Source organism: Pseudomonas sp. A125, from assembly GCF_055409485.1.
Genome location: NZ_JBUZVP010000007.1, coordinates 224,916 through 282,586, shown reverse-complemented (window position 1 = coordinate 282,586; position 57,671 = coordinate 224,916). Strand labels below are relative to the sequence as shown.

Genomic DNA, 57,671 nt, shown 5'->3' with positions numbered 1-57,671 from the left:
CCCTTGCTCGGCGAAGCTTTTTTGATTTCTGCGATGACGGCCGGCTGTTTGTCCTTGGCCTGCTTGATCAGCGCATTGGCAAAACCACGCGGTGCATCGGCGCTTTTTGCCAGGCCTTCCAGCTCCGCCAGGCTCACACGAGCACGGCGCTCGGCAACTTCTTCAGCCTTGCGGGCCAGGATTTTTTCCAGAACGGTCGGCACACTCATCCTTCATTCTCCACTTTGAACACCGCAGTAAACGCACCCAGTTCTTCGAGCTTTTCGCGCGCCAGCCCGGTGTGCAATGCATCATGAGCGAGGGCAACACCCTCTTTGAGACTGTAGGCGTGATCCGCGGCGTACAGCGCCGCACCGGCATTGAGCACGATCATTTCTGCGGCTTTTTGGCCGTTTTCGGTCTTGCGACGCCCGAGGGCATCGCGAATCAATTCAAGGGAGGCGGCTGGGCTTTCCACCGCCAGGCCGTGCAGGCTCTGGCTTTTCATGCCGAGGTCTTCGGGCTCGACCCAATATTCGGTGACCTGGTCATTCTTCAGCTCCGCCACGAAGGTCGGTGCCGCCAGGCTGAATTCGTCCAGCCCATCCTTGGAGTGCACCACCAACACATGTTTGCTGCCCATGCGCTGCAAGACTTCAGCCAATGGACGGCACAGCGCCTGGCTGAACACGCCTACTACCTGATGTTTCACGCCGGCCGGATTCGTAAGCGGGCCGAGCATGTTGAACAGGGTGCGCAAGCCCAGGTCTTTACGCGGGCCGGCAGCGTGTTTCATTGCGCCGTGATGGGACTGCGCAAACATGAAGCCAATACCAACGTTATCGATGCAACGCGCCACTTGTACCGGGGTCAGCTTCAGGTAGATGCCTGCCGCTTCCAGCAAGTCGGCACTGCCGCTTTTACCCGACACGGCACGGTTGCCGTGCTTGGCCACGGTGCAGCCCGCCGCCGCCACGACAAACGAAGCGGCTGTCGACACGTTGAAAATATTCGCACCGTCACCGCCGGTGCCAACCACGTCCACCACGCCGTCCAGGGTCTTGAGTTCAACCTTGTCCGCCAGCTCACGCATCACCGACACGGCGCCGACGATTTCGTCGATGCTTTCGCTCTTCATGCGCATGGCCATCATGAACGCGCCAATCTGTGCGTCGGTGCATTGACCGGTCATGATCTCGCGCATCACATCGCTCATTTCAGCGGTGCTCAGGTCCAGATGGCCGACGATACGGCTCAGGGCAGTCTTGATATCCATGAAAAGTCCTTAGCGCGTGCCGCCGCTCTGCTTGAGAAAGTTAGCGAACAGCTCGTAGCCCTGCTCGGTCAAAATCGATTCCGGGTGAAATTGCACCCCTTCGACGTTCAGTGTCTTGTGACGCAGGCCCATGATTTCATCGACGGAGCCGTCTTCCAACTGGGTCCAGGCCGTCAGCTCAAGGCACTCGGGCAAGGTTTCACGCTTGACCACCAGCGAGTGGTAACGGGTCACCGTCACCGGCAAATTCAAACCGTGGAATACGCCTTGGTCGTTGTGGAACACCGGGCTGGTCTTGCCGTGCATCACCTGGCGGGCGCGAACCACGTCGCCGCCAAACGCCTGGCCGATGGACTGGTGGCCCAGGCACACACCCAGGACCGGCAACTTGCCGGCGAAGAACTGGATGGCTTCCAGGGAAATGCCCGCTTCGGTCGGCGTACACGGGCCTGGGGAAACGACGATGCGTTCCGGGTTCAACGCGGCGATTTGCGCCACGGTCATTTCGTCGTTGCGCACCACCTTGACCTCGGCACCGAGCTCGCCCAGGTACTGCACAACGTTGTAGGTAAAGGAGTCGTAGTTATCAATCATCAGCAACATGTGGGTTAAAACCTCTTGAATTCACTGACTTCTAATGACGGCCTTCCAAGGGAGTGACCCGCTGCCAGACGCACTTTCCGGTTGCCGGGGTTGGCCGGCAAGGGGCGTCAAACAAAAGGTGAAGAAAGGCGAATCGGTACAGGTCCGGCGTGGCCGGTAGGGAAAAGTTAGGCGCGCCAACGCCAACGGGCGTGTGCCTTGACTACTCGCATCAAGAGTTTGCTGATGATCAACACGGGAAGGGTCTCATTCATACGTCCAAGCACAGTAACGTAGCCTCGCCAGCGGTGCAATATGGCGCCGCAAATACGGGGGAAAGCACCAGACCGATAATTGGCGTCAAATTTTTCAGAACCCTTGCAAGACCGTTATAGTCACAGTGCTGACACAACAATAAAATCATGGACGGACTCATGACCAAGACGCGCTACTTCGCTCCACTCGCCGGCTGCCTGTTAACGCTGGCCTGCTCACACGCCTTTGCCGCACCCTCGCCCTATTCGACCATGATCGTGTTCGGTGACAGCCTGGCCGATGCCGGGACATTCGCCGACCCCGGGGCCCCAGGCTCAACCTACCGCTTCACCAACCGCACCGGCCCGCAATACTTCGACGGCAGCGGCGAAAGCACCTCGCTGATTTCTTCGACGTTGCTGGGCGGCAAGCTGGGCGTCGCGGCGGGCGACCTGAACGCCTCCACCTCGCCGGAGCGCGCCGCGCAAGGCCAGGCAGACGGTAACAACTGGGCCGTCGGTGGGTACACCACCCAGCAAATCTACGATGCCATCACCGGTAACTCCACTGTCACCGACAGCGACACCGGGCAGGTATTGCGCACACGCCCCGGATACCTGGCATTGACGGGTGGCCGAGCCGACCCCAACGCATTGTATTTTCTCTCTGGCGGCGGCAATGACTTCCTCGACGGCCTGGTCCTCAGCCCCGACCAGGCTTCGGCCGCTGCCGGGCGCCTGGCCAATAGCGCCCAGGCGCTGCAACAGGCTGGCGCCCGTTACGTGATGGTGTGGATGCTGCCTGACCTGGGCCTGACGCCTGCTGTAAATGGTACGCCGCTGCAAGGGGCTGTCAGCGCCTTGGCCGGCGTCTTCAACCAGACCCTGGTGCAACGCCTGTCGCAAATCGACGCGCAGATCATCCCGCTGAACATTCCGTTGCTGCTCAAGGAGACCTTTGCCGACCCCGGGCGCTTTGGTTTCGCCACCGACCAGAACCTCAACCAGACCTGCTTTAGCGGCACCACCTGCAGGAATCCGGTGTATGGCGTGGGCGGCACCAACCCGGACCCGACCAAGCTGATTTACAACGACAGCGTCCACCCGACCGAAGCCGGCCAGGTATTGATCGCCGACTACGCCTATTCGCTGCTGGCCGCCCCTTGGGAAATCACCCTGCTTCCAGAAATGGCCCAAGGCACCTTGCGTGCCCATCAGGATTCATTGCGCAACCAATGGCAAGCCGACTCCGGTAACTGGCAGGCCGTAGGCCAATGGCGGGCGATTGTCGACGCTGGGGGCCAGCACCTGGACTTCGATGATCAAAACAGCTCGGCCAGCGGTGACGGCAGCGGCTATAACCTGAACATCGGTGGCAGCTACAGGCTCAACGACGAGTGGCGCGTGGGTGTGGCAGCAGGCTTCTATCGCCAGAGTCTTGAGGCCGGCGCCAGCGATTCGGACTACAAGCTCAATAGCTACCTGGGCACCGCATTCGCCCAGTATCAGGAAGATCACTGGTGGGCCGACGCCGCATTGACCGGCGGCAAACTGGACTTCGACAACCTCAAGCGCAAGTTCGCCCTGGGCGTCAGCGAAGGCACCGAAAAAGGCGACACCGACGGCTGGCTGTGGGCCCTGAGCGCACGCGTGGGCTATGACATCGCCGAACCGAACAGCGAATGGCACTTCTCGCCGTTTATCAGCGCCGACTATTCACGGGTGCAGGTGAATGGTTATTCAGAGAAAGATGCGCGGTCCACGGCCTTGACCTTTGATGACCAACAGCGCGACTCCAAGCGTTTGGGGATTGGTCTGCAAGCGAACTACCGCTTCACCCCGCAAACCCTGGTGTTTGGCGAAGTGGCCCACGAGCACGAGTTTGAAAACGATACGCAGCGAGTCGGCATGTCCCTTAACAGCGTGCCGGGGATTGATTTCAAACTGGACGGCTACACACCGCGCAGCAATTCGGATCGCCTGAACCTGGGAGTTAGCCACAAGGTGACCAAGGACCTGGCGCTGAACGCGGCGTATAACGTGAGAAAGGATGACAACTTTACCCAGCAAGGAGTAAGTGTGGGGGTGAGCCTGGATTTCTGAGGCGATCTCAAATCCCTCACAAACAACTGTGGGAGCTGGCTTGCCTGCGATTGCGGTAGATCAGTCAACTAATCTGTCGACTGACACACCGCCATCGCGGGCAAGCCCGGCTCCCACATTTTGGATCTAGCTCAACAGTTAGCCCTGCGGGGTCTGTTCAGCCAACGCCACAGCCCGGAACATCGCCCGGCGCTTGTTCAGCGTCTCTTCCCACTCCAGCGCCGGCACCGAGTCAGCCACAATCCCGCCGCCCGCCTGCACATGCAGTTCGCCGTCCTTGATCACCGCCGTACGGATCGCAATCGCGGTGTCCATATTGCCGTTCCAGGCAAAATACCCCACCGCGCCGCCATACACACCCCGCTTGACCGGCTCCAGTTCGTCGATGATTTCCATCGCACGAATCTTCGGCGCGCCCGACAAGGTGCCCGCCGGCAGGATCGCCCGCAGTGCGTCCATTGCGGTCAACCCGGCCTTCAGCTCGCCGGTGACGTTGGACACAATGTGCATCACGTTGGAATACCGCTCGATCACCATCTTCTCGGTGAGCTTCACCGAACCGATTTCAGAGACTCGCCCGGTGTCGTTGCGGCCCAGGTCGATCAGCATCAAGTGCTCGGCGATTTCCTTGTCGTCGCTCAACAGGTCTTGCTCCAGCGCCAGGTCTGCCTCTTCGGTGGCACCGCGAGGGCGCGTGCCGGCAATCGGGCGCACGGTAATCAGGTTGTCTTCGACCCGCACCAGCACTTCCGGCGAACTGCCCACTACGTGGAAATCGCCAAAGTTGAAGAAGTACATGTACGGCGTCGGGTTGAAGCAACGCAGCGCACGGTACAAATCGATGGGCGCAGCCTTGAAGTCGATGGACATGCGTTGCGACGGCACCACCTGCATGCAGTCACCGGCAAGGATGTATTCCTTGATGGTATCGACCGCACGCTCGTAGTCATCCTGAGTAAAGCTTGAACGAAAGATCGGATCTGCCGCCGGCGGACGGCTGAGGTCCAGGCCACGACGCGGGGTGATCGGCTGGCGCAGTTTTTCCAGCAGCGCTTCGAGGCTGGCCTGGCCTTGCTCGAACGCATCGGCCCGGGAAGGATCAGCCAGCACAATCGCGTGCATCTTGCCGGCGAGGTTGTCGAACACCACCACGGCGTCGGAGACCATCAGCAGAATGTCCGGCACGCCCAACGGATCGGGGTTCGGGGATTTGCCCAGGCGTTTTTCCACGTAACGTACGCAGTCGTAGCCGAAGTAACCCACCAGGCCACCATTGAAGCGCGGCAAGCCGGCAATGGTCGGCACGTTGTAGCGCGCCTTGAATTCCTCGACGAAAGCCAACGGGTCTTCCACGTCGTGGCTTTCGATCTCGACGCCGTCCAGGGTGATGCTTACATGGTGATCATGTACCCGCAGCACCGTGCGGCACGGCAGGCCTATGATCGAATAACGGCCCCATTTTTCGCCGCCCTGCACCGACTCCAGCAGGTAGGAGTTGGGCTCGTCGGCAAGCTTCAGGTAGATCGACAACGGGGTGTCGAAGTCGGCCAGGGTTTCGCAGGCCATGGGGATACGGTTGTAGCCGGCAGCGGCCAAACGCAGGAATTCTTCGCGGATCATGAGGTGCCTCGTGGCTTGAGTGTCTAACGGTCAGGTGTGCAAACGTGCCGCAACGCGGCGAGGATCAGTCAGGCGCGCCAACGCCAGCGGGCCAGGGCCTTGATGACTTTCATCCAGAGTTTGCGAGTGACCACCACGATGGGATTTCCAGAAGGGGATGGAACAGCGTCGGGCAACGTTATCTCAGCGCCCGCTCCCAAGCAACCGGGGATTAACAGGCGCAAGTCATCAATCACCAGCGCCGGGGATTCTTCGGCAATCGGGCGGCCATGGTTGTAGCCATAACTCAAGGCCACGCATTTGACCCCCGCCGCCTTCGCCGCCTGCACATCGCTGCGCGAATCGCCGACAAACAGCGATTGGGACGCCGGGATATTGGCCATTTTCATCACGAAGAACAGTGCAGCCGGGTCAGGCTTCTTTTGCGGCAAGGTATCGCCGCCGATGATCCAGCGGAAATAACGGCCGATCTTCATCTGGTCCAACAGCGGCGCGACGAAGCGCTCAGGCTTGTTGGTGATCAGGGCCATTTCCACGCCCTGTTTGTGCAGCCACTTCAGGGTGTCGCGCACACCGGGATAGACCACGGTCAGCTCGTGGCCGTTTTCATAAGCCACGTTGAACAGCTCAAGGGCGTGCTCGGCCTCCACCTCATCGACACCCTCGGCGTCGATGTTGTTGGCCAGGGCCCGGCGTACCAGCATCTGCACGCCGTTGCCAACCCACTCGCGCACCGACTCGACACCCGCCGGCTTGCGACCGAGCTTGAGCAGCATGTCGTCCACGGCCGCCGCCAGGTCCGGCACCGAATCGATCAACGTACCGTCCAGATCGAACATCACCAGCCGTGGCAGTTTGCCGGGGAACAGCTGCTCAAAGCCGCTCATGGACGCGCCAGCGCCAGTTCTGCACGCATTTTGGCGATCACTTCCTGATAGTCCGGGGCGTTGAAGATCGCCGAGCCGGCCACAAAGGTGTCGGCACCGGCCGCGGCGATTTCGCGAATGTTGTTCACGTTGACGCCACCGTCGATTTCCAGGCGGATATCCCGCCCCGATGCATCGATCAGCGCGCGCGCCTGGCGCAGCTTGTCGAGGGTACCAGGGATGAACTTCTGCCCGCCAAAGCCCGGGTTGACGCTCATCAGCAGTACCATGTCGACCTTGTCCATCACGTACTCAAGCACGCTCAGTGGGGTGGCCGGGTTGAACACCAGGCCGGCCTTGCAACCGCCTTCGCGGATCAGTTGCAGGGAACGGTCGACGTGCAGCGTGGCTTCCGGGTGGAAGGTGATGTAGGTCGCACCGGCTTCGATGAAGTCACCGACGATGCGGTCCACCGGGCTGACCATCAAGTGCGCGTCGATGGGCGCGGTCACGCCGTACTTGCGCAGGGCGGCGCACACCATCGGACCAATGGTCAGGTTCGGTACATAGTGGTTGTCCATGACATCGAAGTGAACGAAGTCGGCACCGGCGGCCAACACGTTGTCCACTTCTTCGCCCAGGCGGGCGAAGTCGGCGGAGAGAATCGATGGAGCAATGACGAAGGGCTGCATGACGCACCTTTTTGAGCTAAATCACGATGGCGCGCATTGTATACCTCATGCTTTGTTACGCGCACCGTGACCTGACTCAATGGTTAGTAGGCAGCCCGGTAGATTTTCTCGATATCCGCGGCGCTGAGCTTGCGCGGATTGTTGCGCATCAGGCGCTCGATGCCCGCCGCCTCTACCGCCATGGCCGGGATGGCATCCTCGGGCACACCAAAGCTGCGCAGGCCGGACGGGATCTCGACTGCGGCACACAGTCGCGTCATGGCCTCCACCGCCAGGTCGGCCGCATCCACGGCACTCAGCCCCGTAATATTCACGCCCATGGCCTGAGCAATCTCTTGCATGCGCTCAACGCACGCCAGCTTGTTCCAGTGCATCACGTAGGGCAGCAGCAAGGCATTACTCACGCCGTGGGCGATGTTGAAGCGCCCGCCCAGCGGGTACGCCAGCGCATGCACCGCGCCCACGCCAGCGTTACCGAACGCCATCCCGGCCATCAGGCTGGCGGTGGCCATGTCGTCGCGGGCTTGCAGGTTGGCCGGGTTGGCGTAGGCCTTGGGCAGTGCCTTGGCGATCAACTTGATCGCGCCAAGCGCCAGCGCATCAGTAATCGGCGAGGCGTTCAGCGACAGGTAGGATTCGATGGCGTGTACCAGCGCGTCCACACCACTGGCGGCGGTGACGCTACGGGGGCAGGTCAGGGTCATTTGCGGGCTGATCAGGGCCACGTCCGGCAGCAGGTAATCGCTGACGATACCTTTTTTCAGTTGCGCGACCTTGTCCGACAGAATCGCCACGTTGGTCACCTCCGAACCGGTGCCGGCGGTGGTGGGAATGGCGATCAGCGGCGGGCCCTTGCGGGGCACCTGGTCTACGCCGAACAGGTCGGCCAGGGCGCCGTGGTAACCGGCGTAGGCCGCCACGCTCTTGGCGATGTCGATGGCGCTACCGCCGCCAAGGCCGATCAGGCCGTCATGCCCGCCTTCGCGGTACACGCGCATGCAATCCTCGACGATGGCGATTTCCGGGTCGGGCAGCACGCGGTCGAAGATTTCGTAGGTTCGTTCGCCCAGGTGCTCCAGCGCCAACGCCACGGTGCCGGACTTGACCAGCGCCGCGTCGGTGACAATCAGCGGGTTGTCGACATCCAGGCGTGTCAGCTCAGTTGCCAGTTGCTCGATGGCGCCTGGGCCGGTGAGCAGTTTGTGGGCGATCTTGAATGAGGAAGTACTCATGTGCGCGGCCTCTTATCAGTTATGGGCTGGCACAAGAATAGCGTCGGATTGCGGGTTGTCTGCCATTCAGCAGCTGAATGGCACGTTCCCTTTGGGAGCTGGCTTGCCTGCGATAGCATCAACTCGGTGCAACTGAAAAACCGAGTCGCCCGCATCGCAGGCAAGCCAGCTCCCACATTTGACCGAGAGTCGGCCTTTAAACTTGGGCGGTGCGCAGCTTTTCACTGCGCCCGCGCAGCCATTCCAGGGTCAGCAACAACACCACCGAGAAGGCGATCAACAAGGTCGCTGCGGCGGCAATGGTGGGGCTGAGGTTTTCGCGGATGCCGCTGAACATCTGGCGGGGCAAGGTCGCCTGCTCGGGCCCGGCGAGGAACAGCGTCACCACCACTTCATCAAACGAGGTGGCAAAGGCAAACAGCGCACCGGAAATAACCCCCGGCGCAATCAGCGGCAACGTGACCCGGCGAAATGCGGTCAACGGCGACGCACCCAAGCTGGCCGCCGCCCGCACCAGGTTGTGGTTGAACCCCTGCAAGGTCGCCGACACGGTGATGATCACAAACGGTACACCCAGCACCGCATGCACCACGATCAACGAGAAAAAGCTGTTGCCCAGGCCCAGCGGCGCAAAGAACAGGTAACTGGCCACGCCGATAATCACCACCGGCACCACCATTGGTGAAATCACCAGGGCCATCACCAGTGCCTTGCCGGGGAAATGCCCGCGGGTCAGGCCTATCGCCGCCAGCGTGCCGAAGACCATCGCCAGCACCGTCGCGGCAGGGGCGACGATGATGCTGTTCTTCAGGGCGCGCATCCACTCCGCCGAACCGAAGAAGTCCTGGTACCAGTGCAACGAGAAACCTTGCAGCGGGTACACCAGAAAGCTTCCACTGTTGAACGACAGCGGGATGATCACCAGCACCGGCAAGATCAGGAACAACAGGATCAGGCCGCAGAGAATCCGCAAGCTGTAGAACCAGACCCGCTCCACGGGCGACATATAAGGGTTCAGCATCGCAACGGTCTCCTTAGCTCAGGCGCAGGCGGCTGGCGCCTACCAGCCAGTTGTAGATCAGGTACAGCACCACGGTGGCCAGCAGCAGCAAGCCGCCCAGGGCCGTGGCCATGCCCCAGTTAATGCTGGTGTTGGTGTAGAAGGCCACGAAATAACTGACCATTTGGTCGTTCGGGCTGCCCAGCAACGCCGGGGTGATGTAGTAGCCGATCGCCAAAATGAACACCAACAGGCAGCCGGCGCCCACGCCCGCGTAAGTCTGCGGGAAGTACACGCGCCAGAAGCTGGCGAACGGGTGGCAGCCCAGGGAAATGGCGGCCCGCATGTAGGTGGGCGAGATGCCTTTCATCACGCTGTAGATCGGCAGAATCATGAACGGCAGCAGGATGTGCACCATCGAGATGTAGACCCCCAGCCGGTTGAACACCAGCTCCACCGGCTTATCGATCAGGCCCATGCCCATCAGCGCGCTATTGATCAAGCCGCCGGATTGCAGCAACACAATCCAGGCCGCCACGCGCACCAGCACCGAAGTCCAGAACGGCAGCAGCACCAATATCATCAGCAGGTTGCTTTGCCGCGCCGGCAGGTTGGCCAGCAGGTACGCCAGCGGATAGGCCAGCAGCAGGCAGAACACGGTGATCACCAGGCCCATCCAGAACGTACGGGCGAAGATATCGAGGTAGATCGCCTGGTCCGGCGTGGCCGGGGCGACTTCGCCGAGGTCGTCGATGCGGTGGTCGACAGCGGCCAGCAAGTAGTAAGGCGTGAGGCTACTGGTGTTGCGCCGGATCGCCTGCCAATACGCCGGGTCGCCCCAGCGTTCGTCGAGGTTTTCCAGCGCTTCTTTATAAGAGGCAGGCGCTTGGGTAAACGGCAGCGCCCGCGCAGTTTTCGTCAGCAGGCTGCGATAGCCCGCCAGTTCCATGTTCAAGCGTTTTGACAGATCGCCCAGGGTCGAGTTTTTGCGGGCTTCGCCCAGGTCTTCGCTGAGCGCCTGGTACACCGGCTCGCCAGGCAGGCCGCGCCCGTCCCAGGCCGTCACCGCTACCACCGTGCGCGGCAAGCCGCCCACCACTTCCGGGTTGCCGACGCTTTTGTACAGCAGCGCCACAATCGGCACCAGGAACACCAGCAGCAAAAACACCACCAATGGCGCGATCAAGGCCTGGGCCTTCCAGCGGTTGAGCCGCTCGGCACGCGCCAAGCGCTGTTTCAGGGTGGGGCTGGGAATGGCGATGGCCATGGCGAACTCCGGAACTTGAAAATGAATGCAATCTGCCAAACGCAGCAAATCTCATGTGGAAACCGGCGTGTGTGGGAGCCGGGTTTGCCCGCGATGCAGGCACCTCGGTGTATCAGTTGCACCGCGGTGATGCGATCTCAGGCAAGCCAGCTCCCACACAAACCTGTTCCCACAAGGGGTCGGCGGTGTAGCGAGTTACTTGGCCGCCCACGCGTTAAAGCGCTGCTCCAGTTGCTCACCGTTATCCGCCCAGAAACTCACGTCGATCTGCACCTGGTTGGCAATGTTTTCCGGGGTAGTCGGCATATCCTTCAGGATGTCCTTCGCCAGCAACGGTACCGCCTGGATGTTGGCCGGGCCGTAGGCGATGTTTTCCGAGTAGGTCTTCTGCTGCTGCGGCTGCACCGAGAACGCGATGAATTTCTTCGCCGCCTCAGCGCGGTCCTTCGCCAGGCCTTTTGGAATCGCCCAGGCGTCGAAATCGTAGATCCCGCCGTTCCACACCACTTTCAGGTTGCTTTCTTTCTGCACGGCGGCGATCCGGCCGTTGTAGGCAGAGCTCATGACCACGTCGCCCGAGGCGAGGTACTGCGGCGGTTGGGCGCCCGCTTCCCACCACTGGATGTACGGCTTGAGCTCATCGAGCTTCTTGAACGCACGGTCCTGGCCATCTTTGCCGGCCAGCACTTTGTACACGTCCGCGGGTGCCACGCCGTCAGCCATCAGGGCGAATTCCAGGGTGTACTTGGCACCCTTGCGCAGGCCGCGCTTGCCCGGGAATTTCTGGGTGTCCCAGAAATCTGCCCAGCCGCCGGGTGCTGCCTTGAGTTTGTCAGCGTTGTAGGCCAGCACGGTGGACCATACAAAGAAGCCCACGCCGCAGGGCTGGATCGCACCTTTGACGTAGTCGCCCGGGTTGCCGAACAGTTTCGGGTCCAGCGGTTCGAACATGTCTTCGTCGCAGCCACGGGACAGTTCCGGCGATTCCACTTCTACCAGGTCCCAGGACACGCTCTTGGTGTCGACCATGGCCTTGACCTTGGCCATTTCACCGTTGTATTCACCGGCGACGATCTTGCCGTTGCCCGCGCTTTCCCACGGTGCGTAGAAGGCCTTGACCTGCGCCGCCTTGTTCGCGCCACCGAAGGACACGACCGTCAGGTCCGGGCCTGCCATGGCCTGTGTCGCGCCCATCAGGCTCAACGCCAGGGCTGAATATTTCAGGGATCTAAACATTGTTGTTCTCTCCACGTGCAGGGTTGGTGAAGCCATAGGGCGATTAATTCGCCTCTAGAAGTGGGTCGAGTGCGCGAACGTGCTCGACTTGCCAGCCAATCGGTACCACGTCGCCGACCGCCAGGGCTGTGTCCAGCTCGGCGATCGGTTGTTTCACAAAAAAATCGGACTTGCCGCAGACTTCCAGGCGAACGCGCACGTGGTCGCCCAGGTAGATGAATTCAGCCACCCGCCCCGAGAAGCGGTTGACGCAGCTTTCGCTGGAACCATTGAGGCTGACACGCTCGGGGCGCACCGACAGGGTCACCGGGCCGCCGACCTGGCCGACGTTTACCGCCAGCGCCTCGACCTTTTCGCCGCGCGCCAACTCGACCACGCAGCGGTCGCCGGTGTGGCTGTGCAAGCGGCCATTGAGGCGGTTGTTTTCGCCGATGAAGTTGGCGACGAAGGTGTTTTTCGGCTCTTCATACAAAGTACGCGGCGCGGCGATCTGCTGGATCTCGCCCTGATGGAATACCGCCACCCGGTCGGACATGGTCAGCGCTTCGCCCTGGTCGTGAGTCACGTACACCACGGTGACGCCGAGGCGCTGGTGCAGATGCTTGATCTCCATCTGCATGTGTTCGCGCAGTTGTTTGTCGAGGGCGCCGAGGGGTTCGTCCATCAACACCAGTTGCGGTTCGAACACCAGGGCTCGGGCCAGGGCCACGCGCTGTTGCTGGCCGCCGGAGAGTTGCGCCGGGTAACGCTGGGCGAAGGCATCAAGCTGCACCATGTTCAGCACGCGCTTGACCCGCTCGCTGATGTCGGTCTTGCTCAAGCCGCGCACCGACAGCGGGAACGCCAGGTTCTCGGAGACGGTCATGTGCGGGAACAACGCGTAGTTCTGGAACACCATGCCGATATCACGCTTGTGGGGCGGCACGTTGTTGATAGAGCGGCCAGCCAGCTGGATCTCGCCGGCGGTGGGGGTTTCAAAACCGGCGAGCATCATCAGGCTGGTGGTCTTGCCCGACCCGGACGGCCCGAGCAGGGTCAGGAACTCGCCCTTGCGGATTTCCAGGTTGAGGTCTTTGACGATCAGGTTCTCGCCGTCGTAGCTCTTTTGCACGCCACGAAAGCTGACCAGCACATCGTTCGAATCCGCCTCACTCATACCCGCACCTTTTTGTTTTGGACTGCCATCGAACAAGCGTAGTCCAGGCGCAAGCCCACGAAAATCGGGGGCCCGGAGAGTTTGGCATCAGCAGGATGGAAGGTTTGGGGTAGGGATTGCCCTACACGGATGGCGGGCACAGAACAGTCGGGCAGCTACAGCTGGCAGGAATGGGTTTATCGGGCGCGCCGGGTGGTCGCAAACAGATAAGCGGTTATAGAAGCTTGTGCTCCATGGCGTACTTCACCAGTTCCGCCAGAGAGGTGATATTGAGCTTTTGCATCAGGCGCGCCTTGTGGGTGCTGATGGTTTTGCTGCTCAACGCCAACTGCTGGGCAATGTCGTTGACGTTGGCGCCCTGGGCCAGGCGTTCGAACACCGAGAACTCGCGCTCCGACAACAGCGAGTGCAAGGGCCGGGAGTCGGTGAGGCCGACTTCAAAGACCATCCGGTCTGCCAGGTCCGGGTCGATATACCGCCCACCCGCCGCGACTTTGCGTATGGCTGTCAGCAACAGGGCCGGGTCACTGTCCTTGGTGGCATAACCGGCTGCACCGACCTTCAACGCACGGGCAGCCATTTGCGCTTCATCGTGCATCGACAGCACCAGGATCGCCGGTGGATTGTTCAGCGCACGAATCCGCGGGATGGCTTCCAGCCCATTGACGCCGGGCATCGAGATGTCCAGCAACACCACCTCGCAGGGCACGTGGCGCAGGGTTTCGAGCAACTGCTCGCCATTGCTCGCCTCGCCCACCACCAGCAGGTCCTTGGCCAGGCCGATCAGTTGCTTGATACCTTCACGAACGATGGTGTGGTCTTCGGCTACCAGTACACGGATCACGGTGGATGTCCTCTTCTTTTGGTTATCAATCCAGCGGCACGGTCACACTCAGGGTGGTGCCCTCGCCCAATTCGCTGTCCAGCCTCAGTTGCCCGCCCATGATCAGCACCCGCTCGCGCATGCCCACCAGGCCAAACGACACCGGGCGCCCGGGAGCCTGGACGAACCCTGCGCCATCGTCGCTGATGGTCAGCCGCAAATGTGCGCCCTCCACCACCAGCGTCAGCTCCACAGTATGCGCCTGGGCATGGCGCATCACATTGGTCAGCGCCTCCTGCAGGATGCGGAACAGGCCGATGGCCTTGGCGTCGCTCAAAGCCGGAAGGTTGTCCGGCACCTGCACCAGGCAGGGAATCTGTGTACGGGCTTCAAAACGCCGGGCCTGCCACTCGATCGCCGAGGCAATCCCGGCATCGAGAATCGGCGGGCGCAGGGCGGTGGCTACGTCACGGACCAATTGGAACAGCTGGGCGATCAGGCGCTTCATGCTGTTCAGGCGCTCCTGCAGGCCCGGGTCCAGTTGCGCGTAGGTCAGCTCGCACATCGAGGTTTCCAGCTTGAGCACGGTGAGCATTTGCCCCAGCTCATCGTGTACTTCCCGGGCGATGCGGGCCTTCTCTTCCTCGCGCACGGTTTCCAGGTGCGCGGACAGTTCCCGCAGTTGCGCGCGGGAGGCGTCCAGCTCCAGCTCGATGCGTTTGCTCTCGCTGATGTCCCAGACAATCCCGTCCCAGACCACGGCGCCGCCTTCCAGGCGCCGGGTCACGGCCTTGATATCGGCCCAGCGCTGTTCGCCCAGGCGGGTCAGGATGCGGCCCTGCCAGGCCCAGTTGCTTTCGGTCTCGATGGCTTGGTCCTGGGTGCGGTGATAACTGGCACGATCATCGGGGTGCACCAGGCTGCGAATGCCCATGGCCGGGTGGCTGAGTACTTCCGGGGCGTAACCCACCAACCCCTCGCTGCCCTGGCTGATGTAGGCGAATTCGATCGCTTCACTGCGCGGCAAGCGTTCAAGGCGAAACACCAGCCCCGGCACGTTGGCGGCAATGCCTTGCAGGCGCGCTTCACTTTCCTGCAGGGCCGCAAGCGCGCGGCGGCGCTCGGTAACGTCATTGAGGTAGACCACCAGGTATTCGCCGTCGGCAAAGCGCAGGAAACTCAGGGACACGTCTGCCGGCAACACGCTGCCGTCGGCCCGCAGGCAACTGGTCGCAAAACTCTGCGGCCCGTCTTCGCTGGCCCTGGCGCGTTTCCACAGGTTGAGCCAGCGGTCCATGGTCAGCGTCGGGTCGAGTTCGATCAACGGCCGTTCGATCAGCGCGTCGGGGCCGTAGCCGAGCATGGTTTCTGCCGCCAGGTTGGCGTAGCGCACATGGCTGTCCCAATTGACCCAGAGGATGCCGACGGTGCTTTGGTCAATGGAGAACTGCGTCAGGCGCAAGGCTTCGGCGCCGGCCGCACGGGCGGCGCTTTCTTCGCGGGCGGCCAGCAGGTTGTGTTCCAGGCCTCGTTGCTGGCGGCGCTGCCAGAACACTATGGCCAGGCTGGCGAGCAACAACAGGCCCAACAGCAGCGTGAGGTTTTGCCAGAACCCCGCAGACTCGGTCACCCGTGGGTACTTGGGTTGCAGCCAGCGTGTGTGCAACTGGTCCAGGTCGCGGGCGGGAATCGTGCGCAAAGCGCTTTGCATGATGTCGGCCAACTCCGGCCAGTCGCGCCGCGTCGCCACTCGCAGCAATTGCGGCAGGCCGATATCGCCCACCACGGCGAGGCCGGCGAACTCGTTTTCGCCAGACAAGCGGCTCAATTGCGCCTCGTCCACCACCGCATACCGCGCTTGCTGGCTCACCAATAGTTGCAGGGCCTGGCGCTCCATGGGCACGCCTTGCAGGTTGAGGCTCGGGTAGGTGCTGCGCAGGTAATCCGCCACGGCGCTGGGCATGCGCACGGCGACGCGGGATTGGTCGTCGAGTTTTTCCAGGTCTACCGATGTGCCGCCGTCACGAATGCCGACGATGTGCTGGGGCACACGCATATAGGGGTCGGAGAACAACCACAGGCGCAGGCCGGCGGGGGTTTGTACCAGGCCAGGAGCAATATCGACCTCGCCATCACGCACCGCCGCTTCCAGTTGCTCCTGGTTGGGGAAGTTGCGCCAGGTCAGTTCAATGCCCAGCGCCTTGGCCAGCCACTGCATCAACTCGACGTTGGCCCCGGACAACCGCTGCAAGCGTCGATCGTATTGGGCATAGGGCGCCTGCAACACCAGGCCGACCCGCAGGCCCGGGTGCTGGCCCAGCCATTCACGCTGGCCGTCATCGAGCTGCGCCTGATGAGTGGCGGGCGCAGGCACCGCACCCGCGATCAAGGGAAAGCATAAACAGCCGATAACCAGCAGGTAGCGAAAACCCATGATCCACGTCTCATATCACTGACAAATACTGGTCAACCCATTAGGCTGCCGGAATCACTTCTGGCCGGAAATCAACGATGCCACTTTCCCACCGCTCGGCACTGCCAGCATTGTGCCTGTCGCTGCTGTTTACCAGCGCCTTTTGTGTCGCGGCCGCCGACACTCCCGCTCCTGCCCCAGAAAAACCGCCGGTGCGCCAGCCCTTGCCGGAGCGCAGCCAGGAAGAAGCCAACGCCCTGGAGCGACAAATCCCGCAGCAGGAACAGCAACAATTGCAGGCAGGCAGCGACTCTTTCCTTGCACTGTGGAAGCCGGCCAACAGTGGCGAACCTGAAGGCGTGGTGATTATTGTCCCAGGCAACGGCGAAAGTGCTGACTGGCCTCAAGCAATTGGGCCGTTGCGCAAGAAATTACCCGACGCTGCCTGGAGCACCCTGAGCTTGTCACTGCCAGACCTGACACTGGACACCCTGCCGCCACGGGTCATCGAATCGCCCAAAGCGGCCGTGGAGACCAGCAGCAAAGACGCCAGCACCGTGGCCAAACCCGTGGAGCAAGCCGCCAGCGCCGAAGCTGAAGGCACCGACCCTGTCGTGGTGCCGGGCAGCGATGAACAAGACAAGACCGACGCCACGCGCATCTTCGCGCGTATTGATGCCGCCCTCGCCTTCGCCCAAACCCAGAACGCCCGCAGCATTGTGCTGCTCGGCCACGGCACCGGCGCCTGGTGGGCAGCGCGTTACCTGAGTGAAAAACAACCGGCGCAGGTGCAGAAATTCGTCATGGTGGCCGCGCAGACGCCCGCGAGTCGGCAACCCGATCTGCTACAACTGGCCCCTACCTTGAAACTGCCCACGGCAGACTTTTTCTACCAGGTCAACGCCCAGGCACGCAAAACTGCCCAGGAACGTTCCCAGGCCAGTAAGCGTTTGAAGAATGGCAACTACAAGCAAGTGTCCCTGAAGGCCTTCCCCGACAACAGCCCGGCCGGGGCAGAACAGCTGTACCGGCGGATTCGCGGCTGGTTGAGCCCGCAAAATCCCGGGGACTGATCGCCGCTTTTGATACTGATGAAGATCAACGGTGGGAGCTGGCTTGCCTGCGATGCAGGCAACTCGGTCTCACTGATGCGCCGAGGTGATGCCATCACAGGCAAGCCAGCTCCCACCGTCAGCGAAAGTCTCGTCTTTCGCGAATCAGCGCGTAGGCGTTGTGCAGCTCACGGGTACGCTCGGTCGCTTCGCGCACTTGCGCGGGGCTGGCGCCACTGCCGGCAATCTTGTCCGGGTGGTGCCGACTGAGCAGGCGCCGGTAGGCACGCTTGATCACAGACGGTTCGGTGGTCGAGGTCACCCCCAGAATCCGCAGCGCCTCCTGATACGCGCCACCACGATTGGCCAACGGCTTGCGCTCAGGCTCGTAGTCAGCCGCCAGCGCCTGCACCTGCTGGACAGTCCAGCCCAGCCATTTGCCCCATTGCACGATCAACTCGCGTTCGGCCGTGCTGGCCTTGCCGTCCGCCCAGGCCATGCGCCAGCAGGCGCGCAGCACACCTTCCGCCGCATGGGGCTGGGCCTTGAGCAGGCGCAAGTAACTGCGTACCCGGTCCGAGCCCGACTTGCCCCGGTTGAATGCGGCAATCGCGCGACGTTGGGCCGGCTCGGCCATGTCCAGCGAGCGCATCTCCTGGCGCGCCTGCTGGATATGCCCGTCCACTACCCGGCCGTTGCTCTTGGCCAGGCGGCCGAGCAACACGAACAGCAATTCGTCATTACGCAGTGCCGCTCGACCGCCGAGGCGCTCGCGTAGCTGGGCCCAGCTTTGCAACTCCAGACGCCGGTCCAGCGCCTGGCCAAGCAACGCGCCCAACATGGCCCCCGGAATGCTGGCAATGGCAAAGCCCGCCCCGGCTCCAATCAGAGTCCCTGGCCACAACATCCTAGTGCCCCGCTGTCAGCAGGGTTTCTACCTGCGCCAGGCGCTCCAGCGTCCCGACATCGATCCAGCGTCCGCCCATGTGCTCTCCCGTTACCAAACCTTTCGCCATGGCGTCGCGCAACAGCGGCGCCAGCTTGAAGGCACCTGCGCTGCAACCCTCGAACAACTTCGGGTCCAGCACGGAAATGCCACTGAAGGTCAGGTTATCGGCACCCGGGGCAGCATCATGAAGCACACCGTCCTTTATATAGAAGTCACCGCCGGATGGGTGATGCGCCGGGTTGTCGACCATCACCAGGTGGGCCAGGCCCTCCAGTGGCCGGTCGAGGCTGGCGAAGTCGTAGTCGGTCCAGATATCGCCATTGACCACCAGGAACGGTTCGTTCCCCAGCAGCGCCAAGGCCTTGAAAATCCCGCCGCCGGTCTCCAGCGGCTCGCCTTCGGCCGAGTACTGGATGCGCACGCCGTACTGCGAACCGTCACCCAGGTAGCCTTCGATCTGCTGACCGAGCCAGGCATGGTTGATAACGATATCGGTAAAGCCCGCTTTCGCCAGCGCCTCAAGGTGGTACTCGATCAGGCGCTTGCCGCCGGCCTGGATCAGCGGCTTGGGTGTGTGCAGGGTCAGCGGGCGCATCCGCTCGCCTTTGCCCGCTGCCAGGATCATCGCCTTCATACGGCCGCCTTGACGCGCAGGCTCGCCAGCAACTCACCCAGTTCGCTCAACTCTGGCCGGTCTGCCAGTACCGCTTCTATATAAGCAAAGAAGCGCGGCACGTCCGCCAGGTAGCGTGGCTTGCCATCACGGTGGCAGATGCGCGCAAAGATACCGATCACCTTCAGGTGACGCTGCACGCCCATCAGGTCGCTGGCCCGCAGGAACTCCTCGAAGTGCGCCTGCACCGGGATACCCAGCGCGCCGGCGCGCTGCCAGTAACCGCGCTGCCATTCCCGCACACGAGCCTTGGGCCAACTGAGGAAGGCGTCCTTGAACAGGCAGGTGATGTCATAGGTCACCGGGCCGTAGACCGCGTCTTGGAAGTCCAGCACTCCGGGGTTCGGTTCGCTGATCATCAGGTTGCGCGGCATGTAGTCGCGGTGTACCAGCACCTTGGGCTGGGCCAGGGCGCTCTCGATCAGGTGGTCACTGACGCGCTGCCACAACGCAAGTTGCCGAGCGTCGAACTCAATGCCCAACTCCTGGCGAACGTACCATTCGGGAAACAATTCCAGCTCTCGCCGTAACAGCGCGACGTCATAGCTGGGCAATGGCGCCTCCATCGGCAATTGCTGGAAAGCCAGCAGCGCGTCGATGGCATCGGCGAACAATGGGTCGGCATTTTGTTCGTCAATCACGTCCAGATAGGTTTTTTTTCCCAGGTCGTTAAGCAAAAGAAAGCCGCGAAGCAGATCTTGCGCATAAATTTTCGGAACATTTATTCCCGATTGTTCGAGCAAATGAGCGATATCGACGAAAGGTTTGCAGTTTTCCTGGGGGGGTGGAGCGTCCATTACGACGAAACTGCGACCGCCTCCGTCCCACCGGAAGTAACGCCTGAAACTCGCGTCACTGCTGGCCGCAGTCAACGTGGCCGGGGGTACGACACCCCAGCCCTGCGCGGTAAAAAGGCGAGGCAATTGCTCATCAAGCCAGACTTGCAGCTGTTGCAAACGTAGATCTTGGTCGGGCATTACAAGGGTCTCCGACGGCGCTAGCCGTCAAGCGGGTCATGCTTTATTATCACGCATCTTTTTCAGACCATCGAGAGGCGTGCGGCCCACACCGCGGGCAGATGGCACGCAGGAAGCCCGGACTAATAAGATGGCATTGAAATCCCCCGCGTTTCGTAGAAAATTTCCGTTGCTGGTAACCGGCAGTCTGCTGGCCATGCAACCTTTCGCCACCTCATTCGTGGTCGCCGCGGAACAGTATGACTGCTCAGTCTCTGCTTCGGGTGCCTGGGATTGCGCGCCGAAGACGGCCGCAGCCCCGCTGCCACCGCGCCCGGTGCATGACGGCAGTGCCGTCAGCTCTGCCAGTGGCACGCCGCAAGGCGAGTCCGGCGGCAGTGCCGAGGCCGTGCCGCAGACCGCACTGGTCACTGAAGCCAAGGGCCGCGGCCTGCGTTCGCGCAGCGCTGACTACAGCCACCTGGACTGGGTCCCTCGCGAGAAGCTCACCGCCGCGCAACTGGCCGAGACCGGCCCGTATTGCTCCGGCGCGTACATCGAGCCGACCCGTCCGGGCATGAACGACAAGACGAACAAGAGCGACGCGCCGACCTTCATCGGCGCCAAGGTCTCTCGTTACGAGCAGGAACAACAGGTTGCTTCCCTGGCCGGTGACGTCGTCATGCGCCAGGGCAGCATGCAGGTCGAGGCCGACGAGGCCAACCTGTACCAGGCCGAGAACCGTGGCGAACTGAACGGCAATGTCCGTCTGCGCGACAACGGCGCCCTGCTGGTAGGCGACCACGCTGAAGTCCAACTGGACACCGGCGCCGCCAAGGTCGACAACGCCGAATACGTGATGCACAAATCGCGCATCCGCGGTAACGCGCTGTACGCCAAGCGCGCCGAGAACGCGATCATCCGTCTCAAGGACGGTACGTACACCACCTGTGAGCCGAACAGCAACGCCTGGCAGCTCAAGGGCAACAACATCACGCTCAACCCGGCCACCGGTTTCGGTACGGCGACCAACGTGACGTTGCGGGTCAAGGACATTCCGATCCTTTACACCCCGTACATCTATTTCCCGATCGACAACCGTCGTCAATCCGGCTTCCTGCCGCCGAGCTTCAGCACCGGTGGCGAGACTGGCTTCACTTTGGTTACGCCGTACTACTTCAACCTGGCGCCGAACTACGATGCCACGCTGTACCCGCAATACATGACCAAGCGCGGCCTGTTGATGGAAGGCGAATTCCGCTACCTCACCAAGTCCAGCGAAGGTCAGTTTGGCGGCGCGTACCTGAACGATGACAGCGATGAGCGCAAGGGTCAGACCGATAACGAAAAGACCCGCTACATGCTCAACTGGCAACACAAGGGCGGCCTGGATTCGCGCTTGTTGACCCAGGTCGACTACACCAATATCAGCGATCCTTACTACTTCCAGGATTTGAAGTCCTACCAGGAAGGCGTGAAGAGCCAGGACTACGTGAACCAACAGGGTTCCGTGACCTATCGTGGTGATAGCTACCAGGCGCGGTTGAACCTGCAGGCTTACCAGTTGGCGACCGTTTCTCAGATCACACCGTACAACCGGCTGCCACAGATCACCTTCAATGGTGCGCTGCCATACCACCCTGGCGGCTTGAATTTCACTTATGAGACCGAAGCGGTACGCTTTGACCGAGACTTGCAAAACGGCACGTTCACGGACGAGGATAACGTGACAACTAAGCGACTGGACACCAACGTGACTGGGCTTACCCGTGCAAACGGTACCCGCCTGAACGTTGCGCCAGCCGTCGATTACCCGATGAACTGGACCTATGGTTTTGTTACACCGAAACTCAAATACGTCTACACCAAATACGACCTCGACCTCGACTCCATAGGTAAAAACAGCCTCGCCCCCGGAGACGAGTTCAAGAGTTCGCAAGACCGTGCAGTTCCGATCGCCAGTGTCGACAGCGGCCTGTACTTCGACCGCAATACCAACTGGTTCGGCAAAGACTACCGCCAGACCCTGGAACCGCGCGCGTACTACCTGTATGTACCGAACAAGGACCAGAGCGATATCCCGGTATTCGACACCAGCGAGTACTCGTTCAGCTACGCGTCGCTGTTTCGCGACAATCGCTTCAGCGGCTCTGACCGTATCGGCGACGAGAACAAGCTGTCCTTGGGTGTGACCAGCCGCTGGATCGAAGACAATGGCTTCGAACGTCAACGCGTCAGCGTTGGCCAAGCGCTGTACTTCAAGGATCGCGAAGTTCAGTTGCCTGGCATCCTGGCCGCTGACCGTGCAGACGCACAGTCGAACGTCTCGCCTATCGCCCTGGACTACGAGTTCCGCTTCAACCGCGACTGGCGCGCCACTGCCGACTACAACTGGGACACCGAAAGCCACAGCCCACGCTCCGGCAGTGCGATGTTCCACTACCAGCCGGAAGACAACCCAAACAAGGTTATCAACGTTGGTTATCGCTATCGCAACGACCAGGTTGTCTACAACCAGTTGACCGGCAAATGGCAGTTTGGCGGCGACTATGGCAGTGCAGCGGATCCAAGCACCTTCGTGAAGGATTACTACAAAATCCAGCAACACGACTTCTCGATGATGTGGCCGATCGTTCCGCAGTGGAACCTGATCACCCGCTGGCAGTATGACTACGCCCGCAACCGTACCCTGGAAGCCTTCGGTGGTTTCGAGTACGACAACTGCTGCTGGAAACTGCGCGTCATCAACCGTTACTGGGTTTCCAACGACGAATACAGCCAGATCGCCCCGCTGAACGAAAAGGGTGACCACGGGCTCTTCTTCCAAGTTGTCCTCAAAGGACTCGGCGGCCTGACCGGCGCCAAGGTAGAGAGCTTCCTCGACAAAGGCATTGAAGGTTATCGTGAACGTGAAGACCAAGCTTTCTGATTGTCTGCGCCCGCTGATGCTGGGCGCGCTGTTCCTGGGTACCGCCGCAGCTCACGCTGCGGTCCAACCGCTGGACAAGGTAGTGGCCATCGTCGATAACGACGTGATCATGCAGAGCCAACTGGACCAACGGGTCAAGGAAGTTCAGCAAACCATCGCCAAGCGTGGCGGCGGCGTACCGCCTACCAGCGTGCTGGACCAGCAGGTGCTTGAGCGCCTGATCGTGGAAAACCTGCAACTGCAGATCGGCGATCGCTCCGGTATCCGTATCAGCGACGAAGAGTTGAACCAGGCTGTCGGCACCATTGCCCAGCGCAACAACATGAGTGTTGATCAGTTCCGCGCCGCCCTGGCCCACGACGGCCTGTCCTATGAGGACGCCCGTGACCAGATTCGCCGTGAAATGATCATCAGCCGTGTGCGTCAGCGCCGCGTGGCCGAGCGGGTTCAGGTGTCCGAGCAGGAAGTGAAAAACTTCCTGGCCTCTGACCTTGGCAAAATGCAGCTTTCCGAAGAACTGCACCTGGCCAATATCCTGATTCCTACACCAGACAGCGCCAACGCTGAACAGCTCAATGCTGCAGCGGCGAAAACCCAGGCTGTGTATGACCGTCTCAAGCAAGGTGCTGACTTTGCCCAGATGGCCATTGCGCAATCCGGCAGCGACAACGCCCTCGAAGGCGGTGACATGGGCTGGCGTAAAGCCGCGCAACTGCCGCCTCCGTTCGACCGCGAGCTGAGTTCGATGGAAGTGGGTGGCATCACCCAACCTGCCCGTACGCCAGGCGGCTTCATCATCCTCAAATTGCTCGGCAAACGTGGCGGCGAAGAAGCCCAGGTGAAGGACGAAGTTCATGTTCGTCACATCCTGGTCAAGCCAAGCGAGATCCGCACCGAAGCCCAGACCAAGGAACTGGCCCAGAAGCTCTATGACCGCATCGAAGCGGGCGAAGACTTCGGCGAATTGGCGAAGAGCTACTCCGAAGACCCGGGTTCGGCACTTAACGGCGGCGACCTGAACTGGATCGACCCGAAAGCATTGGTTCCCGAGTTCCAGGAAGTCATGGCCAAGACGCCGCAAGGCGTACTGTCCAAGCCGTTCAAGACCCAATACGGCTGGCACGTACTCGAAGTCCTTGGCCGTCGCGCCACTGACAACACCAGCCAGGCTCGCGAGCAACAAGCGCTGACCGTACTGCGTAACCGCAAGTACGACGAAGAGCTGCAAACCTGGCTGCGTCAGATCCGTGACGAAGCCTACGTAGAGAACAAGCTTCCTGGCGCCGACCAAACAGGCACCGACCAGGCAGCGCAGTGAAACCCAAGCGTTTCGCATTGACACCCGGCGAGCCGGCCGGCATTGGTCCTGACCTGTGCCTGCTGCTCGCCTCGCAGCCCCAGCCACACCCCCTGATCGCCATTACCAGCCGCGACCTGCTCCTGGAGCGGGCCGCGCAGTTGGGCGTGGCTGTCGACCTGCTGTCGGTGGGCCCGGGCAACTGGCCTGATCTGCCGGCACCGGCCAACAGCCTGTACGTGTGGGACACCCCGCTGCAGGCCAAGGTCGTCGCCGGGCAACTGAACAAGGCCAATGCGGCCTTCGTCCTGGAAACCCTCACGCGAGCCGGCCAAGGCTGCATCGACGGGGATTTCGCCGGGATGATCACCGCCCCCGTGCACAAGGGCGTGATCAACGAATCGGGGATCGCCTTTTCCGGCCATACCGAATTCCTCGCCGAACTGACCCATACCGCACAAGTCGTGATGATGCTGGCAACCCGTGACCTGCGTGTGGCACTGGTGACCACTCACCTGCCCCTGCGCGAGATTGCCGACGCCATTACCCCCGAGCGCCTGGAGCGTGTAACACGCATCCTGCACGCCGACCTGCAACAGAAATTCGGCATCGCCCAACCACGTATTCTGGTCTGCGGGCTCAACCCCCACGCCGGTGAAGGTGGCCACCTGGGCCATGAAGAAATCGACATCATCGAACCAACCCTGGAGCGTCTGCGCCTTGAAGGCATGGACCTGCGCGGCCCATTGCCTGCCGACACTCTGTTTACCCCCAAATATCTGGAGCACTGCGACGCAGTGCTGGCGATGTACCATGACCAAGGGCTGCCTGTGCTGAAGTACAAAGGCTTCGGCGCCGCGGTCAACGTGACACTGGGCCTGCCGATCATCCGCACTTCCGTCGACCATGGCACCGCCCTGGACCTGGCGGGCAGCGGCAAGATCGATACCGGCAGCCTGCACGTGGCCCTGGAAACCGCCTATCAGATGGCCGAGACCCGTATATGACCGAGCATTACCAACACCGGGCGCGCAAGCGTTTCGGGCAAAACTTCCTGCACGACGCTGGCGTGATCGATCGCATCCTGCGCTCCATCCACGCCAAATCTTCCGACCGCCTGCTGGAAATCGGCCCGGGCCAGGGCGCCCTGACCCAGGGCCTGCTGAACAGCGGCGGCCAGCTGGATGTGGTTGAGTTGGACAAGGACCTGATCCCGATCCTCAACCAACAGTTCGCCGGCATGCCCAATTTCAACCTGCACCAGGGTGATGCGCTGAAGTTTGACTTCACCAGCCTCAATGCGGCGCCCAACAGCCTGCGGGTGGTCGGCAACCTGCCGTACAACATCTCCACCCCGCTGATTTTTCACCTGCTGAACAACGCCGGCATCATCCGCGACATGCACTTCATGCTGCAAAAAGAAGTGGTCGAGCGCCTGGCTGCCGGCCCTGGTGGCGGTGACTGGGGCCGCTTGTCGATCATGGTTCAGTACCATTGTCGTGTAGAGCACTTATTCAACGTCGGCCCGGGCGCATTCAACCCGCCGCCAAAAGTCGACTCTGCCATTGTGCGCCTGGTGCCTCACGCGGTGTTGCCGCACCCCGCCAAAGACCACAAGCTGCTTGAGCGGGTGGTACGCGAAGCGTTCAACCAACGCCGCAAGACCCTGCGCAATACGCTGAAGGCTCTGCTCAGTAACGCTGAAATCGAAGCCGCCGGCGTCGACGGCAGCTTGCGCCCCGAGCAGCTGGACCTGGCCGCCTTCGTACGCCTGGCTGACCAGCTCGCCATTCAGCCTGCGCCTGCGGCCGAATAAAGAGTGGGAGCCGGCTTGCCGGCGATGGCGCACTCACGATCGCCATCGCTGGCAAGCCAGCGCCTACGGGCCTAGACTGACCGGCATCCGCTGTTCCCCCGCTTTTGCTTTTAAGGCCTCTTGCATGTCCGATCCTCGTTATCAGATCGACGTCAGCGTCGTCACCCGCTTTCTGGCGGAACAATCGCAACCCGAGCAGAACCGCTTTGCGTTCGCCTACACCATTACCGTGCAAAACAACGGCGAGCTGCCAGCCAAGCTGCTGTCGCGCCACTGGGTCATCACCGACGGTGACGGCCAGGTGGAGGAAGTGCGCGGCGCCGGCGTAGTCGGCCAACAGCCGCTGATCGCCCCCGGCAAGAGCCACACCTACAGCAGCGGCACCGTCATGACCTCCCGCGTGGGCAACATGCAGGGTAGCTACCAGATGCTCGCCGACGACGGCAAACACTTCGACGCCGTCATCGCGCCGTTCCGCCTGGCGGTGCCCGGGGCCCTGCACTGATGGCGACGTATGCTGTCGGCGACCTGCAAGGTTGCCTGGAGCCGCTCAAATGCCTGCTCGACCGCGTGGCCTTCGACCCTGCCAAGGATCGCCTGTGGCTCGTCGGCGACCTGGTCAACCGCGGCCCGCAATCCCTGCAGACCCTGCGCTTCCTTTATGGCATGCGCGATTCCCTGGTGTGCGTGCTGGGTAACCACGACCTGCACCTGCTGGCCGCCGGCAACAACATCGAGCGCCTAAAAAAAGGCGACACCCTGCGGGAAATCCTCGAGGCGCCAGACCGCGCCGAGTTGCTTGACTGGCTACGTCGGCAAAAAATCATGCATTACGATGAGAGCCGTAACATCGCACTGGTGCATGCCGGGATTCCACCCCAGTGGACGCTGAAAAAAGCCCTCAAGTGTGCAGGCGAAGTCGAGACCGCCCTGGCCGACGACAACCTGTACACGGCTTACCTGGATGGCATGTACGGCAACGACCCTGTGAAGTGGGACAACGAACTCACCGGCGTCGCCCGCCTGCGGGTGATCACCAACTACTTCACCCGCATGCGTTTCTGCACCGCCGAAGGCAAGCTGGACCTCAAGAGCAAGGAAGGCGCCGACACCGCCCTGCCCGGCTACAAGCCCTGGTTCGCCCACAAGGAGCGCAAGACCCGTGAGACGAAGATCATCTTCGGCCACTGGGCAGCCCTGGAAGGCAAATGTGATGAACCCGGTGTATTCGCCCTCGACACCGGCTGCGTGTGGGGCGGCGCCATGACCCTGATGAACATCGACACCGGCGAGCGCTCAAGCTGCCAGTGCGAATCTCCCGCCACCACGACACTGCCGGCCGCCAAGCCCTAGGAGCCCGCCATGACTGAATTCAAACGTATCCCTCCCGAACAAGCCCAAGCCCTGCGCGAGCAAGGCGCGGTGGTGGTCGACATCCGCGACCAACCGACCTACAGCGCAGGCCACATCAGTGGCGCCCGGCACCTGGACAACCACAGCATCGCCGATTTCATCCGCGCCGCCGACCTCGACGCACCGGTAATCGTGGCGTGCTACCACGGCAACTCCAGCCAAAGCGCAGCGGCCTATCTGATCAGCCAGGGCTTCTCTGACGTCTATAGCCTCGACGGTGGCTTTGAGCTATGGCGTACGACGTATCCGGCAGAAATTGCCGCAGGCGACGCGCAATAATTTTTTTCAAACCCCGCTACCCCGCGTGACGCTTGGCTTCGCGCCGTTTCTGACGAACGGCGCGACCAAACTAATTACGTATCGCGCCTTGACCTCCCGGATTCCGAACTATCCTTAAGCGCAGGCCATCCAAAACAGGGGAGAGCCGGTACACCGGCGTGCGGGTCATCGGTAGCGTTTCAGGGTGTTCTGGGGGGAAAACGGCCATTGGTGTCCACCAATGACTGCCAGCATCGACTGATTGATCCGGCGTCGGCTCCACGTATCGAGCGAGGTGACGACGTCATGAGTATTTTTAGCCACTTCCAACAACGCTTCGAGTCCACCCGCCAGGAAGAGCTCTCGCTTCAGGAGTATCTCGAACTGTGCAAAAAGGACCGCAGCGCCTACGCGTCTGCCGCTGAACGCCTGCTGCTGGCGATCGGCGAGCCGGAGCTGGTAGACACCGCGGCGAATTCTCGCCTGTCGCGAATATTCTCCAACAAGGTGATCCGCCGCTACCCGGCCTTTGAAGACTTCCATGGCATGGAAGAATGCATTGACCAGATCGTCTCGTATTTCCGCCATGCCGCCCAAGGCCTGGAAGAGAAGAAGCAAATCCTCTACCTGCTCGGTCCCGTCGGCGGCGGCAAGTCGTCCCTGGCCGAGAAACTCAAACAACTGATCGAGAAGGTTCCGTTCTACGCCATCAAGGGCTCGCCAGTGTTCGAATCGCCTCTGGGGCTGTTCAACGCCACGGAAGATGGTGCGATCCTGGAAGAAGACTTCGGCATCCCTCGCCGCTACCTCAACACCATCATGTCGCCCTGGGCCACCAAGCGCCTGGCCGAGTTCGGCGGCGACATCAGCCAGTTCCGGGTGGTGAAGCTCTATCCGTCGATCCTCAACCAGATCGCCGTGGCCAAGACCGAACCGGGTGACGAGAACAACCAGGACATCTCGGCGCTGGTGGGCAAGGTTGATATCCGCAAGCTCGAAGAATTCCCGCAGAACGACGCCGACGCCTATAGCTACTCGGGCGCACTGTGCCGGGCCAACCAGGGCCTGATGGAGTTCGTGGAGATGTTCAAGGCGCCGATCAAGGTGCTGCACCCACTGCTCACCGCCACCCAGGAAGGCAACTACAACAGTACCGAAGGCCTGGGGGCGATTCCGTTTACCGGGATCCTGCTGGCCCACTCCAACGAATCGGAGTGGCACACCTTCCGCAACAACAAGAACAACGAAGCTTTCATCGACCGGATCTACATCGTCAAGGTGCCGTACTGCCTGCGAGTCAGCGATGAAATCAAGATTTACGACAAGCTGCTGTTCAACAGCTCCCTGGCCAAGGCCCATTGCGCCCCCGATACCCTGAAGATGCTGGCCCAGTTCACCGTGCTGTCGCGCCTCAAGGAGCCGGAAAACTCCAACATCTATTCGAAAATGCGCGTATACGACGGCGAAAACCTCAAGGACACCGACCCGAAAGCCAAGTCGATCCAGGAATACCGCGACACCGCGGGCGTGGACGAGGGCATGAACGGCCTGTCGACACGCTTTGCGTTCAAGATCCTGTCTAAGGTCTTTAACTTCGACCCGCACGAAATCGCCGCCAACCCGGTGCACCTGCTCTACGTGCTGGAACAACAGATCGAACAGGAGCAATTCCAGGCCGAGACCCGCGAGCGCTATCTGCGCTTCCTCAAGGAGTACCTGGCACCGCGCTACATCGAGTTCATCGGCAAGGAAATCCAGACCGCGTACCTGGAGTCCTACAGCGAATACGGCCAGAACATTTTCGACCGCTACGTGCTGTACGCAGACTTCTGGATTCAGGACCAGGAATACCGCGACCCGGAAACCGGCGAAATCCTCAACCGCGTGGCCCTCAACGAGGAACTGGAGAAGATCGAAAAACCCGCTGGCATCAGCAATCCGAAGGATTTCCGCAACGAAATCGTCAACTTCGTGCTGCGCGCCCGGGCCAACAACAACGGCAAGAACCCTACCTGGCTCAGCTACGAGAAGCTGCGGGTGGTCATCGAGAAGAAAATGTTCTCCAACACCGAGGATCTGCTGCCGGTCATCAGCTTCAACGCCAAGGCCAGCAAGGAGGACCAACAAAAACACAACGACTTCGTTACTCGAATGGTCGAGCGCGGCTACACCGACAAACAAGTACGACTGCTCTCCGAGTGGTACCTGCGGGTGCGCAAATCGCAGTAAGGCAGCGACAGGCGTGAAATGCCAGGCTCCCGGCACACCGGCTAGCCTGGCAGTCGACCGCTTGTCTCTAAGCTTCCAGCTCGCGGCTTGAAGCTTGTAACGTGAAGCTGCCCGGAGGGCTCCTACATGAGCTATGTGATCGACCGACGTCTTAATGGCAAGAACAAGAGCACGGTAAACCGCCAGCGTTTCCTGCGGCGTTACCGTGACCACATCAAAAAGGCCGTCGAGGAGGCTGTCAGCCGTCGCTCCATCACCGACATGGAGCATGGCGAACAGATCAGCATTCCCGGACGCGACATCGATGAACCCGTGTTGCACCACGGCCGCGGCGGCAAACAGACCGTCGTGCATCCCGGCAACAAGGAATTCACCAGCGGCGAACACATCCAGCGCCCTCAGGGCGGTGCGGGCGGCAAAGGCCCGGGCAAGGCCGGCAACTCTGGCGAAGGCATGGACGAGTTCGTGTTCCAGATTACCCAGGAAGAATTCCTCGAATTCATGTTCGAAGACCTGGAACTGCCCAACCTGGTCAAACGCAACCTGACCGGTACCGACACCTTCAAGACTGTGCGCGCCGGGATCAGCAACGAAGGCAACCCGTCACGGATCAACATCATCCGCACCCTGCGTTCGGCTCATGCGCGGCGTATCGCGCTGTCTGGCAGCAGCCGGGCAAAATTGCGGGACGCCAAGGCTGAACTGGAGCGCCTGAAACGCGAAGAGCCAGACAACTTCGGCGATATTCAGGAAATCGAAGCCGAAATCGCCAAACTCAGTGCGCGAATTCACCGCGTGCCGTTTCTCGATACCTTTGACCTGAAGTACAACCTGCTGGTCAAGCAACCCAACCCCAGCTCCAAGGCCGTGATGTTCTGCCTGATGGACGTGTCCGGCTCCATGACCCAGGCAACCAAGGACATCGCCAAGCGTTTCTTCATCCTGCTGTACCTGTTTCTCAAACGTAACTACGACAAGATCGATGTGGTGTTCATCCGCCATCACACCAGCGCCCGGGAAGTCGATGAAGAGGAGTTCTTCTATTCGCGGGAAACCGGCGGCACCATCGTCTCCAGCGCATTGAAGCTGATGCAGGAAATCATGGCCGAGCGTTATCCGGCCAACGAGTGGAATATCTACGCCGCCCAGGCCTCCGACGGCGACAACTGGAACGACGACTCGCCGATCTGCCGCGACATCCTGATCAACCAGATCATGCCGTTCGTGCAGTACTACACCTACGTCGAAATCACCCCGCGTGAGCATCAGGCACTGTGGTTTGAATACGAGCGCATCAGCGAAGCCTTTGCTGACACCTTCGCCCAGCAACAATTGGTCTCGGCCGGCGATATCTATCCGGTCTTCCGTGAACTCTTCCAGCGCAGGTTAGTGACATGACCGCCAAAGAGCATAAGCGCCAACCCCTGTCCACGGGGTCCGAATGGACCTTCGAACTCATCCAGGCCTATGACCGGGAAATCAGCCGCATCGCGGCGGGTTATGCCCTGGATACCTACCCCAACCAGATCGAAGTGATCACCGCCGAACAGATGATGGACGCCTACGCGTCCGTGGGTATGCCCCTGGGCTATCACCACTGGTCCTACGGCAAACACTTCCTCAGCACTGAAAAATCCTACACGCGCGGGCAGATGGGCCTGGCCTACGAAATCGTCATCAACTCCGACCCGTGCATTGCCTACCTGATGGAAGAAAACACCATCTGCATGCAAGCACTGGTGGTGGCCCATGCGTGCTACGGGCATAACAGCTTCTTCAAGGGCAACTACCTGTTCCGTACCTGGACCGATGCCAGTTCGATCATCGACTACCTGGTGTTCGCCAAGCAATACATCATGCAATGCGAGGAGCGCCATGGCATCGATGCGGTGGAAGACTTGCTCGACTCCTGCCATGCGCTGATGAACTACGGTGTGGACCGCTACAAACGCCCCTACCCGATTTCCGCCGAAGAAGAACGGCTGCGCCAGAAGGACCGTGAAGAGCACCTGCAAAAACAGATAAACGACCTGTGGCGCACCATTCCCAAGCGCGCCGGCAAGAACAGCGACAAGGACAATGCGCGCTTCCCCGCCGAGCCTCAGGAAAATATCCTGTATTTCATCGAAAAACACGCACCGCTGCTGGAGCCCTGGCAGCGCGAAATCGTGCGGATCGTGCGCAAGATTGCCCAGTACTTCTACCCACAACGCCAGACCCAAGTGATGAACGAAGGCTGGGCCACGTTCTGGCATTACACCCTGATGAACGACCTTTACGATGAAGGCCTGGTGACCGATGGCTTCATGATGGAGTTCCTGACGTCCCACACCAGCGTGGTCTACCAGCCGGGTTTCGACAGCCCTTACTACAGCGGCATCAACCCGTATGCACTGGGCTTTGCCATGTACCGGGATATCCGGCGCATGTGCGAACACCCAACCGAAGAAGACCGCCGCTGGTTCCCGGACATCGCCGGCAGCGATTGGCTGTCGACCATCAAGTTCGCCATGAGCAGCTTCAAGGATGAGAGTTTCATCCTGCAGTACCTGTCGCCTCAGGTCATTCGTGACCTCAAGCTGTTCAGCATCATGGATGACGACTTGAAGGACGATCTGCTGGTACCCGCCATTCATGACGAACCGGGCTACCGTACGATCCGCGAAACCCTAGCGGCGCAGTACAACCTGGGCAACCGCGAACCCAACGTGCAGATCTACAGCATCGACGTACGCGGCGATCGCTCGCTGACCCTGCGCCATCAGCAACACGACCGCAAACCGCTGGGAGAGTCCACTGACGAAGTCCTCAAGCATCTGCATCGGTTGTGGGGGTTCGATATTCACCTGGAAACGCTGCAAGGCGACCAGGTGATGAAAACCCACCATGTTCCGCCTCGCACCGAACACAGCGACAACGATTACGGGCGCCTCGACCTGGCCGTCGTGCATCTGTGAAACGGCAAAGCCTCCATTGGCGGGCCACAGGCGTTATCCTGTGCCGCTAATGGAGGCTTTTTCATGCAAATCTACAAAGTCGGCGGTGCGGTACGCGATCGCCTGCTGGGCATTGACGTTACCGATGTCGACCGCGTCGTAGTCGGCGCTACCACTGAAGAAATGCTCGCTCTGGGCTATAAGCCCGTGGGCTCGGACTTCCCGGTATTCCTTGACCCAAAAAACGGCGACGAGTACGCCCTTGCTCGCACGGAACGCAAGAGAGGCCGGGGTTATGGCGGCTTCGTTTTTCATGCCAGCCCCGAAGTCACACTGGAAGAAGACCTTATCCGCCGTGACCTGACCATCAATGCGATGGCTGAAGACGACGACGGTAATTTGACCGATCCGTATCATGGCCAGCAAGATTTGAAAGCACGAGTTTTGCGCCATGTTTCCCCCGCATTCGCCGAAGATCCTCTCCGGGTGCTGCGCGTTGCGCGCTTCGCCGCACGCTATGCCAACCTCGGTTTCAGTGTTGCGCCAGAAACCTTGGAGTTGATGCGCGAACTCAGCGATTCCGGCGAACTGGAAGCGCTGACGCCTGAGCGCAGCTGGAAAGAAATTTCCCGCGCGCTCATGGAAAATCAGCCACAAGTATTTATTCAGGTGCTGCGTGATTGCGGCGCACTGAAAACCCTGATGCCGGAAATCGACGCCTTGTTCGGCGTGCCGCAACCTGAAGCCCATCACCCCGAGATTGATACCGGCGTGCACACCTTGAGCGTGCTGGAACAAGCGGCCATCCATTCCCAACCGCTGACTGTGCGCTGGGCTTGCCTGCTGCACGACCTGGGCAAAGGGCTGACGCCTGTGGATAAGTTGCCGCAGCACATTGCTCACGAGCAACGCGGTTTGAAGCTGATCAAAGCGGTGAACGAGCGCTTCAAGGTGCCAAGGGATTGCCAGGAACTGGCGTTACTGGTGGGCGAATATCACACCCATGGCCATCGTGCGCTGGAGCTGAGACCCTCGACTTTGCTGGAGTTACTGCAAAGCTTTGACGTCTACCGTCGCCCGCAGCGCTTTGAGGAATTTGTGGTGGCGTGCGAAATGGACGCCCGCGGCCGCAAGGGCCTTGAGCAGAGAAGTTATCCACAGGCGGATTATTTGCGCGGCGCGGCGCTGGCTGCCAGAGGTGTGGCCGTCGCCCCACTGCTGGAACAAGGTTTCAAAGGCCCCGAGCTGGGTGAAGCGCTGAAACGTGAACGGCTCAAGGCGCTGAAAGCTTACAAGAGCGCATCCGGCGTTAATGGCTGATCCCGCCACTCGAATGCGACCGGCGCCAATACCTGATCTATGTGTGCATCCCTCCACAGCGCGGCAAACGTCTTGCCAGCCTCGGGGTGCACACGCTCCGGCGCCATCAACGACAGCGGCCACAGCACAAACGCGTTTTTCAGGATTTCGGCCCGAGGCAGAACCAGGCCATCGAAGTTACCCACCAGCTCGCCGTACAGCAGCACGTCAATGTCCAACGGCAAGCCCTTGCGATCCGGGGCGTAGCGGCCGTTGTCGGCCTCAATGAACTTCAGGCGGCGGTCCAGCTCAATCAACGGTAGGTCGGTATACGCCGACACCACCAGATTGAAGAACGGCCCGCTCTTGATGCCCACTGGCTGGCTTTCGAACACCGCCGAACAGCGCATATCCGTCAAAAAACCCGCCAGCGCATCGAGGCCTCCACACAGATGAGCCTCGCGCTCGATATTGCTGCCAAGGCCGAGGTAAACCTGAGTTAGCGACATCCGCGCTCGATCTCCACGCCAACGCCCTTGGCGGCCGGAACGGCGCCAGGCTTGGTCAGCTTGAGGTGCAGCCAGGGAATCTGGAACTCACTCATCAATACTTCGGCCAGGCGCTCGGCGAAGGTTTCCACCAGCTGGAACTGTGCCTGCTCGGCAAAGGCCTGGATGCGTGCGGACACGCTGGCGTAATCCAGCGCCAGAGTCAGGTCGTCACCGGCAGCGGCCGGGCGGTTGTCCCAGGCGAAGCTCAGGTCCAGACGCAGGCATTGCCGGATACCGCGCTCCCAGTCGTAGGCCCCGATCACGGTGTCGACTTCCAGGCCTTCGATAAACACTCTGTCCAAGCACTCTTCTCCGCTGCACGACAAGGGCGCGATGCCCCGTTAGAATCAAGGCGTCCTCGCCCGGAATAGTTAGCATGTTTTGGTTACTGGCGACTCTCGCCTACCTGCTCGGCTCGCTGTCCTTCGCCATTTTGCTCAGCCGCCTGACGGGAAATCCCGACCCGCGAATGAGTGGCTCAGGCAATGCCGGCGCCACCAATATGTTACGCCTGGCCGGCAAAAAACTCGCCGTATTGACGCTGTTCGGCGACGTTTGCAAAGGCTTGTTGCCCGTGCTGATCGCCGACTTCGCCGGGCTGTCGCTGCAGCAGCAAGCCTGGATCGGCGTCTGCGCGGTGCTCGGCCACCTGTTCCCGCTGTACTTCCGCTTTCGCGGTGGCAAGGGTGTTGCGACGGCTGCCGGCATGCTACTGGGGATTTACCCTCCGGCGGCGCTGCTGGCCATCCTGGCCTGGCTGCTGACCTTCTACCTCACCCGCACCAGCTCGCTGGCGGCGCTGATCGCTACGCCCCTGACCCTGCCATTGCTGGCCTGGCAGGAGCCGGCGGCGCTGGTGCCGATGAGCGTGCTTACGCTGCTGATCGTCTGGCGCCACCGGGGCAATTTACGCGACCTGTTTGCCGGGCGCGAACGGCATTTTTAAATACACCCGATCAACCCGCCTCGCGCTGGCCGACTACAGCGGCGGCAACTGCTCCATCGGCCAGCGCGCCTGCACACTGATGGCCAGGCTCTCATGCTGCCCGGCCTGCAAACGCTGGCAACCGGCATAGGCGATCATCGCACCGTTATCGGTACAGAATTCGGGACGCGCATAAAACACGTCGCCCTTCATGTCGCCGAGCATTTTCTCAAGCGACAGGCGCAACGCCTTGTTGGCGCTGACGCCGCCAGCGATCACCAGCCGCTTCATGCCTGCCTGCTTCAGGGCCCGCTTGCACTTGATGGTCAAAGTCTCCACCACAGCCTGCTGGAACGCCAGAGAGATGTCGCAACGGGCTTGCTCACTGTCGTCTCCGGCGCTGACGCTCTGCTGCCAGGTGTTCAGCGCAGAGGTTTTCAGGCCGCTGAAGCTGAACATCAGGCCCGGGCGATCGCACATCGGACGCGGGAAGGTGAAACGCCCCGCCACGCCCTTTTCCGCCAACCGGGCGATTTCCGGACCGCCTGGATAATTGAGCCCCATCATCTTCGCGGTTTTGTCGAAAGCCTCACCGGCGGCGTCGTCCAGGCTTTCGCCCAGCAGCGCGTATTGACCGATTCCGTCGACCTGAACCAGCTGCGTATGGCCGCCTGAAACCAACAAAGCGACGAACGGGAACTGTGGCGGGTTTTCTTCCAGCATCGGCGCCAGTAAATGGCCTTCCATGTGGTGCACGCCGAGGGCGGGAATGCCCCAGGCAAATGCCAGCGCCTGGGCGCAAGAAGCCCCAACCAGAAGGGCTCCGACCAATCCTGGGCCGGCGGTATAGGCAATGGCGTCGATCTCGGTCGGCACGCAGCCGGCCTCGTCCAACACCTGGCGAATCAAGGGCAACATACGTTTCACATGATCACGACTGGCCAGCTCCGGCACCACGCCACCATAGGCGCGATGCAGGTCGATCTGACTGAACAGTGCGTCGGCCAAAAGCCCGCGTTCACTGTCGTAAAGTGCGACACCGGTTTCGTCGCACGAGGTTTCTAATCCCAGAACTAGCATGGGTTTGCGCCTTGTAGAGGCTGAATTCGAAGGCGCGCATAATAGTCGTCGCTCCCCCTCCCGACTAGCGGTTTTCGATCAGAGGCTTTGCATTCCGGGCAATGAGGGGTTAACATCCGCAACCCTTAAAAACCGACGACCTCAGCCGCGAATTTTTTGCGACGAGAACGTTGATTCCCGGTAATGAAAGAAGGTAGCTCTGGATGCCAGCCGTCAAAGTAAAAGAGAACGAACCCTTCGACGTAGCTCTGCGTCGTTTCAAGCGCTCCTGCGAAAAAGCCGGTGTTCTGGCTGAAGTTCGTAGCCGCGAATTTTACGAGAAGCCAACTTCTGAGCGTAAGCGTAAAGCAGCAGCCGCTGTTAAGCGTCACGCCAAGAAAGTTCAGCGCGAGCAGCGCCGCGCCGTTCGTCTGTACTAATACACAGACGTTCGTAGCAAGCTTCTGCCAAGCCCGGCCCTCAGCCGGGCTGTTGGCATTTGCGGATATCGCTTGATGCTTCACCGTTGACGCCGCACACGCGACTGAAACGAACTGCTTCACACGTCAGGACTGGCTCTTCTGCCAGCGGTGCGCGTCTCTTCTGACGAGCCTAACAAGGCTACTGACGAGCACACTTATTTTTCAACAGGCGATCAACAGGTCGGCTGCGCCCACCGATGAGCTTCCGAGGCCCGCACACGGCCAAGACCGGACTCCCGGGCAACATTTCTACGCCGGGCACTGATCGGAACTAACGTCAGTGAATGTTCGGCAGATACACTTCCTGGCAGACCAAGCAGACGACAGTTGATCGAGCCGCACACTACGCGCGCCTTGAGCACTTTGCGGGCCCTCTTTTACACGCAGTGATGACGAGAACGCCATGGCCGGGCTAATTCCCCAGAGCTTTATTGACGACCTTCTGAACCGCACCGACATCGTCGATGTTGTCAGCTCGCGCCTGCAAATGAAAAAGGCCGGCAAGAACTACACCGCCTGCTGCCCGTTCCACAAGGAAAAGACCCCCTCGTTCAGCGTCAGCCCCGACAAGCAGTTCTACTATTGCTTTGGCTGCGGCGCTGGCGGCAACGCCCTCGGCTTTATCATGGACCACGACAACCTGGACTTCCCCCAGGCTGTCGAGGAACTGGCAAAAGCCGCCGGCATGGAAATCCCTCGCGAAGAAAGTGGCCGCCCGCACAAACCGCGCCAACCCACCGATTCGCCGCTGTACCCGCTGCTTACCGCTGCTGCCGACTTTTACCGCCAGGCGCTGAAGAGCCACCCGCAGCGCAAAGCCGCCGTCGATTACCTCAAGGGCCGCGGCCTGACAGGTGAAATTGCCCGCGACTTCGGCCTCGGCTTCGCTCCGCCCGGCTGGGACAACCTGTACAAGCACCTGAGCAGCGACACCCTGCAGCAAAAAGCCATGATCGACGCGGGCCTGTTGGTGGAAAACGCCGAGACCGGCAAGCGTTACGACCGCTTCCGTGACCGGGTGATGTTCCCGATCCGCGACAGTCGCGGCCGTATCATCGCGTTCGGCGGCCGGGTGCTGGGGGACGACAAGCCCAAATACCTGAACTCACCGGAAACCCCGGTGTTTCACAAAGGCCAGGAGCTGTACGGCCTGTTTGAAGCGCGCAAAAACAACCGCAACCTCGACGAAATCATCGTGGTTGAAGGCTATATGGACGTGATTGCCCTGGCCCAGCAAGGGCTGCGCAATGCGGTGGCCACCCTTGGCACCGCCACCAGCGAAGAACACCTCAAGCGCCTGTTTCGCGTGGTGCCCAACGTACTGTTCTGCTTCGACGGTGACCAGGCCGGCCGCAATGCTGCATGGCGCGCCCTTGAGTCGACTCTGTCGAGCCTGCAGGACGGGCGGCGCGCACGCTTCCTGTTCCTGCCCGAGGGCGAAGACCCGGACACCCTGGTCCGCTCCGAAGGCACCGACGCGTTCCGCGCGCGCATCAACCAACACGCACAACCGCTGGCCGATTACTTTTTCCAGCAATTGACCGAAGAGTCCGACCCGCGCTCCCTCGAAGGCAAGGCCCATATGGTCACCCTCGCGGCCCCGCTGATCGACAAGGTCCCGGGCGCCAACCTGCGGACCCTGATGCGTCAGCGCTTGCTGGAAATCACCGGTTTGAGTGGCGAGGCCGTCAGCCAGCTGGCGCGCAGCGCGCCGCAAGAGGCGCCGCCCGCCTACGACCCAGGCATGGATTACGACGCCATGCCGGACTATTCCGACTTCCACCAACCGCAGGAGGCCTACACGCCCCAGCAGGAGTGGACACCGAAGAAACCCGGCGCCGGCGGCAAGAAATGGGACAAGAAACCCTGGGACAAAAACGGCAAACGTGGCGGCGACCGTGACGAACCGCGCGGCCCACGCGTCCCAGCAGCAGTAGAGCCGCCCACCATGGCAGCCCTGCGTACACTTTTGCACCACCCGCAACTGGCCCAAAAAGTCGAGGATGCGGGGCACTTTGCGGCCGAGGACCACACCAATACGCAATTGTTGGTGGCCCTGCTCGAAGCCGTACAGAAGAATCCTAAGCTAAACTCATTCCAGCTGATTGCACGCTGGCACGGCACCGAACAGGGCCGTTTGCTCAAGGCATTGGCAGAAAAGGAATGGCTGATTGATGGCGATAACCTTGAACAACAGTTTTTCGACACCATTACTAGCTTGGTAGCTCGTCAACGCGAGCGAAACCTGGAACAACTTCTTCGAAAAGCGCGTCAGAGTGAATTGACCGCCGAAGAGAAAAATCAACTGCGCGACCTTTTAAGTCGCAATGTTTCCGCATCAAACCCGACCTCAGCTGGCGTGTGAGGTCATAGCTCGGGTATAATCCTCGGCTTGTTTTTTGCCCGCCAAGACCTTCAGTGGATAGGGTGTTATGTCCGGAAAAGCGCAACAGCAGTCTCGTATCAAAGAGTTGATCACCCTTGGTCGTGAGCAGAAGTATCTGACTTACGCAGAGGTCAACGACCACCTGCCTGAGGATATTTCAGATCCAGAGCAGGTGGAAGACATCATCCGCATGATTAATGACATGGGGATCCCCGTACACGAGAGTGCTCCGGATGCGGACGCCCTTATGTTGGCCGACGCCGATACCGACGAGGCAGCCGCTGAAGAAGCAGCTGCCGCGCTGGCAGCGGTCGAGACCGACATCGGTCGCACGACTGACCCTGTGCGCATGTATATGCGCGAAATGGGTACGGTAGAGCTGCTGACACGTGAAGGCGAAATCGAAATCGCCAAGCGTATCGAAGAGGGCATCCGTGAAGTGATGGGCGCAATCGCGCACTTCCCAGGCACGGTTGACCACATTCTCTCCGAGTACACTCGCGTCACCACCGAAGGTGGCCGCCTGTCCGACGTCCTGAGCGGTTATATCGACCCGGATGACGGCATTGCGCCACCTGCGGCTGAAGTTCCTCCGCCGATCGATGCCAAGGCTGCGAAAGCAGACGACGACACCGACGACGAAGAAGCCGAAGCCAGCACCGATGACGAAGAAGAAGTCGAAAGCGGTCCGGATCCGATCATCGCAGCCCAGCGTTTTGGCGCGGTCTCCGATCAGATGGAACTGGCTCGCAAGGCCCTGAAGAAGCACGGTCGCGGCAGCAAGCAGGCAACTGCTGAACTGCTGGCCCTGGCTGAACTCTTCATGCCGATCAAACTGGTACCGAAGCAATTCGAAGGCCTGGTTGAGCGGGTTCGTAGCGCCCTTGAGCGTCTGCGTGCACAAGAGCGTGCGATCATGCAGCTCTGTGTCCGTGATGCGCGCATGCCGCGTGCCGATTTCCTGCGCCAGTTCCCGGGCAACGAAGTCGACGAAAGCTGGACCGACGCACTGGCCAAGGGCAAAAGCAAATACGCTGAAGCCATTGGTCGCTTCCAGGCCGACATCGTTCGTTGCCAGCAGAAGCTGACTGCGCTGCAGACCGAAACCGGTCTGACGATTGCCGAGATCAAGGACATCAACCGTCGCATGTCGATCGGTGAGGCCAAAGCCCGCCGCGCGAAGAAAGAGATGGTTGAAGCGAACTTGCGTCTGGTGATCTCCATCGCCAAGAAGTACACCAACCGTGGCCTGCAATTCCTCGACCTGATCCAGGAAGGCAACATCGGCTTGATGAAGGCTGTGGACAAGTTCGAATACCGTCGCGGCTACAAGTTCTCGACTTATGCCACCTGGTGGATCCGTCAGGCGATCACTCGCTCGATCGCCGACCAGGCCCGCACCATCCGTATTCCGGTGCACATGATCGAGACGATCAACAAGCTCAACCGTATTTCCCGGCAGATGTTGCAGGAAATGGGTCGCGAACCGACCCCGGAAGAGCTGGGCGAACGCATGGAAATGCCTGAGGATAAAATCCGTAAGGTATTGAAGATCGCTAAAGAGCCGATCTCCATGGAAACCCCGATCGGTGATGACGAAGACTCCCACCTGGGTGACTTCATCGAAGACTCGACCATGCAGTCGCCAATCGATGTTGCTACCGTTGAGAGCCTTAAAGAAGCGACTCGCGACGTACTGTCCGGCCTCACTGCCCGTGAAGCCAAGGTACTGCGCATGCGCTTCGGTATCGACATGAATACCGACCACACCCTTGAGGAGGTTGGTAAGCAGTTCGACGTTACCCGTGAGCGGATTCGCCAGATCGAAGCCAAGGCGCTGCGCAAGCTGCGCCACCCGACGAGAAGCGAGCATTTGCGCTCCTTCCTCGACGAGTGATCACAGAACCCCCGGCCCAGGCCGGGGGTTTTGCTTTCTACAGGATTAAATCCTCCCCGCCCTACCCCCCTCGTAATGCCCGTCTACACTCGAAACATTCCCCGTGCCATAACGAGACCGTTATGCCCAGATTGCCGACCGTGTTACTGCTGTCGCTGCTGACCTGGACCGCAACGGCTGGCGCGTTGACTCTCACCGATGAAGAGCGTGGCTGGCTGGCGGACCACCAAGAGTTGCGCCTGGGCGTCGATGCGTCCTGGCCGCCCTTTGAATACCGCGATGAAGAAGGTCGTTACCAAGGCCTGGCCGCAGACTACGTGCGCCTGATGCAGGACCGCCTGGGGCTCAGGATCAAACTGATCGAGCCGGTGAACTGGAGCGCGGTGCTGGAACAAGCCCGCAACAACCAACTCGACCTGCTGCCGGGCATCATGTCCACCCCGGAACGCCAGGGCTTCCTGTCGTTTACCCGGCCTTATCTCGACTTCCCCATTGTCATCCTCGCCCATGAAGGCGGCCCCCAGCCACGCAGCCTCAAGGACTTGTATGGGTTGAAGGTGGCCGTGGTGGAAAACTATGCACCTCACGAACTGCTGCGCACGCACCACCCGGACCTGAACCTGGTGGCCATGCCCAATGTCAGCGCAACCCTGCAGGCCCTGGCCACCGACAAGGTTGATGCGGTGGTCGGCGACCTGGCATCCAGCGTGTGGAGCCTGCGCCAACTCAAGCTGGAGGGACTGTACATCAGCGGCGAAACGCCCTACCGCTATCAACTCGCCATGGGCGTACCCAAGGACGACAAGATGCTGGTGGGCATCATCGACAAAGTCCTGGCCGATATCAGCCCGGCCGAAACCGAGGCCATCCAGCAACGCTGGGTCGGCAATGTCATCGACCACCGCACCCTCTGGACCGATGTGCTGCTCTACGGCCTGCCAGCGGTCCTGTTGTTGAGCATCGTGCTGGCGGTGGTTATCCGGATCAATCGCCGGCTCAGTTCGGAGATTTCCCGCCGAGTCGCCCTCGAACAGGAACTGCGCAGCAGCGAATACCATTACCGCGGCCTGGTGGAGAGCCTTTCCGCCATTGCCTGGGAAGCGCGCATCAGCGATTTCACCTACAGCTACGTGTCGCCCCACGCCGAAGAACTGCTTGGCTACCCCCGCGCCCACTGGCTGATCCCGGGCTTCTGGCGCAACATCATCCACCCGGCCGACCTGACCCGCACCGAATCCTATTGCTACGCAGAAACCCGAGCCAACCGCGACCACAGCGTCGACTACCGGGTGATTACCGCCGACGGTCGCTGCCTGTGGGTACGGGATATCGTCAGCCTGATTGAACACGGCCATGAGCCAGTGCTGCGCGGCCTGATGATCGACATCAGCGAAGCCAAGCGCACTGAAGAAGCCTTGCAGCTCTCGGAACAGAAGTTCGCCTCGGTGTTCCAGCAATGCCCGGACATCTTGGTCATCGCCCGGCTGTCCGATGGCTGCCTGATGGAGGTCAATAAGGCGTTCGAGGACCAGATCGGCCTGAGCGCCGACGAAGTCGTGGGAAAAACCGCCACCGAACTGAATATATGGGGCATCCAGGGCGTAGGCCCGGGCCTGTTGCAACGGGTGCAAACCACCAGCATCCGCAACCTGGAGATGCCGTTCCTGCGCAGCAACGGCCAGGCTTTTACCGGGCTGATTTCTGCCGAACCGTTCCAACTGGATACCACCGAAGCGTTGGTCGTGGTGGTACGTGACATCACCCAACTGAAAGAAACCCAGCAGCGCCTGCAAACCTCCGAAGAGAAATTCGCCAAGGCCTTCCACGCCTCTCCCGACGGCCTGCTGCTGTCTCGTCAAAGCGACGGCTTGCTGATTGAAGTCAACGAAGGGTTCAGCCGCATCACCGGCTTCAACAGCGTGCTGTCACTGGACCAGTCGACCCTGGACCTCGGCATCTGGGTCGACCTGAACGAACGCAAGCACATGCTGGAGTTGCTGCAACGGGATGGGTTGGTGCACGACTTTGTGTGCCACATCCGCCGCAGCGACGGCGCGATCCGCCTGTGTGAAGTCTCCAGCCGCCCGCTGCCCATCGGCGACGAAGACTGCATGCTGACCATCGCCCGGGACATCACCGAGCGCCAGCTGATGCAGGAAAAACTGCAACAGGCCGCCACCGTGTTCGAGAGCACCGCCGAAGGTGTACTGATCACTGACATCCGGCAAAACATCAGCGCCGTCAACCGCGCGTTCAGCGAAATTACCGGCTACAGCGAAGAAGAAGCCCTCGGCCATACCCCACGCCTGCTCGCCTCCGGCCTGCACGACAGCGCGTTCTACGCAGCGATGTGGCACCAGCTGACGGCCAACGGCCACTGGCAGGGCGAGATCTCCAACCGGCGCAAGAACGGCGAGCTGTACCCCAGCTGGCTGACCATCAGCGCGGTGCGTAACCGCGAGCAGTCAATTACCCACTTCGTCGCCGTGTTTGCCGACATTTCCAGCCTCAAGCACGCCCAGGCGCGGCTCGATTACCAGGCCCACCACGACCCGTTGACCGGCCTGCCCAACCGCACCCTGTTCGAAAGCCGTCTGCAAGCCGCTCTCAACAACCAACAGGAAACCGGCAGCCAGGGCGCCGTACTGTTCCTCGACCTCGATCGCTTCAAACACATCAACGACAGCCTCGGCCACCCGATCGGCGACCTGCTGCTCAAGGACATCGCCGTGCGCCTCAAGGACCAACTGCGCGACGTCGACACCGTGGCGCGGTTGGGTGGCGACGAATTCATCATCCTGCTGCCCGGCCTGCAACAAGCCAGCGACGCCGAACACCTGGCCAATAAACTGCTGGCCTGCTTCACCCCACCGTTCCAGGCGGGCGAACACGAGTTCTTTATCAGCGCGAGCATCGGCACCAGCCTGTACCCACGGGATGGCGTCGACGTGGCCACCCTGGTCAAAAACGCCGACGCCGCCATGTACCGCTCCAAGGCCAAAGGCCGCAACCGCGTCGAAAGCTACACCCAGGACCTCACCGCACAGGCCAACGAACGCGTGGCGCTGGAACATGAACTGCGCCGGGCGATCGAGCGCGACGAATTGACCCTCTATTACCAGCCGAAACTGAGCCTCGACACCCAACAACTGATCGGCGCCGAAGCGCTCATCCGCTGGCGCCACCCCACCTTCGGCGACGTGCCGCCCGAGCACTTCATTGCCCTGGCCGAAGAAAACGGCATGATCCTGCAAATTGGCGACTGGGTACTGGAGCAGGCGTGCCGGCAGATGCACGACTGGAGAGAGGTTTTTGACGACTTCGGCACATTGTCCGTCAACCTCGCCGGCGCGCAATTGCGCCACCCCAACCTGCTGGCACGCATCGAGCAATTGCTGCGCGACAACCACCTGGAGCCTAGTTGCCTGCAACTGGAAATCACCGAAAACTTCATCATGAGCCAGGCCGAAGAAGCGCTGGAGGTGCTGCACCAACTCAAGCGCCTGGGCGTACAACTGGCCATTGATGACTTCGGCACCGGCTATTCGTCCCTCAGCTATTTGAAGCGCCTACCGTTGGACTTCCTGAAGATCGACCAATCGTTCGTGCGCGGCCTGCCCGACGACCCGCACGATGCCGCGATCGTGCGCGCGATCATTGCCCTGGGGCACAGCATGCAATTCACCATCATTGCCGAAGGGGTGGAAACGCCTGCGCAGCAAGCGTTCCTGGCGGCTGAAGGGTGCGAACAGATGCAAGGCTACATCGTCAGCCTGCCGCTGCCGCCGGACCTTTTTGCCGCGACTTTCCTTCGTATGAGTGTTTCGGACTTTTCGGATGGCACAGCGAAGAAACCATCGTTATAATCCGCGGCCTACTGAGGGCCTATAGCTCAGTTGGTTAGAGCAGGGGACTCATAATCCCTTGGTCGTAGGTTCGAGTCCTACTGGGCCCACCACACTCAAAGCCGCGCATTGCGCGGCTTTGTCGTTTCTGGCACGTGAGTCGTGCAGCAATGAAACATTAGTTAGTTGTCCCGAACGGCTACGGCGAAGACCATGATTCCCAGTCAACGCCACTCCAGCACGAGGGAAATTTGTTCCATGCCTCCGAAGAAACGTACGCCGCGCCACGTAATCCACAACCTGGGCATGCGTGCCGCAACCGCCGTCGCAATCACCCTCGCCACCTTGAGCTGCGCACAAGCCGCGCCCGCTGCCACTGACACCATCAAGGCATTCAAGCTGTGCACGGGCGCCGACAACGCCTCCCACGTACTGGAAGGCACCATAGACCAGAGCATGCGCAATGACGTGACCGCCATTCACTTCAAGCAAACGGCGGCGCATTCCTCGTATAGCTGGCATAACGACCCGGAGCCACAGTACGTCATGACGCTGTCCGGCACGCTGGCGTTCGTGACGCGTGGCGGCGAGAAATTCACGTTGCATCCGGGTGAAGTACTGATCGCCGAAGACAATACCGGCACAGGGCATCGCTGGAATCTGGTGGACGATCAACCGTGGCGGCGTGGGTACGTGGTGCTGAAGCCGGGCGCGCCGGATTCGTTTATCCCGAACGATCCTGCCGCTGCGAAGGTGTGCAAGGGGTCTTAATCTCGCCGATCACGCCAACGCATCAACAATGACCTGCGCCGTACCCAGCAGCGGCGCATCCCCTCTAAACGCCCCAATCACCTGCAACCCCACCGGCAACTCCCCTTCACTACGTGGCACCGGCACATTCACCTGCGGCAAACCAAACGCGCCCCAGAACTTGATGAAGTCCGACGGGCCCGTGGTCTCCAGCCCCACCGGCGCCAGCATCCCGCAGGAAACACTCAACATCGCATCAAACGGCTGGCAGATTTGCGCGAGCTGCGGCGCCAGTTGTGCGAGGCGTGCCTTGGCCGCCGACTCCTGCTCCCAACTAGTCGCCTTGGCACGCTCGATCATGGCCAGCGTCGAATCACTGAGTAACTCAGGATGAGACTGAAATTCCTTGGCCAATGAGCGGGCACCTTCGCAATCGTTGATCACCTGGTGATCATCGAAAACACTGTCGAACGCCTCGGGCAACACGACTTCACTGACAAGAGGGCCCAACCGGGCGATCGCTTGCTCGATAGCCTGGGCCACCACCGGCTGCACATCCGGCCAGCGAGAGGTACGGCAAAAACCCAGCCGCAAAGGCCGGCGCCCGGCCTCAACAGTCGGAAACCCTGGAATCAAAACCCGCGCCACCCGCTCAAGGTCGCGCACCGAACGCCCATACCAGCCCACCGTGTCGAAGCTCGGCGCCAGCGGTTTCACGCCTTCCAGCGAGACCAGTCCAAACGATGGCTTGAAGGCATACAGCCCGCAATAAGCCGCCGGCTTGAGCAGCGACCCAGCCGTCTGGGTACCCAACGCCAACGGGAAAAACCCGGCCGCCATGCCCGCCGCAGAACCCGCACTGGAGCTACCCGGCGTACGAGACAGATCAAGCGGGTTACGCGTCGGCCCCGTGTTCATGTAGGCAAATTCAGTGGTGTGGGTCTTGCCCATGATGATCGCGCCCGCCTGGCGCAGCAGCGTCACCACATGGGCATCCCGCGAGGGACGATTGCCCTGGTAAATCGGCGAATAGAACTCGGTTGGATGGTCGGCGGTATCAAAGATGTCCTTGATCCCCACGGGCACGCCCGCCAGCAACCCGGCACGGCCTTCAAGATGCCTTGCCTGCTCGCGTACCGCTTCAGGATCGAAAGATACAAACGCCTGAATCTGCGGCTCGTCGACACCTATCCGTCCAAGAAAATGCTCTGCGATCGAGGCAGGTGTACCCGCACCAGAGCCCACCGACTCGGCAATGCCCGTCGCGTCGAGGTCGTTCATCAGCGCGCCCTCACTTGGCAAACAACTGCCCAATGTCCTTGAAGGCCTTGAACTCCAGCGCATTGCCGCACGGGTCAAACAGAAACAACGTCGCCTGCTCACCCACCTGGCCCTTGAAGCGAATGTGCGGTTCCAACACAAACTGGGTGTTGCGCGCTTGCAAACGCTCCGCCAACGCATGCCAATCATCCCAACTCAGCACCACGCCAAAATGCGGCACCGGCACGTTGTGGCCATCCACCGCATTAGTGTGCACCGCTTCTTGAGAGGCGGTTTTCGGATGTTCATGAATCACCAGTTGGTGCCCGAAAAAATCGAAGTCGACCCAGTGATCACTGGCGCGCCCCTCTTCGAGGCCAAACACCTCGCCGTAAAACTGCCGCGCAGCCGTCAAGTCGAATACCGGAATTGCCAGGTGAAAAGGTGCCAGTGCCATCAGGTCTAACCTCTATGGGTATTAAGTCCTTGCGAGTCTAGCCTTGCTCTCATCGATGGAAAGACGATAGTTTTCGCATCGAGCTCAAATTATTTTGATCAATCGAGACGCCCATGCTGCGCGAACTGAAAACCTTTATCGCCGTCACCCGCCATGGCACGTTCGCGGCAGCCGGCATGCACATCGGGCTGACGCAGTCGGCGGTCAGCGCGCAGATCCGCCAGCTGGAGCAGGTGCTCGGTGTGCAGTTGTTCGACCGCACCGGGCGCCAGGCCACGCTGAATGCGGCGGGCACTCGCGCGCTGCCGTTGGCCAAGGAGATTCTCGAGACGTTCAACCGCATGGCGGTGCCGGTGGATGCCAACGAATACCGTGGCGAATTGAAAGTCGGCGCCATTACCACCGCCCAGACCGGCCTGCTGCCGCAAGCCCTGGTGCGCTTGCGCCAGGCGGCGCCGACGGTGGAATGCAAATTGGTGCCGGGGGTTTCCCTGGAGCTGCTCAGTCAGGTGGACGCGGGCGAGCTGGATTCGGCGATCATCATTCGCCCGCCCTTTGATTTGCCCAAGGAGCTGCACGTGCAGCTGCTGCGCAAGGAGCCGTTTGTGTTGATCGTGCCGCAAACGGTCAAGGGTGACGACCCACTGCAACTGCTCGCCGCTCATCCCCATGTACGCTACGACCGCGCTTCATTTGGCGGACGGCTGGTCAGTCGTTTCCTGCGGGATCAACGCCTGGACGTGCAGGTGGCGCTGGAGTTGGACGAGATTGAGGCGCTGGTCAAAATGGTCGAATGCGGCCTCGGCGTTTCACTGGTTCCCCACGCCGGGCTGTGGCTGGATCGCACACCGCAGGTGCGTGTCATCCGTTTGGGCGAACTGACCTTTCACCGGGAAATCATCCTGCTCAGCCGCTACAGCCAGCGCAACCTTCCCGTGCCGCAACTCTTTGCCCGGTGCCTGTTGGCAGGCGTGACCTGAAACGCCAAAAAAAGCCGCACATCCGTGCGGCTTTTTCAGGCCCTATTTCTTGGGCAACGCGTAGGCAATCACATAATCCCCACGGTCCGGCGACTGTCGAGCGCCACCGGCAGTGAGCACGATGTATTGCGTGCCCGTCTTGGGCGACACGTAGGTCATCGGCCCGGACTGGCTACCCACCGGCAGGCGGGATTTCCAGATCTCGTTACCGTTGCCGGTGTCGAAGGCACGCAGGTAGAAGTCCTGGGTGCCCGCGAAGAACAACAGGCCAGACTGGGTCGCCAGGGACGCGCCAAGGGTCGGCATGCCAATCGGAATCGGCATGTGCATGCGGATGCCCAGCGGGCCGGTGTCTTCCACCGTGCCCACCGGTACTTGCCACATCAGCTTGTGGGTTTTCAGGTCGATGGCCGACATCGTGCCAAACGGCGGCTTCTGACACGGAATGCCCGCCGCCGAAAGGAAGCGCTCGCGCATCGCACCAAACGGCGTACCTTCTTGCGGCACCACGCCCATTTCGATGCCGCTGGCGCCCGCGGCAATCTTGTCGCGCGGGATCATGTAGTTGGCCAGGCCCAGGCGCATGTCGTTAACAAACATATAGTGGGTGTTCGGGTCCACCGACACGCTGCCCCAGTTCATCCCGCCCAGCGAACCCGGGAATTGCAACGCCCGGTCCAAACCCGGCGGTGTATAAACGCCCTCATGGCGCATGCCCTTGAACTGGATGCGGCACATCAGTTGGTCAAACGGTGTAGCGCCCCACATGTCGGATTCGGTCAGTTGCTGATTGCCGATCGAAGGCATGTCCACGGAGAACGGCTGGGTCGGCGAATAACGCTCGCCAGGCACATTGCCCTGAGGCACCGGACGCTCTTCAACCCGGGCGATGGGCACGCCGGTTTCGCGGTTGAGCAGGAAGATTTCGCCCTGCTTGGTGACTTGAGCCAGCGCCGGCTGCACGCCGCCATTGCCATCCGGAATGTCATAGAGCAGCGGTTGCGCCGGCAGGTCGAAGTCCCACAGGTCGTGGTGGGTGGTCTGGAAATGCCAGCGCACCTGGCCGGTCTTCACGTCGATGGCGACGATGGAGGAGTTCCACTTGTCGTCATAGGCGGTGCGCTCACCGGCGAAAAAGTCCGGGGTGGCGTTACCGGTGGGCAGGTAGACCAGGCCGAGTTTGGCGTCGTAGGACATGGCCGACCACACGTTCGGCGTGCCACGGGTGTAGGTCTCGCCCGCAGGCGGGCGTTTGGTAGTGTTCGGGTTGCCCGGGTCCCAGGCCCACACCAGTTCGCCGCTGTGCACGTCAAAGGCGCGCACCACGCCTGGCGGTTCGCCGGTAGAGAAGTTGTCTGCCACACGCCCGCCGACGATCACCACATTGCCCGCTACCAATGGCGTCGAGGTTTGCTGGTAATAGCCGGGCTTCACTTCGCCCATGTCGGTTTTCAGGTCGACAGTGCCGTGGTCGCCGAAGTCTTCGCAAGGCGCACCGGTTTCAGCATTGATCGCAATCAATCGAGCATCGCCGGTCGGCAGGAACAGACGTTTCACACAGGCTTTAGCGCTGGCAGGTTGCTCGCTGGCGCTGCTGTCAAAATAGCCCAGCCCACGGCAACGCTGCCAGTTGGGGCCGCTGCCCTGCGGGTCGAACTTCCAGCGCTGGGCGCCGGTGTCGGCATCCAGGGAAAATACTTTGCCGTAGGCGGTACACACGTAAACGCTGTCACCGATCTGCAGCGGGGTGTTCTGGTCTTCGGCGCCGGCGCCGTTGCTCTCGGGGATGTCGCCGGTGTGGAAGGTCCAGGCCACCTGTAGCTTGTCGACGTTGCCTTTGTTGATCTGCTCCAGCGCGGCAAACCGATTGCCGGCGGTGGTATTGCCCCAGTGGGCCCAGTCTTTTTGCTCGGTGCCCGGTTTCACCGGGGTGACCGCAGGCTCACTGCTGGCCTTGACCACGTGGGTGGGCACAAACATGTACGCCAGGGTGGCGACCACGCCAAGGCCCAGCAATCCGGCAACCCCATAGGCGCCGCGCCCGGGTGACGATCCAGACGCGCGGGCGAGCTGTGGATAAATCAGCGCAACCACCAGGCCGATGACGGCGAAGGTCAGTACCCGCGAGACCAGTGGCCAGTATTCCAGGCCAGTGTCCCATACCGCCCAGATCGCGGTCAGTACCAGCGCCACGGCGTATAGCCATGCACCCTGAGGCTTGCGCTTGGCGACCAGCACGCCAGAGACCAGCATCGCCAGGCCCATCAGCAGGAAATACCAACTTCCGCCCAGCACCACCAGGTAACCACCACCGCCCGCCAGGCCCAGGCCGATCAAGGCGATCAGCAGTCCCAACCCCGCCAGCAACACTTTGCTGCCGGTGGCAGCCCCAAAGTTATTCATCGCGCAAACGTCCTTCCTGTTTATACCCAACTGGAAATAATGTACCAAACAGTTACTTTTAACAATCTGGCACAAATCAATGTGTGCGATCAGCGGCGAAAATAAATTCCGAGGCTTACTTGAAGTGGAATTTTATTTCCAATAATGTCTACGTCAGAAACTTTGTCGCACCAAAACAATAAAAAGGAACCTGTCATGAAGCGTCTGCTTGGCTGTGCCTGTGCCCTGTTGCTGTCCACTGCCGCCCACGCCGAGTTGCGCATCGGGGTATCCGTCGGACAGTTTGATAACTACGTTTCCTACCTGGTGCAGGCCATGCAGGATCGGGCCAAGGCCTCGCCTGATGGAGTCAAGCTGCAGGTGGAAGATTCCGCCAGCGATGTAGTCCGCCAGTTGAACCAGGTCGAAAGCTTCATCAGCCAGAAAGTCGACGCGATCATCGTCAACCCGGCGGACACCGCGGCCACCCGCAAGATCACCGAGAAGGCCAACGCCGCCGGTATCCCGCTGGTGTACATGAACAGCCGTCCCGAGGTGGACACCTTCCCGCCAGGTGTAGTCTTCGTCGGCACCGACGAGCGCGCCATTGGCCGGACGCAAATGGAATACCTGGCCGAGAAGATGGGCGGCAAAGGTAACCTGGCAATCATCCTTGGCCGTCTCGCCCACAGTGATACCGGCAAACGCACCAATGGGGTCAAGGACGTGCTGGCCAAGTACCCCGAGATCAAAGTCGTTGAAGAACAGTCCGGCGACTGGCAGCGCGAAAAAGGCATGGACCTGATGAACGATTGGCTGACCAAGGGCCAAACCATCAACGCCGTGGCTTCCAACAATGACGAGATGGGCATCGGCGCCGCCATGGCCCTGCGCCAGACGGGGCGCCAGGACATTCTGGTCGGCGGCATCGACGGTACGCCGGACGGTTTGCAGGCGCTGAAAAAAGGCCAGTTGGCCGTCACCGTATTCCGCGACCCGGTGGCCATCGGTGCGGGCTCGGTGGACGCCGCGCTGATGCTGATCAAGCACGCCGCCCTACAAGGCGATGTATGGGTTCCTACGCAATTGGTCACCCCGGAAAACTACCAGCAGTTCCTGCACAACTGAGCCAAACGCCGTCGCGAGCATCAACGGGAACGAGCCTGTAACATGCTCGCCCATTGATGCCCGCGCCGGAGAACACCTTGCCTGCCTCTCACCCTCCCGTCCTTGATGAAATCGACCGCCAGTTGATTGCCGCCTTGCAGATCAACGCCCGCGAAAGCGTGGCCATGCTCGCTCGGCAACTGGGCATCGCCCGCACCACCGTTACCTCACGCCTGGCACGCCTGGAAAAAACCCAGGTGATTACCGGCTATGGCGTGCGCCTGAGCCAGCGGGTGGTGAATGGCGGTTTGCAGGCCTACGTGGGGATCACCGTGCAACCGCGCTCCGGCAAGGAAGTGCTGCGCCGGATCAGCGCCATGGCGCAGGTTCAGCAGTTGTGTGCGGTGAGCGGAGAGTTCGATTACGTGGCCTGGCTGCGCACCGATTCGCCGGAGCAGCTGGATCAACTGCTCGACCAGATCGGCAGTGTCGACGGCGTGGAGAAGACCACCACCTCGATCATCCTCAGTAACAAATTGGATCGCGGCCAACCAGTCTGACCACCATGCTCGTCACTCTGACTAAAAACAATTCAATACGACGACACATTGCGTCTTATTAACGAACGCTACGCTCCCTAGAATGGCTGGCATCTTTTCCTATACTCAGCGGGTCGCGCCCCGCCGAGTCGCCAGCAAGGTCAGCCATGAGCATTCCTTCCAGCACCATCAGCAAGCCCAATCGCCACCCTGCCAACGGCAAAAAGCCGATCACCATCTTTGGCCCGGACTTTCCGTTCGCCTTTGATGACTGGATCGAACACCCGGCGGGCCTGGGCAGCATTCCGGCCGCCAACCACGGCGCCGAAGTGGCGATCGTCGGCGCCGGGATTGCCGGGTTGGTGGCCGCCTATGAGCTGATGAAGCTGGGCCTGAAGCCCGTGGTGTATGAAGCCTCGAAAATGGGTGGCCGCCTGCGCTCCCAGGCGTTTGAAGGCGCCGAAGGCATCATCGCGGAACTGGGCGGCATGCGTTTTCCGGTGTCGTCCACCGCGTTCTATCACTATGTGGACAAGCTGGGACTTGAGACCAAGCCATTTCCCAACCCGCTGACGCCCGCTTCCGGCAGCACGGTCATCGACCTTGAAGGCCAGACTCACTACGCACAGAAACTTGCCGACCTGCCTGCACTGTTCCAGGAAGTGGCTGACGCCTGGGCCGACGCTTTAGAGGCCGGCTCGCAATTCGGCGATATCCAGCAAGCGATCCGCGACCGTGACGTACCACGCCTGAAAGCGCTGTGGAATACCCTGGTGCCGTTGTGGGACGACCGCACCTTCTACGACTTCGTCGCCACCTCCAAGGCGTTCGCCAAGTTGTCGTTCCACCACCGCGAAGTATTCGGCCAGGTCGGCTTCGGCACCGGCGGCTGGGACTCGGACTTCCCCAACTCGATGCTGGAAATCTTCCGCGTGGTGATGACCAACTGCGACGATCACCAGCACCTGGTGGTCGGCGGCGTGGCCCAAGTGCCCATGGGCATCTGGCGCCATGTACCGGAGCGTTGCGCCCACTGGCCCGAAGGCACCAGCCTCAGCTCGCTGCACAACGGCGCGCCGCGGGCCGGGGTCAAGCGCATTGCCCACGCCCCGGACGGCCGTTTCGCCGTCACCGACAACTACGGTGATACCCGCGAATACGCCGCCGTGCTGACCACCTGCCAGAGCTGGCTGCTGACCACCCAGATCGAGTGCGACGAAACCCTGTTCTCGCAAAAGATGTGGATGGCCCTCGACCGTACCCGCTACATGCAATCGTCGAAGACCTTCGTGATGGTCGACCGGCCATTCTGGAAGGACAAGGACCCAGAGACCGGCCGCGACTTGATGAGCATGACGCTGACCGACCGCCTGACCCGTGGCACCTACCTGTTCGACAACGGTGACGACAAGCCGGGGGTGATTTGCCTGTCCTATTCCTGGATGAGCGACGCCCTGAAAATGCTCCCGCAGCCGATCGAGAAGCGCGTGAAACTGGCCCTCGACGCATTGAAAAAGATCTACCCGAAAGTCGACATCGCCGCGCGCATCATCGGCGACCCGATCACCGTGTCGTGGGAAGCCGACCCGCACTTTCTCGGGGCGTTCAAGGGCGCGCTGCCGGGCCACTATCGCTACAACCAGCGGATGTATGCGCACTTCATGCAGAAGGACATGCCGGCCGAGCAACGCGGTATTTTCATCGCCGGTGACGACGTGTCGTGGACGCCTGCGTGGGTGGAAGGCGCCGTGCAGACCTCGCTGAATGCGGTGTGGGGCATCATGACCCACTTCGGCGGCAGTACTCACCCGCAGAACCCGGGCCCGGGGGATGTGTTCGATGAACTCGGGCCGATTGCACTGCCCGAATAAGGAGCTGCCCATGCGTGTCGCCTTGTATCAATGCCCGCCGCTGCCGCTGGACGTGGCGGGCAACCTCAAGCGTCTGCATCAGTTGGCGCAAGAGGCCAACGACGCCGACCTGCTGGTGCTGCCGGAGATGTTTCTCACCGGCTATAACATCGGCGTGGAGGCGGTCGGCGCCCTGGCGGAAGCTCGGGACGGCCCGTCAGCGCAGTCCATCGCCGCGCTGGCGAAAAACTCGGGTGTGGCAATTCTGTATGGCTACCCGGAACGCGGCGCAGACGGCCAGATCTACAACGCCGTGCAGTTGATCGACGCGAACGGCCAACGCCTGTGCAACTACCGCAAGACGCACCTGTTTGGCGATCTCGACAACTCGATGTTCAGCCCCGGAGACGATGATTTTCCGCTGGTGGAATTGAACGGCTGGAAGCTGGGTTTCCTGATTTGCTATGACCTGGAGTTCCCGGAGAACACCCGGCGCCTGGCGCTGGCTGGCGCAGAGTTGATCCTGGTGCCGACCGCCAATATGGTGCCGTTCGACTTCGTCGCCGATGTGACCGTGCGGGCGCGGGCGTTCGAAAACCAGTGTTATGTGGCGTACGCCAACTACTGCGGGCGCGAAGGCGAGATCGAGTATTGCGGGCAAAGCAGCATCGCTGCGCCGGATGGCCAGCGGATCGCCCAGGCCGGGCTCGATGAGGCGTTGATTGTCGGCACACTCGACCGGCAGTTGATGCTCGACTCACGCGCGGCCAATCGCTACCTGCTGGACCGTCGTCCCGAGCTTTATGGTGCGCTGCACAAGCACTGATCCCGGCTGCTTTGCGCTAGCATAGGCACTTCCTACGTTTCGGAAGTGCTCATGCCTGCGCCGGCCCACCCTCATCACCTTCAATTGACCCTGGCCAGCGGCCTGCGGGTTTCCTTGCATCATGCACCGCGTTTGAAGCGCTGCGCGGCAGCCTTGCGCGTTGCGGCGGGCAGCCACGATGTGCCCTTGGCGTGGCCGGGACTGGCGCATTTCCTTGAGCATCTGTTGTTCCTGGGCACCGAGCGTTTTCCTGCAAGCGAAGGGCTGATGGCCTACGTGCAGCGCCAGGGTGGTCAGGTCAATGCCAGCACTCGCGAACGCACAACCGAGTTTTTCTTTGAAGTGCCTGTTTCGGCATTTGACGCAGGGTTGGAGCGCTTGGGGGATATGCTCGCCCATCCGCGCCTGGCCTTGGAAGACCAATTGCGTGAGCGTGAAGTGTTGCACGCGGAGTTTATCGCCTGGTCGCAAGATGCCGCAGCGCAACAGCAACAGGCGTTGTTGGAAGGTGTAGCGGCGGATCATCCGCTGCGGGCGTTTCATGCGGGCAACCGGGATAGCTTGCCGGTAGAGCGTGAGGATTTTCAGCAGGCGTTGCGGGATTTTTATGAAGGTTTCTATCAGGCCGGACAGATGACGTTGAGCCTTGCGGGCCCTCAGTCATTGGCGGAGCTGGAGGCGTTGACGCAACAGTTTGGTGCTGCGCTGAAGACTGCACCGCTGAAGCCACAGGTGCCTGCGCCAGCGTTGCTGGTCGGCAATCAACGTACTTATCAACACGCCGATGAGCACCACTGGCATCAAGTCATGGTGAGCGAGGCGTCCCCTCAGGCGCTGGATTTCCTTTGCCTGTGGCTGAATGCTTCGGCGCCGGGCGGATTGCTTGCCGAGTTGCAGGCGCGACAGTTGGCCAGCGCTATCAAAGCGGCTGTGCTGTATCAGTTCGCCGGCCAGGCGCTGTTGGATATCAGGTTCACCCTGGGCACTCACGGTGCGCAACAGACGGCACTGATCGAAGACCTGTTGTACGACTGGCTGAACTTTTTCGCACACAGTGACTGGACGCTGCTGCGGGAAGAGTACGCCTTGCTGCTCGCTCGCCAACTGCAGGTCAGTGGTGCCCTGGCATTGGCCCGACAGGACCACGAGGCAGTCCTGTCCGACCAAAGCACCCGTTCCCTCAAGGCCCTGCTGGATGCGCTGCCATTGCCGCCGTCCCGGCACGCCTGGCAACTACCGCCTACCAATCCGTTCTTGCGCCCGACCCTCAAGCAAGAGCGCCCGGGGCTGATTCGTGGCCAAACCAGCGCGCACCGCGGTTTGCGCACGTTCGCACAAGACCGCTCCCGTGGCCGAAGGGACCTGTCGGCGCTGACATTCAGCCAGGCGATGCCCGACGACACCGATGAGGGCGCGCTGTACCTGCGCTGGTATCTGGATACGCCGCTGCATGCAGAGCTTTTCCCACAGCTGCGTGAGAACGCTGCCCAGGCTGGCGTTGAACTGTCCTTCGAGACTATGGGCAATCACTGGCAACTGAAGTTGGTCGGGCTTCACGAACCTATGCCGGCGGTATTGGCAGAAGTCGCACGCAGCCTGACTCAGCTCGATGAAAGATCTGGAGCACCACGCAGTACCCCACCGCCGATGGCAATCCGGCAATTGCTCAAGGCATTACCTGCTTGTTGCACAGGCCTCACGCCCGCCAACCCAACAGCTCACCAGGACCGATGGTCAACGGCGCGCTGGCAAGGGCTTGCAGTAGGGTTGCCCGCCCACTACGAAGAGGCAATTAAAAGTGCTGCAGGGAAACTGCCCGGCCAACCGGCAACGGCCAGTACCGAAGTTCGACCCATCGCCGGCCAGCGTCTTTGGCACGACGTCAGGACTGATTCCAGCGAAGCCGCGTTGCTGCTGTTCTGCCCGGTGCCGACTCAATCCCTGGCCGATGAAGCAAACTGGCGCCTGCTTGCGCACCTGGCTCAGGCGCCGTTTTACCAACGCCTGCGTGTCGAACTGCAACTGGGCTACGCGGTGTTCAGCGGCATCCGACAATTCAACGGGCAAAC

General features: G+C 61.0%; 47 protein-coding genes and 1 tRNA gene (2 of these 48 cut by a window edge). 26 read left to right on the top strand and 22 right to left on the bottom strand.

The genetic code is table 11. From position 1 onward, the window contains the following. The 3 genes in view from trpC to ACZRN6_RS12435 are tightly spaced (at most 9 nt apart) and all read right to left on the bottom strand, a layout consistent with a single transcriptional unit that may run on beyond the window. On the bottom strand, nt 1-209 hold the 5' portion of the coding sequence (gene trpC, locus ACZRN6_RS12445) for an indole-3-glycerol phosphate synthase TrpC (RefSeq protein WP_322147879.1). Its footprint begins 628 nt before the window's first position; the window shows 209 of its 837 coding nt (coding positions 1-209); the start codon lies at nt 207-209; its stop codon lies beyond the left edge, outside the window. Then, entirely contained in the window at nt 206-1,255 is a 1,050-nt protein-coding gene (gene trpD / locus ACZRN6_RS12440) for an anthranilate phosphoribosyltransferase (protein WP_464008058.1), read from the bottom strand. Before trpD ends, trpC begins: the two co-directional genes overlap by 4 nt. Nucleotides 1,256-1,264: 9 nt before the next feature. Further along, complete coding sequence (locus ACZRN6_RS12435; RefSeq protein WP_322147881.1) at nt 1,265-1,858, bottom strand: aminodeoxychorismate/anthranilate synthase component II; 594 nt, start codon at nt 1,856-1,858, stop codon at nt 1,265-1,267. Between the two features lie 413 nt (nt 1,859-2,271). Between ACZRN6_RS12435 and estP the strand changes: the two genes are divergently transcribed. Then, on the top strand, nt 2,272-4,194 hold the full coding sequence (gene estP / locus ACZRN6_RS12430) for an esterase EstP (protein ID WP_464008057.1): 1,923 nt from the start codon (nt 2,272-2,274) through the stop codon (nt 4,192-4,194). A 138-nt stretch (nt 4,195-4,332) separates the two neighbouring features. On the opposite strand, the gene trpE is transcribed toward estP, so the two are convergent. From trpE to ACZRN6_RS12380, 10 genes are all read right to left on the bottom strand, one after another. Next, the gene (trpE, locus tag ACZRN6_RS12425; RefSeq protein ID WP_322147883.1) at nt 4,333-5,814 is read right to left on the bottom strand and encodes an anthranilate synthase component I; all 1,482 of its coding nucleotides are present in this window, start codon (nt 5,812-5,814) and stop codon (nt 4,333-4,335) included. A 68-nt stretch (nt 5,815-5,882) separates the two neighbouring features. Next, the gene (locus tag ACZRN6_RS12420; protein WP_322147885.1) at nt 5,883-6,701 is read right to left on the bottom strand and encodes a phosphoglycolate phosphatase; all 819 of its coding nucleotides are present in this window, start codon (nt 6,699-6,701) and stop codon (nt 5,883-5,885) included. After that, nucleotides 6,698-7,372 (bottom strand): ribulose-phosphate 3-epimerase, encoded by a 675-nt coding sequence (gene rpe / locus ACZRN6_RS12415; RefSeq protein ID WP_088423373.1) that lies wholly within the window; start codon nt 7,370-7,372, stop codon nt 6,698-6,700. Before rpe ends, ACZRN6_RS12420 begins: the two co-directional genes overlap by 4 nt. 83 nt (nt 7,373-7,455) lie before the next feature. Then, nucleotides 7,456-8,604 (bottom strand): iron-containing alcohol dehydrogenase, encoded by a 1,149-nt coding sequence (locus ACZRN6_RS12410; protein ID WP_322147886.1) that lies wholly within the window; start codon nt 8,602-8,604, stop codon nt 7,456-7,458. Between the two features lie 196 nt (nt 8,605-8,800). Further along, nucleotides 8,801-9,625: an ABC transporter permease gene (locus ACZRN6_RS12405; protein ID WP_322147887.1), complete on the bottom strand. Its 825-nt coding sequence runs from the start codon at nt 9,623-9,625 to the stop codon at nt 8,801-8,803. A gap of 13 nt (nt 9,626-9,638) precedes the next feature. Then, entirely contained in the window at nt 9,639-10,871 is a 1,233-nt protein-coding gene (locus tag ACZRN6_RS12400; protein WP_464008056.1) for an ABC transporter permease, read from the bottom strand. Nucleotides 10,872-11,066: 195 nt separating this feature from the next. Next, a complete protein-coding gene (locus tag ACZRN6_RS12395) occupies nt 11,067-12,107 on the bottom strand; it encodes an ABC transporter substrate-binding protein (RefSeq protein WP_464008055.1) in 1,041 nt (346 codons plus the stop codon). A gap of 43 nt (nt 12,108-12,150) precedes the next feature. Next, nucleotides 12,151-13,263 (bottom strand): ABC transporter ATP-binding protein, encoded by a 1,113-nt coding sequence (locus ACZRN6_RS12390; protein WP_464008054.1) that lies wholly within the window; start codon nt 13,261-13,263, stop codon nt 12,151-12,153. 214 nt (nt 13,264-13,477) lie between these two features. Next, nucleotides 13,478-14,107 carry a response regulator gene (locus ACZRN6_RS12385; RefSeq protein WP_003210977.1) on the bottom strand — a complete coding sequence of 210 codons (630 nt, stop codon included), beginning with the start codon at nt 14,105-14,107 and terminating at the stop codon, nt 13,478-13,480. A gap of 25 nt (nt 14,108-14,132) precedes the next feature. Further along, nucleotides 14,133-16,520, bottom strand: a complete 2,388-nt coding sequence (locus ACZRN6_RS12380) for a PAS domain-containing sensor histidine kinase (RefSeq protein ID WP_464008053.1) — start codon at nt 16,518-16,520, stop codon at nt 14,133-14,135. A gap of 77 nt (nt 16,521-16,597) precedes the next feature. Here ACZRN6_RS12380 and ACZRN6_RS12375 point away from each other — a divergent pair, with 77 nt between their 5' ends. Further along, nucleotides 16,598-17,572 (top strand): alpha/beta hydrolase family protein, encoded by a 975-nt coding sequence (locus ACZRN6_RS12375; RefSeq protein ID WP_464008052.1) that lies wholly within the window; start codon nt 16,598-16,600, stop codon nt 17,570-17,572. A gap of 118 nt (nt 17,573-17,690) precedes the next feature. On the opposite strand, the gene ACZRN6_RS12370 is transcribed toward ACZRN6_RS12375, so the two are convergent. Genes ACZRN6_RS12370 through ACZRN6_RS12360 form a run of 3 tightly spaced genes read right to left on the bottom strand, consistent with a single transcriptional unit; the run spans nt 17,691 to nt 20,150 of the window. Next, nucleotides 17,691-18,458, bottom strand: coding sequence for a TerB family tellurite resistance protein (locus ACZRN6_RS12370; protein ID WP_464008051.1), 768 nt, complete (start codon nt 18,456-18,458; stop codon nt 17,691-17,693). 1 nt (nt 18,459) lies between these two features. Beyond that, nucleotides 18,460-19,134 carry an N-acetylmuramate alpha-1-phosphate uridylyltransferase MurU gene (gene murU / locus ACZRN6_RS12365; protein WP_322147903.1) on the bottom strand — a complete coding sequence of 225 codons (675 nt, stop codon included), beginning with the start codon at nt 19,132-19,134 and terminating at the stop codon, nt 18,460-18,462. Continuing rightward, nucleotides 19,131-20,150, bottom strand: coding sequence for an aminoglycoside phosphotransferase family protein (locus tag ACZRN6_RS12360; RefSeq protein ID WP_464008050.1), 1,020 nt, complete (start codon nt 20,148-20,150; stop codon nt 19,131-19,133). Before ACZRN6_RS12360 ends, murU begins: the two co-directional genes overlap by 4 nt. Nucleotides 20,151-20,280: 130 nt before the next feature. Here ACZRN6_RS12360 and ACZRN6_RS12355 point away from each other — a divergent pair, with 130 nt between their 5' ends. The 11 genes from ACZRN6_RS12355 (at nt 20,281) to ACZRN6_RS12305 (ending at nt 34,327) form a co-directional block, all read left to right on the top strand. Continuing rightward, nucleotides 20,281-23,058, top strand: a complete 2,778-nt coding sequence (locus ACZRN6_RS12355) for an LPS-assembly protein LptD (protein WP_464008049.1) — start codon at nt 20,281-20,283, stop codon at nt 23,056-23,058. Next, nucleotides 23,039-24,376, top strand: coding sequence for a peptidylprolyl isomerase (locus tag ACZRN6_RS12350; RefSeq protein WP_464008067.1), 1,338 nt, complete (start codon nt 23,039-23,041; stop codon nt 24,374-24,376). Before ACZRN6_RS12355 ends, ACZRN6_RS12350 begins: the two co-directional genes overlap by 20 nt. After that, nucleotides 24,373-25,362 carry a 4-hydroxythreonine-4-phosphate dehydrogenase PdxA gene (gene pdxA, locus ACZRN6_RS12345; protein WP_464008048.1) on the top strand — a complete coding sequence of 330 codons (990 nt, stop codon included), beginning with the start codon at nt 24,373-24,375 and terminating at the stop codon, nt 25,360-25,362. The genes ACZRN6_RS12350 and pdxA overlap by 4 nt, the downstream gene beginning before the upstream one ends. Beyond that, the gene (gene rsmA, locus ACZRN6_RS12340; protein WP_322147910.1) at nt 25,359-26,171 is read left to right on the top strand and encodes a 16S rRNA (adenine(1518)-N(6)/adenine(1519)-N(6))-dimethyltransferase RsmA; all 813 of its coding nucleotides are present in this window, start codon (nt 25,359-25,361) and stop codon (nt 26,169-26,171) included. The genes pdxA and rsmA overlap by 4 nt, the downstream gene beginning before the upstream one ends. A 124-nt stretch (nt 26,172-26,295) precedes the next feature. Continuing rightward, nucleotides 26,296-26,676, top strand: a complete 381-nt coding sequence (gene apaG, locus ACZRN6_RS12335; RefSeq protein ID WP_322147911.1) for a Co2+/Mg2+ efflux protein ApaG — start codon at nt 26,296-26,298, stop codon at nt 26,674-26,676. Then, nucleotides 26,676-27,524, top strand: coding sequence for a symmetrical bis(5'-nucleosyl)-tetraphosphatase (locus tag ACZRN6_RS12330; RefSeq protein WP_322147912.1), 849 nt, complete (start codon nt 26,676-26,678; stop codon nt 27,522-27,524). Before apaG ends, ACZRN6_RS12330 begins: the two co-directional genes overlap by 1 nt. 9 nt (nt 27,525-27,533) lie before the next feature. Next, nucleotides 27,534-27,863: a thiosulfate sulfurtransferase GlpE gene (gene glpE, locus ACZRN6_RS12325; RefSeq protein WP_322147913.1), complete on the top strand. Its 330-nt coding sequence runs from the start codon at nt 27,534-27,536 to the stop codon at nt 27,861-27,863. 285 nt (nt 27,864-28,148) lie between these two features. After that, complete coding sequence (locus tag ACZRN6_RS12320) at nt 28,149-30,071, top strand: PrkA family serine protein kinase (protein WP_003210999.1); 1,923 nt, start codon at nt 28,149-28,151, stop codon at nt 30,069-30,071. Between the two features lie 126 nt (nt 30,072-30,197). Further along, nucleotides 30,198-31,469: a YeaH/YhbH family protein gene (locus ACZRN6_RS12315; RefSeq protein WP_003211000.1), complete on the top strand. Its 1,272-nt coding sequence runs from the start codon at nt 30,198-30,200 to the stop codon at nt 31,467-31,469. After that, complete coding sequence (locus tag ACZRN6_RS12310; RefSeq protein ID WP_322147914.1) at nt 31,466-33,028, top strand: SpoVR family protein; 1,563 nt, start codon at nt 31,466-31,468, stop codon at nt 33,026-33,028. The genes ACZRN6_RS12315 and ACZRN6_RS12310 overlap by 4 nt, the downstream gene beginning before the upstream one ends. A 63-nt stretch (nt 33,029-33,091) precedes the next feature. After that, nucleotides 33,092-34,327: a multifunctional CCA addition/repair protein gene (locus tag ACZRN6_RS12305; protein WP_464008047.1), complete on the top strand. Its 1,236-nt coding sequence runs from the start codon at nt 33,092-33,094 to the stop codon at nt 34,325-34,327. Here ACZRN6_RS12305 and folK read toward each other — a convergent pair. Further along, entirely contained in the window at nt 34,297-34,815 is a 519-nt protein-coding gene (folK, locus tag ACZRN6_RS12300) for a 2-amino-4-hydroxy-6-hydroxymethyldihydropteridine diphosphokinase (protein ID WP_322147918.1), read from the bottom strand. The genes ACZRN6_RS12305 and folK overlap by 31 nt on opposite strands. Then, nucleotides 34,806-35,159, bottom strand: coding sequence for a dihydroneopterin aldolase (gene folB / locus ACZRN6_RS12295; protein ID WP_003211007.1), 354 nt, complete (start codon nt 35,157-35,159; stop codon nt 34,806-34,808). Before folB ends, folK begins: the two co-directional genes overlap by 10 nt. A gap of 74 nt (nt 35,160-35,233) precedes the next feature. Between folB and plsY the strand changes: the two genes are divergently transcribed. After that, nucleotides 35,234-35,803, top strand: a complete 570-nt coding sequence (gene plsY / locus ACZRN6_RS12290; protein WP_322147919.1) for a glycerol-3-phosphate 1-O-acyltransferase PlsY — start codon at nt 35,234-35,236, stop codon at nt 35,801-35,803. A gap of 33 nt (nt 35,804-35,836) precedes the next feature. On the opposite strand, the gene tsaD is transcribed toward plsY, so the two are convergent. Next, nucleotides 35,837-36,862: a tRNA (adenosine(37)-N6)-threonylcarbamoyltransferase complex transferase subunit TsaD gene (gene tsaD, locus ACZRN6_RS12285; protein WP_322147920.1), complete on the bottom strand. Its 1,026-nt coding sequence runs from the start codon at nt 36,860-36,862 to the stop codon at nt 35,837-35,839. Between the two features lie 203 nt (nt 36,863-37,065). Here tsaD and rpsU point away from each other — a divergent pair, with 203 nt between their 5' ends. The 6 genes from rpsU (at nt 37,066) to ACZRN6_RS12255 (ending at nt 46,222) form a co-directional block, all read left to right on the top strand. Beyond that, nucleotides 37,066-37,281: a 30S ribosomal protein S21 gene (rpsU, locus tag ACZRN6_RS12280; protein WP_002551877.1), complete on the top strand. Its 216-nt coding sequence runs from the start codon at nt 37,066-37,068 to the stop codon at nt 37,279-37,281. A 445-nt stretch (nt 37,282-37,726) separates the two neighbouring features. Continuing rightward, nucleotides 37,727-39,688, top strand: a complete 1,962-nt coding sequence (gene dnaG / locus ACZRN6_RS12275; protein ID WP_003211012.1) for a DNA primase — start codon at nt 37,727-37,729, stop codon at nt 39,686-39,688. Nucleotides 39,689-39,755: 67 nt separating this feature from the next. Next, complete coding sequence (gene rpoD, locus ACZRN6_RS12270) at nt 39,756-41,606, top strand: RNA polymerase sigma factor RpoD (protein ID WP_063026748.1); 1,851 nt, start codon at nt 39,756-39,758, stop codon at nt 41,604-41,606. Between the two features lie 122 nt (nt 41,607-41,728). Continuing rightward, complete coding sequence (locus ACZRN6_RS12265) at nt 41,729-45,472, top strand: bifunctional diguanylate cyclase/phosphodiesterase (RefSeq protein ID WP_464008046.1); 3,744 nt, start codon at nt 41,729-41,731, stop codon at nt 45,470-45,472. A 15-nt stretch (nt 45,473-45,487) separates the two neighbouring features. Further along, nucleotides 45,488-45,564, top strand: a tRNA-Ile gene (locus ACZRN6_RS12260). Nucleotides 45,565-45,709: 145 nt separating this feature from the next. Continuing rightward, entirely contained in the window at nt 45,710-46,222 is a 513-nt protein-coding gene (locus ACZRN6_RS12255; RefSeq protein ID WP_464008045.1) for a hypothetical protein, read from the top strand. A gap of 9 nt (nt 46,223-46,231) precedes the next feature. Here the strand turns inward: ACZRN6_RS12255 and ACZRN6_RS12250 are convergent, their stop codons facing one another. Next, nucleotides 46,232-47,482, bottom strand: a complete 1,251-nt coding sequence (locus tag ACZRN6_RS12250) for an amidase (RefSeq protein ID WP_464008044.1) — start codon at nt 47,480-47,482, stop codon at nt 46,232-46,234. 10 nt (nt 47,483-47,492) lie between these two features. Next, nucleotides 47,493-47,918: a VOC family protein gene (locus ACZRN6_RS12245; protein ID WP_464008043.1), complete on the bottom strand. Its 426-nt coding sequence runs from the start codon at nt 47,916-47,918 to the stop codon at nt 47,493-47,495. A 113-nt stretch (nt 47,919-48,031) separates the two neighbouring features. Here ACZRN6_RS12245 and ACZRN6_RS12240 point away from each other — a divergent pair, with 113 nt between their 5' ends. Further along, entirely contained in the window at nt 48,032-48,898 is an 867-nt protein-coding gene (locus tag ACZRN6_RS12240; protein WP_464008042.1) for a LysR family transcriptional regulator, read from the top strand. Between the two features lie 42 nt (nt 48,899-48,940). Here the strand turns inward: ACZRN6_RS12240 and ACZRN6_RS12235 are convergent, their stop codons facing one another. Then, nucleotides 48,941-51,301 carry a glucose/quinate/shikimate family membrane-bound PQQ-dependent dehydrogenase gene (locus tag ACZRN6_RS12235; RefSeq protein WP_464008041.1) on the bottom strand — a complete coding sequence of 787 codons (2,361 nt, stop codon included), beginning with the start codon at nt 51,299-51,301 and terminating at the stop codon, nt 48,941-48,943. 195 nt (nt 51,302-51,496) lie between these two features. On the opposite strand from ACZRN6_RS12235, the gene ACZRN6_RS12230 reads away from it, so the two are divergent. The 5 genes from ACZRN6_RS12230 to pqqF form a co-directional block, all read left to right on the top strand. After that, nucleotides 51,497-52,408: a sugar ABC transporter substrate-binding protein gene (locus tag ACZRN6_RS12230; protein ID WP_464008040.1), complete on the top strand. Its 912-nt coding sequence runs from the start codon at nt 51,497-51,499 to the stop codon at nt 52,406-52,408. A 56-nt stretch (nt 52,409-52,464) separates the two neighbouring features. Continuing rightward, nucleotides 52,465-52,947 carry an Lrp/AsnC family transcriptional regulator gene (locus ACZRN6_RS12225; protein WP_322147964.1) on the top strand — a complete coding sequence of 161 codons (483 nt, stop codon included), beginning with the start codon at nt 52,465-52,467 and terminating at the stop codon, nt 52,945-52,947. A 167-nt stretch (nt 52,948-53,114) separates the two neighbouring features. After that, a complete protein-coding gene (locus ACZRN6_RS12220; protein ID WP_322148761.1) occupies nt 53,115-54,797 on the top strand; it encodes a flavin monoamine oxidase family protein in 1,683 nt (560 codons plus the stop codon). A gap of 10 nt (nt 54,798-54,807) precedes the next feature. Further along, nucleotides 54,808-55,602 carry a carbon-nitrogen hydrolase family protein gene (locus ACZRN6_RS12215; RefSeq protein ID WP_464008039.1) on the top strand — a complete coding sequence of 265 codons (795 nt, stop codon included), beginning with the start codon at nt 54,808-54,810 and terminating at the stop codon, nt 55,600-55,602. A gap of 51 nt (nt 55,603-55,653) precedes the next feature. Further along, a protein-coding gene (gene pqqF, locus ACZRN6_RS12210; protein ID WP_464008038.1) for a pyrroloquinoline quinone biosynthesis protein PqqF crosses the window boundary here: on the top strand, nt 55,654-57,671 show its 5' portion. The gene runs 367 nt beyond the window's last position; 2,018 of the gene's 2,385 nt are visible here — the first part of the coding sequence; its start codon is at nt 55,654-55,656; its stop codon lies off the right edge, out of view.

What these genes read in the sequence shown, in the direction of transcription:
- trpD (WP_464008058.1), bottom strand. Translation starts at nt 1,255, where the DNA reads ATGGATATCAAGACTGCCCTGAGCCGTATCGTCGGCCATCTGGACCTG.
- ACZRN6_RS12435 (WP_322147881.1), bottom strand. Translation starts at nt 1,858, where the DNA reads ATGTTGCTGATGATTGATAACTACGACTCCTTTACCTACAACGTTGTG.
- estP (WP_464008057.1), top strand. Translation starts at nt 2,272, where the DNA reads ATGACCAAGACGCGCTACTTCGCTCCACTCGCCGGCTGCCTGTTAACG.
- trpE (WP_322147883.1), bottom strand. Translation starts at nt 5,814, where the DNA reads ATGATCCGCGAAGAATTCCTGCGTTTGGCCGCTGCCGGCTACAACCGT.
- ACZRN6_RS12420 (WP_322147885.1), bottom strand. Translation starts at nt 6,701, where the DNA reads ATGAGCGGCTTTGAGCAGCTGTTCCCCGGCAAACTGCCACGGCTGGTG.
- rpe (WP_088423373.1), bottom strand. Translation starts at nt 7,372, where the DNA reads ATGCAGCCCTTCGTCATTGCTCCATCGATTCTCTCCGCCGACTTCGCC.
- ACZRN6_RS12410 (WP_322147886.1), bottom strand. Translation starts at nt 8,604, where the DNA reads ATGAGTACTTCCTCATTCAAGATCGCCCACAAACTGCTCACCGGCCCA.
- ACZRN6_RS12405 (WP_322147887.1), bottom strand. Translation starts at nt 9,625, where the DNA reads ATGCTGAACCCTTATATGTCGCCCGTGGAGCGGGTCTGGTTCTACAGC.
- ACZRN6_RS12400 (WP_464008056.1), bottom strand. Translation starts at nt 10,871, where the DNA reads ATGGCCATCGCCATTCCCAGCCCCACCCTGAAACAGCGCTTGGCGCGT.
- ACZRN6_RS12395 (WP_464008055.1), bottom strand. Translation starts at nt 12,107, where the DNA reads ATGTTTAGATCCCTGAAATATTCAGCCCTGGCGTTGAGCCTGATGGGC.
- ACZRN6_RS12390 (WP_464008054.1), bottom strand. Translation starts at nt 13,263, where the DNA reads ATGAGTGAGGCGGATTCGAACGATGTGCTGGTCAGCTTTCGTGGCGTG.
- ACZRN6_RS12380 (WP_464008053.1), bottom strand. Translation starts at nt 16,520, where the DNA reads ATGGGTTTTCGCTACCTGCTGGTTATCGGCTGTTTATGCTTTCCCTTG.
- ACZRN6_RS12375 (WP_464008052.1), top strand. Translation starts at nt 16,598, where the DNA reads ATGCCACTTTCCCACCGCTCGGCACTGCCAGCATTGTGCCTGTCGCTG.
- ACZRN6_RS12370 (WP_464008051.1), bottom strand. Translation starts at nt 18,458, where the DNA reads ATGTTGTGGCCAGGGACTCTGATTGGAGCCGGGGCGGGCTTTGCCATT.
- murU (WP_322147903.1), bottom strand. Translation starts at nt 19,134, where the DNA reads ATGAAGGCGATGATCCTGGCAGCGGGCAAAGGCGAGCGGATGCGCCCG.
- ACZRN6_RS12360 (WP_464008050.1), bottom strand. Translation starts at nt 20,150, where the DNA reads ATGCCCGACCAAGATCTACGTTTGCAACAGCTGCAAGTCTGGCTTGAT.
- ACZRN6_RS12355 (WP_464008049.1), top strand. Translation starts at nt 20,281, where the DNA reads ATGGCATTGAAATCCCCCGCGTTTCGTAGAAAATTTCCGTTGCTGGTA.
- rsmA (WP_322147910.1), top strand. Translation starts at nt 25,359, where the DNA reads ATGACCGAGCATTACCAACACCGGGCGCGCAAGCGTTTCGGGCAAAAC.
- apaG (WP_322147911.1), top strand. Translation starts at nt 26,296, where the DNA reads ATGTCCGATCCTCGTTATCAGATCGACGTCAGCGTCGTCACCCGCTTT.
- ACZRN6_RS12330 (WP_322147912.1), top strand. Translation starts at nt 26,676, where the DNA reads ATGGCGACGTATGCTGTCGGCGACCTGCAAGGTTGCCTGGAGCCGCTC.
- glpE (WP_322147913.1), top strand. Translation starts at nt 27,534, where the DNA reads ATGACTGAATTCAAACGTATCCCTCCCGAACAAGCCCAAGCCCTGCGC.
- ACZRN6_RS12320 (WP_003210999.1), top strand. Translation starts at nt 28,149, where the DNA reads ATGAGTATTTTTAGCCACTTCCAACAACGCTTCGAGTCCACCCGCCAG.
- ACZRN6_RS12315 (WP_003211000.1), top strand. Translation starts at nt 30,198, where the DNA reads ATGAGCTATGTGATCGACCGACGTCTTAATGGCAAGAACAAGAGCACG.
- ACZRN6_RS12310 (WP_322147914.1), top strand. Translation starts at nt 31,466, where the DNA reads ATGACCGCCAAAGAGCATAAGCGCCAACCCCTGTCCACGGGGTCCGAA.
- ACZRN6_RS12305 (WP_464008047.1), top strand. Translation starts at nt 33,092, where the DNA reads ATGCAAATCTACAAAGTCGGCGGTGCGGTACGCGATCGCCTGCTGGGC.
- folK (WP_322147918.1), bottom strand. Translation starts at nt 34,815, where the DNA reads ATGTCGCTAACTCAGGTTTACCTCGGCCTTGGCAGCAATATCGAGCGC.
- plsY (WP_322147919.1), top strand. Translation starts at nt 35,234, where the DNA reads ATGTTTTGGTTACTGGCGACTCTCGCCTACCTGCTCGGCTCGCTGTCC.
- tsaD (WP_322147920.1), bottom strand. Translation starts at nt 36,862, where the DNA reads ATGCTAGTTCTGGGATTAGAAACCTCGTGCGACGAAACCGGTGTCGCA.
- rpsU (WP_002551877.1), top strand. Translation starts at nt 37,066, where the DNA reads ATGCCAGCCGTCAAAGTAAAAGAGAACGAACCCTTCGACGTAGCTCTG.
- dnaG (WP_003211012.1), top strand. Translation starts at nt 37,727, where the DNA reads ATGGCCGGGCTAATTCCCCAGAGCTTTATTGACGACCTTCTGAACCGC.
- rpoD (WP_063026748.1), top strand. Translation starts at nt 39,756, where the DNA reads ATGTCCGGAAAAGCGCAACAGCAGTCTCGTATCAAAGAGTTGATCACC.
- ACZRN6_RS12265 (WP_464008046.1), top strand. Translation starts at nt 41,729, where the DNA reads ATGCCCAGATTGCCGACCGTGTTACTGCTGTCGCTGCTGACCTGGACC.
- ACZRN6_RS12255 (WP_464008045.1), top strand. Translation starts at nt 45,710, where the DNA reads ATGCCTCCGAAGAAACGTACGCCGCGCCACGTAATCCACAACCTGGGC.
- ACZRN6_RS12250 (WP_464008044.1), bottom strand. Translation starts at nt 47,482, where the DNA reads ATGAACGACCTCGACGCGACGGGCATTGCCGAGTCGGTGGGCTCTGGT.
- ACZRN6_RS12245 (WP_464008043.1), bottom strand. Translation starts at nt 47,918, where the DNA reads ATGGCACTGGCACCTTTTCACCTGGCAATTCCGGTATTCGACTTGACG.
- ACZRN6_RS12240 (WP_464008042.1), top strand. Translation starts at nt 48,032, where the DNA reads ATGCTGCGCGAACTGAAAACCTTTATCGCCGTCACCCGCCATGGCACG.
- ACZRN6_RS12235 (WP_464008041.1), bottom strand. Translation starts at nt 51,301, where the DNA reads ATGAATAACTTTGGGGCTGCCACCGGCAGCAAAGTGTTGCTGGCGGGG.
- ACZRN6_RS12230 (WP_464008040.1), top strand. Translation starts at nt 51,497, where the DNA reads ATGAAGCGTCTGCTTGGCTGTGCCTGTGCCCTGTTGCTGTCCACTGCC.
- ACZRN6_RS12225 (WP_322147964.1), top strand. Translation starts at nt 52,465, where the DNA reads ATGCCCGCGCCGGAGAACACCTTGCCTGCCTCTCACCCTCCCGTCCTT.
- ACZRN6_RS12215 (WP_464008039.1), top strand. Translation starts at nt 54,808, where the DNA reads ATGCGTGTCGCCTTGTATCAATGCCCGCCGCTGCCGCTGGACGTGGCG.